Annotated in this window: 50 protein-coding genes and 1 pseudogene (2 of these 51 only partly in view); 17 read left to right on the plus strand and 34 right to left on the minus strand. The window is 68.9% G+C overall.

All coding sequences use genetic code 11. The annotated features are described in order from the left end of the window. The 4 genes in view from AB0C30_RS40875 to AB0C30_RS40890 are tightly spaced (at most 55 nt apart) and all read right to left on the minus strand, a layout consistent with a single transcriptional unit that may run on beyond the window. On the minus strand, nt 1-1,129 hold the start of the coding sequence (locus AB0C30_RS40875; RefSeq protein WP_357954197.1) for a serine/threonine-protein kinase. 2,462 nt of this gene lie to the left of the window's left edge; only the first 1,129 of its 3,591 coding nucleotides appear in the window; it begins with the start codon at nt 1,127-1,129; the stop codon falls past the left edge of the window. Between the two features lie 55 nt (nt 1,130-1,184). Beyond that, complete coding sequence (locus AB0C30_RS40880) at nt 1,185-1,880, minus strand: sigma factor-like helix-turn-helix DNA-binding protein (protein ID WP_357954200.1); 696 nt, start codon at nt 1,878-1,880, stop codon at nt 1,185-1,187. Further along, complete coding sequence (locus tag AB0C30_RS40885; RefSeq protein WP_357954202.1) at nt 1,850-2,968, minus strand: hypothetical protein; 1,119 nt, start codon at nt 2,966-2,968, stop codon at nt 1,850-1,852. The genes AB0C30_RS40880 and AB0C30_RS40885 overlap by 31 nt, the downstream gene beginning before the upstream one ends. Next, a complete protein-coding gene (locus AB0C30_RS40890; protein ID WP_357954203.1) occupies nt 2,965-4,119 on the minus strand; it encodes an ATP-binding protein in 1,155 nt (384 codons plus the stop codon). Before AB0C30_RS40890 ends, AB0C30_RS40885 begins: the two co-directional genes overlap by 4 nt. 304 nt (nt 4,120-4,423) lie before the next feature. On the opposite strand from AB0C30_RS40890, the gene AB0C30_RS40895 reads away from it, so the two are divergent. Beyond that, nucleotides 4,424-5,254 carry a SpoIIE family protein phosphatase gene (locus tag AB0C30_RS40895; protein WP_357954205.1) on the plus strand — a complete coding sequence of 277 codons (831 nt, stop codon included), beginning with the start codon at nt 4,424-4,426 and terminating at the stop codon, nt 5,252-5,254. Nucleotides 5,255-5,416: 162 nt separating this feature from the next. Then, nucleotides 5,417-6,427 carry an ADP-ribosylglycohydrolase family protein gene (locus AB0C30_RS40900; protein WP_357954207.1) on the plus strand — a complete coding sequence of 337 codons (1,011 nt, stop codon included), beginning with the start codon at nt 5,417-5,419 and terminating at the stop codon, nt 6,425-6,427. A gap of 170 nt (nt 6,428-6,597) precedes the next feature. Here the strand turns inward: AB0C30_RS40900 and AB0C30_RS40905 are convergent, their stop codons facing one another. Continuing rightward, a complete protein-coding gene (locus tag AB0C30_RS40905) occupies nt 6,598-7,593 on the minus strand; it encodes a maleylpyruvate isomerase family mycothiol-dependent enzyme (RefSeq protein ID WP_357954209.1) in 996 nt (331 codons plus the stop codon). Nucleotides 7,594-7,655: 62 nt separating this feature from the next. Further along, nucleotides 7,656-8,579, minus strand: a complete 924-nt coding sequence (locus tag AB0C30_RS40910; RefSeq protein WP_357954211.1) for a helix-turn-helix transcriptional regulator — start codon at nt 8,577-8,579, stop codon at nt 7,656-7,658. A 199-nt stretch (nt 8,580-8,778) separates the two neighbouring features. On the opposite strand from AB0C30_RS40910, the gene AB0C30_RS40915 reads away from it, so the two are divergent. The 3 genes from AB0C30_RS40915 to AB0C30_RS40925 all read left to right on the plus strand — a co-directional run bounded on the left by AB0C30_RS40915 (nt 8,779) and on the right by AB0C30_RS40925 (nt 12,560). Continuing rightward, nucleotides 8,779-9,255 (plus strand): hypothetical protein, encoded by a 477-nt coding sequence (locus AB0C30_RS40915; RefSeq protein WP_357954213.1) that lies wholly within the window; start codon nt 8,779-8,781, stop codon nt 9,253-9,255. A gap of 44 nt (nt 9,256-9,299) precedes the next feature. Further along, a complete protein-coding gene (locus AB0C30_RS40920; protein ID WP_357954215.1) occupies nt 9,300-9,797 on the plus strand; it encodes a hypothetical protein in 498 nt (165 codons plus the stop codon). 69 nt (nt 9,798-9,866) lie between these two features. After that, the gene (locus AB0C30_RS40925; protein ID WP_357954216.1) at nt 9,867-12,560 is read left to right on the plus strand and encodes a M48 family metalloprotease; all 2,694 of its coding nucleotides are present in this window, start codon (nt 9,867-9,869) and stop codon (nt 12,558-12,560) included. A gap of 61 nt (nt 12,561-12,621) precedes the next feature. Here the strand turns inward: AB0C30_RS40925 and AB0C30_RS40930 are convergent, their stop codons facing one another. Next, nucleotides 12,622-13,383 (minus strand): N-acetyltransferase, encoded by a 762-nt coding sequence (locus AB0C30_RS40930; protein ID WP_357954218.1) that lies wholly within the window; start codon nt 13,381-13,383, stop codon nt 12,622-12,624. On the opposite strand from AB0C30_RS40930, the gene AB0C30_RS40935 reads away from it, so the two are divergent. Next, complete coding sequence (locus AB0C30_RS40935; RefSeq protein WP_357954429.1) at nt 13,283-13,672, plus strand: hypothetical protein; 390 nt, start codon at nt 13,283-13,285, stop codon at nt 13,670-13,672. The genes AB0C30_RS40930 and AB0C30_RS40935 overlap by 101 nt on opposite strands. On the opposite strand, the gene uidA is transcribed toward AB0C30_RS40935, so the two are convergent. Genes uidA through AB0C30_RS40955 form a run of 4 tightly spaced genes read right to left on the minus strand, consistent with a single transcriptional unit; the run spans nt 13,669 to nt 18,599 of the window. Continuing rightward, complete coding sequence (gene uidA / locus AB0C30_RS40940) at nt 13,669-15,459, minus strand: beta-glucuronidase (RefSeq protein WP_357954220.1); 1,791 nt, start codon at nt 15,457-15,459, stop codon at nt 13,669-13,671. The two genes, AB0C30_RS40935 and uidA, sit on opposite strands and share 4 nt — an antisense overlap. A gap of 41 nt (nt 15,460-15,500) precedes the next feature. Beyond that, nucleotides 15,501-16,370: a carbohydrate ABC transporter permease gene (locus AB0C30_RS40945; RefSeq protein WP_357954222.1), complete on the minus strand. Its 870-nt coding sequence runs from the start codon at nt 16,368-16,370 to the stop codon at nt 15,501-15,503. A gap of 1 nt (nt 16,371) precedes the next feature. After that, the gene (locus tag AB0C30_RS40950; protein WP_357954224.1) at nt 16,372-17,310 is read right to left on the minus strand and encodes a sugar ABC transporter permease; all 939 of its coding nucleotides are present in this window, start codon (nt 17,308-17,310) and stop codon (nt 16,372-16,374) included. 2 nt (nt 17,311-17,312) lie between these two features. Next, nucleotides 17,313-18,599 carry a sugar ABC transporter substrate-binding protein gene (locus tag AB0C30_RS40955; protein ID WP_357954226.1) on the minus strand — a complete coding sequence of 429 codons (1,287 nt, stop codon included), beginning with the start codon at nt 18,597-18,599 and terminating at the stop codon, nt 17,313-17,315. A 159-nt stretch (nt 18,600-18,758) separates the two neighbouring features. Between AB0C30_RS40955 and AB0C30_RS40960 the strand changes: the two genes are divergently transcribed. Together AB0C30_RS40960 and AB0C30_RS40965 are read left to right on the plus strand one after the other, a co-directional pair. After that, a complete protein-coding gene (locus AB0C30_RS40960; RefSeq protein WP_357954229.1) occupies nt 18,759-19,379 on the plus strand; it encodes a TetR/AcrR family transcriptional regulator in 621 nt (206 codons plus the stop codon). A 185-nt stretch (nt 19,380-19,564) separates the two neighbouring features. After that, nucleotides 19,565-20,344, plus strand: a complete 780-nt coding sequence (locus AB0C30_RS40965; protein WP_357954231.1) for a pectate lyase — start codon at nt 19,565-19,567, stop codon at nt 20,342-20,344. 125 nt (nt 20,345-20,469) lie between these two features. On the opposite strand, the gene AB0C30_RS40970 is transcribed toward AB0C30_RS40965, so the two are convergent. Further along, the gene (locus tag AB0C30_RS40970; protein WP_357954233.1) at nt 20,470-21,297 is read right to left on the minus strand and encodes a hypothetical protein; all 828 of its coding nucleotides are present in this window, start codon (nt 21,295-21,297) and stop codon (nt 20,470-20,472) included. Nucleotides 21,298-21,550: 253 nt separating this feature from the next. On the opposite strand from AB0C30_RS40970, the gene AB0C30_RS40975 reads away from it, so the two are divergent. Continuing rightward, nucleotides 21,551-22,675, plus strand: a complete 1,125-nt coding sequence (locus AB0C30_RS40975) for a S8 family peptidase (RefSeq protein WP_357954234.1) — start codon at nt 21,551-21,553, stop codon at nt 22,673-22,675. Here the strand turns inward: AB0C30_RS40975 and AB0C30_RS40980 are convergent. Genes AB0C30_RS40980 through AB0C30_RS40995 form a run of 4 tightly spaced genes read right to left on the minus strand, consistent with a single transcriptional unit; the run spans nt 22,665 to nt 27,293 of the window. Beyond that, on the minus strand, nt 22,665-24,185 hold the full coding sequence (locus AB0C30_RS40980; protein WP_357954425.1) for a glycoside hydrolase family 43 protein: 1,521 nt from the start codon (nt 24,183-24,185) through the stop codon (nt 22,665-22,667). The genes AB0C30_RS40975 and AB0C30_RS40980 overlap by 11 nt on opposite strands. A gap of 33 nt (nt 24,186-24,218) precedes the next feature. Continuing rightward, nucleotides 24,219-25,064 carry a carbohydrate ABC transporter permease gene (locus AB0C30_RS40985; protein ID WP_357954236.1) on the minus strand — a complete coding sequence of 282 codons (846 nt, stop codon included), beginning with the start codon at nt 25,062-25,064 and terminating at the stop codon, nt 24,219-24,221. After that, nucleotides 25,061-26,011, minus strand: a complete 951-nt coding sequence (locus AB0C30_RS40990; RefSeq protein ID WP_357954238.1) for a sugar ABC transporter permease — start codon at nt 26,009-26,011, stop codon at nt 25,061-25,063. The genes AB0C30_RS40985 and AB0C30_RS40990 overlap by 4 nt, the downstream gene beginning before the upstream one ends. 7 nt (nt 26,012-26,018) lie before the next feature. After that, nucleotides 26,019-27,293, minus strand: coding sequence for an extracellular solute-binding protein (locus tag AB0C30_RS40995; protein WP_357954240.1), 1,275 nt, complete (start codon nt 27,291-27,293; stop codon nt 26,019-26,021). A gap of 221 nt (nt 27,294-27,514) precedes the next feature. Here AB0C30_RS40995 and AB0C30_RS41000 point away from each other — a divergent pair, with 221 nt between their 5' ends. Further along, a complete protein-coding gene (locus AB0C30_RS41000; RefSeq protein ID WP_357954242.1) occupies nt 27,515-28,582 on the plus strand; it encodes a LacI family DNA-binding transcriptional regulator in 1,068 nt (355 codons plus the stop codon). Here the strand turns inward: AB0C30_RS41000 and AB0C30_RS41005 are convergent. From AB0C30_RS41005 to AB0C30_RS41015, 3 genes are all read right to left on the minus strand, one after another. Beyond that, nucleotides 28,570-29,484 carry a CoA ester lyase gene (locus AB0C30_RS41005; protein WP_357954245.1) on the minus strand — a complete coding sequence of 305 codons (915 nt, stop codon included), beginning with the start codon at nt 29,482-29,484 and terminating at the stop codon, nt 28,570-28,572. The two genes, AB0C30_RS41000 and AB0C30_RS41005, sit on opposite strands and share 13 nt — an antisense overlap. Then, the gene (locus tag AB0C30_RS41010) at nt 29,474-30,733 is read right to left on the minus strand and encodes a CoA transferase (RefSeq protein ID WP_357954247.1); all 1,260 of its coding nucleotides are present in this window, start codon (nt 30,731-30,733) and stop codon (nt 29,474-29,476) included. Before AB0C30_RS41010 ends, AB0C30_RS41005 begins: the two co-directional genes overlap by 11 nt. 97 nt (nt 30,734-30,830) lie before the next feature. Next, complete coding sequence (locus AB0C30_RS41015; protein WP_357954249.1) at nt 30,831-31,748, minus strand: LysR substrate-binding domain-containing protein; 918 nt, start codon at nt 31,746-31,748, stop codon at nt 30,831-30,833. A gap of 103 nt (nt 31,749-31,851) precedes the next feature. Between AB0C30_RS41015 and AB0C30_RS41020 the strand changes: the two genes are divergently transcribed. Genes AB0C30_RS41020 through AB0C30_RS41030 form a run of 3 tightly spaced genes read left to right on the plus strand, consistent with a single transcriptional unit; the run spans nt 31,852 to nt 36,309 of the window. Then, nucleotides 31,852-33,198 (plus strand): citrate:proton symporter, encoded by a 1,347-nt coding sequence (locus tag AB0C30_RS41020; protein WP_357954250.1) that lies wholly within the window; start codon nt 31,852-31,854, stop codon nt 33,196-33,198. 22 nt (nt 33,199-33,220) lie between these two features. Then, nucleotides 33,221-34,750: a CocE/NonD family hydrolase gene (locus AB0C30_RS41025; RefSeq protein WP_357954252.1), complete on the plus strand. Its 1,530-nt coding sequence runs from the start codon at nt 33,221-33,223 to the stop codon at nt 34,748-34,750. 44 nt (nt 34,751-34,794) lie between these two features. Further along, complete coding sequence (locus tag AB0C30_RS41030) at nt 34,795-36,309, plus strand: tannase/feruloyl esterase family alpha/beta hydrolase (protein WP_357954254.1); 1,515 nt, start codon at nt 34,795-34,797, stop codon at nt 36,307-36,309. Between the two features lie 46 nt (nt 36,310-36,355). Here AB0C30_RS41030 and AB0C30_RS41035 read toward each other — a convergent pair whose 3' ends face one another. Together AB0C30_RS41035 and AB0C30_RS41040 are read right to left on the minus strand one after the other, a co-directional pair. Continuing rightward, nucleotides 36,356-37,627 carry a cytochrome P450 gene (locus AB0C30_RS41035; protein WP_357954256.1) on the minus strand — a complete coding sequence of 424 codons (1,272 nt, stop codon included), beginning with the start codon at nt 37,625-37,627 and terminating at the stop codon, nt 36,356-36,358. A 10-nt stretch (nt 37,628-37,637) separates the two neighbouring features. Beyond that, a complete protein-coding gene (locus AB0C30_RS41040) occupies nt 37,638-38,528 on the minus strand; it encodes a TetR family transcriptional regulator (protein ID WP_357954258.1) in 891 nt (296 codons plus the stop codon). A gap of 582 nt (nt 38,529-39,110) precedes the next feature. On the opposite strand from AB0C30_RS41040, the gene AB0C30_RS41045 reads away from it, so the two are divergent. Next, on the plus strand, nt 39,111-39,620 hold the full coding sequence (locus AB0C30_RS41045; RefSeq protein ID WP_357954260.1) for a hypothetical protein: 510 nt from the start codon (nt 39,111-39,113) through the stop codon (nt 39,618-39,620). A gap of 300 nt (nt 39,621-39,920) precedes the next feature. Here the strand turns inward: AB0C30_RS41045 and AB0C30_RS41050 are convergent, their stop codons facing one another. The 8 genes and pseudogenes from AB0C30_RS41050 to AB0C30_RS41085 all read right to left on the minus strand — a co-directional run bounded on the left by AB0C30_RS41050 (nt 39,921) and on the right by AB0C30_RS41085 (nt 44,982). Further along, nucleotides 39,921-40,307, minus strand: coding sequence for a profilin (locus AB0C30_RS41050; protein WP_357954262.1), 387 nt, complete (start codon nt 40,305-40,307; stop codon nt 39,921-39,923). 459 nt (nt 40,308-40,766) lie between these two features. Continuing rightward, nucleotides 40,767-40,961, minus strand: a complete 195-nt coding sequence (locus tag AB0C30_RS41055; RefSeq protein WP_357954265.1) for an antibiotic biosynthesis monooxygenase — start codon at nt 40,959-40,961, stop codon at nt 40,767-40,769. Next, a complete protein-coding gene (locus AB0C30_RS41060; protein WP_357954266.1) occupies nt 40,930-41,610 on the minus strand; it encodes a phytanoyl-CoA dioxygenase family protein in 681 nt (226 codons plus the stop codon). The genes AB0C30_RS41055 and AB0C30_RS41060 overlap by 32 nt, the downstream gene beginning before the upstream one ends. 61 nt (nt 41,611-41,671) lie before the next feature. Further along, a pseudogene (locus AB0C30_RS41065) lies at nt 41,672-41,814 on the minus strand (IS5/IS1182 family transposase); the annotation flags it as partial. Next, nucleotides 41,811-42,299, minus strand: a complete 489-nt coding sequence (locus tag AB0C30_RS41070; RefSeq protein WP_357954267.1) for an IS5 family transposase — start codon at nt 42,297-42,299, stop codon at nt 41,811-41,813. The pseudogene AB0C30_RS41065 and the gene AB0C30_RS41070, both read right to left, overlap by 4 nt. A 41-nt stretch (nt 42,300-42,340) precedes the next feature. After that, nucleotides 42,341-42,994, minus strand: coding sequence for a class I SAM-dependent methyltransferase (locus tag AB0C30_RS41075; protein ID WP_357954269.1), 654 nt, complete (start codon nt 42,992-42,994; stop codon nt 42,341-42,343). Between the two features lie 204 nt (nt 42,995-43,198). Further along, nucleotides 43,199-44,350: a hypothetical protein gene (locus AB0C30_RS41080; RefSeq protein ID WP_357954271.1), complete on the minus strand. Its 1,152-nt coding sequence runs from the start codon at nt 44,348-44,350 to the stop codon at nt 43,199-43,201. A gap of 287 nt (nt 44,351-44,637) precedes the next feature. Continuing rightward, nucleotides 44,638-44,982: a MerR family transcriptional regulator gene (locus tag AB0C30_RS41085; protein ID WP_357954272.1), complete on the minus strand. Its 345-nt coding sequence runs from the start codon at nt 44,980-44,982 to the stop codon at nt 44,638-44,640. A gap of 91 nt (nt 44,983-45,073) precedes the next feature. Between AB0C30_RS41085 and AB0C30_RS41090 the strand changes: the two genes are divergently transcribed. Further along, on the plus strand, nt 45,074-45,871 hold the full coding sequence (locus AB0C30_RS41090; protein WP_357954274.1) for an aminotransferase class IV family protein: 798 nt from the start codon (nt 45,074-45,076) through the stop codon (nt 45,869-45,871). A gap of 112 nt (nt 45,872-45,983) precedes the next feature. Here AB0C30_RS41090 and AB0C30_RS41095 read toward each other — a convergent pair whose 3' ends face one another. Next, entirely contained in the window at nt 45,984-46,724 is a 741-nt protein-coding gene (locus AB0C30_RS41095; RefSeq protein WP_357954276.1) for an SDR family oxidoreductase, read from the minus strand. Between the two features lie 85 nt (nt 46,725-46,809). On the opposite strand from AB0C30_RS41095, the gene AB0C30_RS41100 reads away from it, so the two are divergent. Further along, on the plus strand, nt 46,810-47,445 hold the full coding sequence (locus tag AB0C30_RS41100) for a TetR/AcrR family transcriptional regulator (protein ID WP_357954278.1): 636 nt from the start codon (nt 46,810-46,812) through the stop codon (nt 47,443-47,445). Between the two features lie 290 nt (nt 47,446-47,735). After that, complete coding sequence (locus tag AB0C30_RS41105; RefSeq protein ID WP_357954280.1) at nt 47,736-49,544, plus strand: NACHT domain-containing protein; 1,809 nt, start codon at nt 47,736-47,738, stop codon at nt 49,542-49,544. A 179-nt stretch (nt 49,545-49,723) separates the two neighbouring features. Here the strand turns inward: AB0C30_RS41105 and AB0C30_RS41110 are convergent, their stop codons facing one another. The 4 genes in view from AB0C30_RS41110 to AB0C30_RS41125 are tightly spaced (at most 4 nt apart) and all read right to left on the minus strand, a layout consistent with a single transcriptional unit that may run on beyond the window. Then, complete coding sequence (locus AB0C30_RS41110; protein ID WP_357954282.1) at nt 49,724-51,562, minus strand: hypothetical protein; 1,839 nt, start codon at nt 51,560-51,562, stop codon at nt 49,724-49,726. Further along, entirely contained in the window at nt 51,562-53,808 is a 2,247-nt protein-coding gene (locus AB0C30_RS41115; RefSeq protein WP_357954284.1) for a hypothetical protein, read from the minus strand. The genes AB0C30_RS41110 and AB0C30_RS41115 overlap by 1 nt, the downstream gene beginning before the upstream one ends. 3 nt (nt 53,809-53,811) lie before the next feature. Then, nucleotides 53,812-54,978 (minus strand): hypothetical protein, encoded by a 1,167-nt coding sequence (locus AB0C30_RS41120; protein ID WP_357954285.1) that lies wholly within the window; start codon nt 54,976-54,978, stop codon nt 53,812-53,814. 4 nt (nt 54,979-54,982) lie between these two features. Further along, on the minus strand, nt 54,983-56,559 hold the 3' portion of the coding sequence (locus tag AB0C30_RS41125) for a hypothetical protein (RefSeq protein WP_357954287.1). The gene runs 946 nt beyond the window's last position; the window shows 1,577 of its 2,523 coding nt (coding positions 947-2,523); the start codon falls outside the window, past its right edge; its stop codon occupies nt 54,983-54,985.

A 56,559-nucleotide genomic window follows, 5' to 3' on the forward strand; every position in this document is an offset into this window, starting at 1 on the left:
CCACCAGCTCGGCCCGGGTGAACCCGAGCAGCACCCGGTCCAGCATGGGTGGGTCGACGACCCCGTCGTCGAGCTCGCCGGACGGCACCTTGCGCAGCATGTCCTCGGCGCCCTCGCCGGGCGTGACCAGGCGCAGCATGATCTGCGGCACCACCGCCTGGTCGGTGCCGCGCAGCCGCCGATAGATCTGCTCGGCCACCAGCTCCAAGGGCGGCTGCGCGAGCAGGGCGGGCGGCCGGATCACGTCGGCCGCGCGGCTGCCCTCGGCCAGCAGCGCCCGCGTCCCGCCGTCGTCACGCGGGACGACACCCTGGCCACTTTCACGCGGGACGACGTCCCGGCCGCCGACCAGGGCCAGTAGCAGGCTCCGGGAGCTGGGGCGCTCGCCCGGGTCCTTGGCGAGGGCCGCCGTGACCAGGGCGCGCAGCGGCTCGGCCAGGCCGGACACGTCGGGGGCGGCGGCGAGGATCTGGTGCAGCAGCCCCGCCAGGTTCTCGCCGGTGAACGGGTCCCGGCCGGTCGCCGCGTACAGGACGACGGCGCCCCACGCCCAGATGTCCACGGCCGGGCTCGCGCGCTGGCCGATGACGCTCTCCGGGGCCATGAACGCCGGCGTCCCGGCGACCTGGCCGGTCGGGGTGAGCGACATCTCCGACGTTCTGGCGATCCCGAAGTCGATCACCCGCGGGCCGTCGGGGCCGATCAGGACGTTGTCGGGTTTCAGGTCGCGGTGGATCACCCCGGCTTCGTGGATCGCGGTCAGCGCGGTGGCGATGCCGGTGGCCAGCCGGTGCAGGTCGTCCGGCCGGTACGGCCCGGCGGTCGCGACCGCCCGGCGCAGGCTGGGGCCGCCGACGTACTCACTGACGATGTACGGGCGGGGGTCGTCGAGCTCGACCGACAGCACCCGAGCCGTACAGAACGCCGACACCTGCCGGGTCGCCGCGGCCTCCTTGGCGAACCGGTCCCGCAGCTCGGCCCCGGCACCCGGATGCAGCACCTTGATCGCCACCCGCTGCCCTGCGGGGTCGTACGCCTCATAGACCACTCCCTGGCCGCCCTCCCCCAGCCGGCCCGCGAGCCAGTATTCACCGAGCTGGCGCGGGTCGCCGGGAACAAGGGCGGGCATGTTCTCGATGGTGCAACGGCATCACCCCATCGAGAAGGGGTCCCGTACGGCTCTCCTAGGTCGCCTCTCCTGAGCGCGCGGCCAGGGAGGTGTAGACGGTCACCTCGTCAGGACTGACCAGGCCGTCCTGGATGGCGCAGATGAGCAGCTTCTCCTTGGTGGGCGCGGGCCGCCCCGCCGCCGCGTACTTGACGCGGGCCCGGTCGATGTACTGGCGTACGGTCCGCTCCTTGATCCCCATCCGCGCGGCCACCGACGCCTTGGACATCGACTGGAACCAGAACAGCAGCGCGGCCCGCTCCTTGTCCGACAGCTGCGGCCGGTGCGGGCCCTCGTCGGTCGCGATCGCCTGCGCCATCGGCGGCGTCATGCTCGGTTTGTCGGCGGCCACCTCCAGGATGGTCTCCAGGCAGGACTCCCGCGTGGCCCGTCCCTTGCCGATGAACGCCGAGGCCCCGGCGTCCAGCACGGCGCGCACGATCTCCGGCTCCTCGTGCTCGGAGAAGACGATGACCCGCTGCCCGCCGCCGCATAACTCGGCGACCCGGTCGACGACCAAGGTGCCGTTGAGGTTGAGATCGAGCATCAGCACGTCGGCGGCCACGCCGCGGACGGACTCGATCGTGGACCCCTGGGCGACCAGGCGCACCGGGCCCGGCGGGCTGAACCACGACCTGACGCCGTCCACCACGACCTGGTGATCCTCCACCAGGGCGACGGTCACGGGCCCTGCCAGATGCTGTTGACCCATAACTCCCCTCCCTGCCGCTGATAGGTGACGACGACGCCGCTCGGCTCGTGTACCGGGGTGGTGCTGATGGGCAGATCATCATTGTCGGCCACGACGGCCACGCTCATCATCGTGGACATCGCGGACACGGTGACCCTGGCCCGCGACCTGGCGCCGTCCAGTGCCCGGATCGGCGCTCTGAGCAGGTCCTCGCGTACACCCTCCGGCAGGTCGGGCAGGTTCTCGCCGAACGGCGGCGCCGTCACCAGGACCTGGCGCCGCTCGGCCGCCTCGATGCGCTCGCGCAACGCCGACACCAGCGCGTCGGGCACGTCCTCCCGCTCGGTGATGAGGCGGCGCAGCCGCATGGCGCCGGCCGTACAGTCCGCGCGGACGCGGGGATCGCCGGGATCGGCGCCGTCGGCCAGCTGCTTCAGCAGCGACTCGGCCACGTCGCGGATGGCGTCGTACCTGCGCAGCCGGTCGGCGTGGATGCTCCGGGCGGACACCCGCCAGGCGTCGTCGGCGGCGAGCCGGCGGGCCAGCAGCACCGCGTCCTCGGCGCGCACGCGCAGCGTGTGGCAGCCGGCCAGGTAACCGAGCTGGAGGGTGATGCTGCCCACCTCGACCATCAGGTACTTGGCGATGGAGACACGGTCGAGCGTCCCGGTCGCGGCCATCGCCGCCAGCATGATGCCGGCGTTGGCGGCGAGGAAGACGAACAGCTCGCCCCGCCCGCGCGGCCGGTTCCACAAGAGCATGACTCCGAGCCAGCCCACCGAGCCCCAGCCCCAGTTGATGGGGCCGATCAGGTCCTTCGGGTAGCAGGCCACGATCACCGCGATGTCCAGGGCCAGCACGGGCACGGCGAGCTCGCGTCCCCGGGCCGGGCCGCTGGAGGTGCGCAGCAGGGCCACGGCGGCCAGCACGGCGATCGCGGTGTAGAGGAGCCAGGCCGCCGCCGCGACCACCGGCCAGCGGAAGTCGTACCAGCCGGTGATCGTGACCGTGAGGTCGTAGCCGGTGTGCCAGAGCATGGCGATCATCACGGCGCCGATCGCGGTGTAGCGGGCGTAGCGCTGCGCGACCTGTTCGATCTCTTCGGTCACGGCCGCCACCACAGGCTCACCCTGGTGCCCTGGCCGCCGGAGGAGATCTCGGCGCCGCCGTTCGGCAGGGACCGCATCGTGTCGAGGATCGAGCCGCGCACGCCGAACCGGTCGGGCGGCAGCCGGTCCTGGTCGAACCCCCGGCCCTCGTCGGCGACCTCCACGCGGATCTCGCCGTCGCGCCTGCTGGAGAGCAGTTCCGCCTGGTGTACGCCGGAATGCCGGGCGACGTTCGCCAGTGCCTCGGTGACGGCGCGGGCGAAGCTCTCCGCGACCTCCCCCGGCACCGTCTCCGGCGTCAGGCTCCGATGGACCTCCAGGCCCGTCACCCGCTCGGCCACCTCGTCCAGCAGGGCGTCCAGGGCGATGGAACCGGCGGCGGCGCGCGGGGTGTCCCGCAGTTTCTCCAGCGCCGACAGATCGCTCGCCGCCTGGCCGCGCAGGGTGGGCGAGGGCTCGTCGTAGGTGCCCAGGCCGACCATCGTCAGCGTGTGCAGTGACGTCTCGTGGATGCTGCCGACCTGCCGCAGCTCGTCCTCGCGCCGCAGCCGCTCCACCATGAGCGTGATCTCCCTGCGCGCGCTCTCCCTCAGGAAGGCGTCCGCCGAGGCGGCCGAGCGGCGCAGCAGCAGCATCAGCACCACGATGGAGAGGATCTGTACGACGTGCGTCCCCAGAGTGATGCTCACGTCCTGGGGAGGGGAGGCGAGCCGGGCCCCGGCCAGGTACGCCCCCGACACGGCCAGGCCGGTGGGGACGGCCACCTTGGGCGGCCAGGCGACCCCGGCGACGACGATGGTCATCGTGACCAGCCCCGCGATCCAGCTCGCTCCGTCCTCGAGCGCCTCCCTGGCCACGAGGTGGCGCTGCGAGAGGCACAACGTGATGGTGATGGCCACGTCACCGGCCGCCAGCCACTTGGGCAGCAGCTCCCCGCGCCACACCAGGCGGGCGAACAGCGCCGTCCACACGAGGTCCACCGCCAGCATCGGCACCAGCCACGCGACGGAGACCGGCGGCACCGCGCCGAGCGCGGCGGCGACGACCGCCACCAGGCCGACGGCGACACGGGCCGCCGCTCCTGTACGAGCGATGGCCTGCTCCAACTGCCTGGCCGCCGAGTCGTACCTCGTGGAACCGGGGAGAGCCATGCGCCGTCCGCTCGCGATGGGAGCACAAAACGGGTCTCACGATAACGCACCGAATGTGAACGGATCGGCTTTCTCCGGTCGTGGCGGCGGATGGGGTCATGGGTCCGCATTGCTGTTTCCTCGGGCCGGCTCTACTGCGGGATGCACCGCGTCCTACGCACCCTGAACCCCCGGCCACCGCGCCGCATGACGGCCGATCGGCCGTCAGTCATATCACCGCGCGCGAGCGTGTACTGGGGCGCGTGTCGCGATGACCGCGGCTACGGGGGCACATGTCGCGATGACCGCGACGAGAGGGGACCTCATGACCTTCATCGTGATCGCGATCCTGATCACCTGCCTGTCCGTGATGGCGATCCGTGGTCAACGAGGAACCTGGCCGCCCGGGATGCCGGTGGCACGGCCGCGATTGTCGGCGGTCGGCGGTACGTACGAGGGCTCGCACGGCCGGCCGTCCGACGCGTACGTCATCCAGGAGCGGCTGATCGCGACGGCCAGCGGCGGGCAGCTCGGCGGCCACGATGGTGGGCAGGGCGGCGGGTGGGGTGGCGGGCAGCTCGGCGACGTCTCCGCCGCCGCTGTGGCCCTGGGCGCCGTGGTCGCCGCCCGGCCTCGGTACGGCGCGGCGCGGAAGGTGGACATGAACGGCTGGGCCCAGGCGGTACACCACTCCGTGCGCACCGCCGCCCAGCTCGACCCCGCCACGTCCGGCCTGGTCAACACGCTGGATCTGATCATCCTCGACGCGGCGGACAGCCCGTGCCTGCGTTTCGCTCATGTCGGGAACGGCGCGATCTGGCACTGCCCGAAGAGCGCACGGCCGCAGCCGCTCACCACGTCGCACTCCTTCGAGGACGGGTCGCCGCACTCCTTGGAGGACGGCTCGCCGCAGCGCGGGCTCGGCCTGGCGTCCGCCCTGTCTCCGCAGGTCGGCACCGTGTCCCTCCGTCCTGGTGACCGCGTCGTCATCATCACGAACGGGGCGATCCGGGCGCTCGGCGCCTCGCGAATGACGGAACTCTTCGCCGGTGGCCCGTCGCCCGCCGCCTGCCTGGACAGGGTGTTCGACGAGATGGCCGCCGTGGAGCCGAAGGACGACGCGACGGTGGTCATCGCGGACTTCGTCACCACCTGAGGGGTTTCGCGACGGCCGTGGGTGACCTCACCGGTCTGCCGGTCTGCCCGTCCGCCGGTCTGCCCATCTGCCCATCTGCCCGTCTGCCGTCCGCCGTCCGCCGTCCGCCGTCTGCCGGGAGGCCGGTCGGGAGGAAGCGGCAGGAAGTGGCAGGATCTTCCCATGGACTTCCGGGATCGAGTTCGAGGCTGCCTGCTCGGTGGGGCGATCGGTGACGCGCTGGGGGCGCCGATCGAGTTCCAGTCGCTCAGGGAGATCCGCAAGCATCACGGCAAAGACGGTATTTCCGGATATGTCACCGATTGGCGTGGCAAAAGCGGGCTGGTCACCGATGACACGCAGATGACGCTCTTCACCGTGGAGGGCCTCACCCGCGCCGAGTCCCCGGCCGACGCGGTGGAGTCGGTACGCCAGGCGTACCAGCGCTGGCTGGACACCCAGGACTATCCCGCGGCTCCGCCGCCGGACGGTCCGCATCGTACGGGCCGTTTGCGCGAGGAGGGCTGGTTGTACTCCCGGCGGGCACCCGGCAACGCCTGCCTGTCGGGCCTGCACCGGCACTTCCCCGGGCCGGCGCCCCTCGGCGAGCCAGGCCCGGTGAACCCCGATTCCAAGGGGTGCGGAACGGTCATGCGCTCGGCCCCATTCGGCCTGGCCGTCAGGGACCCTCGGGCCGCGTTCGAGCTGTCCGCCGCCTGCGCGCAGATCACCCACGGACATCCGACCGGCTACCTGTCCGCCGGGGCATTCGCGGCGATCGTCGCACTCCTGGCCGCTGGGCGACCGCTGGCGCACGCCGTACAGGATGCCCTGGATCTGACGTCGACTTACCCACGGCACGAGGAGACGACAGGCGCACTCCACGCCGCGGTCGAGCTGGCCCGCGGCGGCGAGCACACGCCGGAGGCGGTCGAATCGCTCGGCGGAGCGTGGGTGGCCGAGGAGGCGCTGGCCATCGGGGTCTACTGCGCGCTGGTGGAGCCGTCGGTTGAGCGGGCGATGCTGCTGTCGGTCAACCACTCGGGAGACAGCGACTCCACGGGCTCGGTCTGCGGCAACCTCCTGGGAGCCGTGCACGGGACCGCCGCGTTCCCCGTCGCGTGGTCACGACCGCTGGAGGGCCGGGAGACGATCGAGCGACTCGCGGACGAACTGTCGACCACGTTCGGCTGATCCGCCCACAGTGCGGCGCGGCAGCCCTCCTGCCAGGCTCCGTCGGCCATGTGGCGGCCCTCCCCGGCTCCGTCCGCTGTGCGGCGGTCCTCGTCCCAGGCTCCGTCGGCCGTGCGGTGGTATCGCTCCCAGGTATGGAAGTCAGTCGTGGAAGTCGCTGACGAGAGCCGTCAGAGGGCGTAGTTGCGCAGGACGGCGAGCGCCTTGGCGCCGTACGGGCCCGTCGCTTTCAGCGTCGAGTCGGCGGGGGCCAGGCGGTGGGCGCCGACACGGCAGAAGTCGGCGGCTGGGCCTGTGACGGTAGAGGCGGCGGCGGGGTCGCCGAAGCGCCAGAGCTCGCCGTCGGGTGAGGTCAGCTCACAGTAGACGGGCCCACCCTCGATGCCCGCGACGTCGAAGGCGTACGGCAGGGTGCGGTGGCCGAGCCAGGCGATGTGCCGCAGGCGCGCGGTGTCGGGGTATGGGATGCCGAGGGGCGCGGTGATGTCGTAGGCGTGGGCCCAGTGTTCGGCCAGCCGGGTGGTGGCCAGGGTCGCCGGGGACAGCGGGATGGCCACCCAGGACAGACGGGTACCCTTGGGCTGGGCGCGTAGGGCGTCGGGAATGGCGAAAGCGGCCCTGCGCCAGCGGGCCAGGAGATCGGCGGGGGCGATACCCCGCTGAGCGGCCACCCTGGCGTCCGCCGCCGCATCCACCCCTCTACCGGACTCGCCTCTACCGGACTCCCGACCGGAGGCGCCGTTGGTCACGGGCTCCCGACTCAATACACCGTCGCCGGACTCGCCGCCGGACGCGCCACCGTCCCGACCGGCAGGGCCACCGTCCCGACCGAGCACACCGCCCGACTCCCGACCGGGAGCGCCACCGTCCCGACCGGGAGCGCCGTCGGATTCCCGACCGGGAGCACCGTCGGATTCCCGACCGGGAGCACCGTGGGACTCCCGACCGGGCACGCCGTCGGCGGCGGGCCTGCGCCTGATCGTGACGTCCTCGCCAGCGAGCGAGGCGGCGGCGCGTTCCTCGCTCTGGGCGAGGTGGAGGACCACGTCGGAGACGGTCCAGCCCTCGGCGGCCGACGCGTGGGACCACTCGGCGGGGGTGAGACCGGCGAGGACGGCGTCCAACTGCTCGTACTCGGCCTTGAGGTCGTCGAATATGTCCGTCATAGGCAACAACAATACAGAACAATGTTCTGCCATGGGTGAAAGGCGCCGGGGCGGCCGACGGGTCAGATCAGGCCGAGGTGGCGGGCGCGGTTGACGGCCAGCAATCGGTCGTGGCAGCCGAGCTTGCGGTAGACGTTCTCCAGGTGCTTGCGGACGGTGCGGACGCTGATCCGGCGCAGGCAGGCGATCTGCTGCGCGCTGAGCCCGCTCGCGACGAGAGTGATCATGTCCAGTTCGCGGCTGGTCAGGCCGGCGCGCAGCCGCATCTCGTCGCGCTGGGCGCTGTCCCATTCCGGCGCGATTCCCGGCATTTCCAGTGCCCCCGCTACTCCCGGCGCTCCCGGCGTTCCCGGTGTTCCCGGTGTTCCCGGTGTTCCCGCTGCTCCAGGCATTCCCGCTGCTCCAGGCATTCCCGCCGCTCCAGGCGTTCCTGGCGCGCCGGGCATTCCCGGTGTTCCCAGCGTTCCTGGCGCTCCCGGTGTGTAGATCCGGTCGAGCAGTGTCAGAACCGGCTGGAGCGCCTGCGCCACCTCCACCTGAGTCTGGCTGAAATCGTGGCCGGTGCGGTTGACGGCCCATCCGCGGCCGCCCGACGGCAGCCACGTACCGACGACGATGGCGAGCTGGTGCCGGGCCTGCATCGGGACGAACAGCTCGCGGTAGACGCGGTGCGACCGCCAGGCGCGTTCGGCGAGACAGTCGCTGATCCGTCTCGGGGAGACGTCTCCGGGGTGGTCGAGGTAGTGGCGGACGAGAGGGTGCTCGTCCATGACGGCGGCGAGCAGATCGATCGAGATCTCGGCGTCCGGCGGGTCGAACCAGAGCTCCACCGAGTGGGCGGAGAGGTCGAGATTGTTCCAGCCGGCGACATCGCCGTCGAGGGCGGAGATGAGGCAGGCGGCCGCGGCGGCCAAATAGGCGTCGCGGCCGGGCAGGTCGCCGAGTTGATAGCTCAGCTCCATGGGGTTCATCAATGAGCGGCCCATGTCCGCCTCCTCCCCCTCGGACTACGTCAAAGAGCGTATTCCGCGACGCCGGATCCGGTCCGCAGAATATGGGGAAAGGGGAGGGTGAATCATGGCGCGGCAGACAATTCGGTCGCGGTTCAGCGGAAAAGCAGGGGCGACACCAGGAATACGCATAAATGCTGAAATAGACCACTCTGACGGGTTTCACGCGCGGAGCGTGGGGCGGTCCAGGCACGCCGACGGTGTACGGCTCGGAATGGCGCTCGCGTGCGCCGCAGTTCTGGCGACGAGCGCCTGCGGTGGTCCCGGCGACGGGGGCGGCGGCTCGTACATCCCCACGGTGCGGACGAACGTCCCCACTGTGCGGACGAACGTTCCCGTACAGCCTGAGCAGGCATTTCCCAGGTCGGCCGTACCCGCTGAGCTCCAGGGGACCTGGAGCGGCGGAACGTCCGGCGGCACCGCCTACGGCTCGGTCACCCTCGGCCCCGAGGGAGATCTGATCATCGCCAAAGGCGGGCTGCGATGGGCGGGCACGGTCGTCGTCGAGCGAACTCAGATGACCTTCTACATTCCCAACACCGCCCCTCGGCGGGAGTCGTGGTCATGGCAGGGCTGCCAGGATCCGGCCGGTTTTGGCTATCCCTATCGGACCCTTTTCCTGAGCGGTTATAGCTATGTTCAGGATTGCTAATCCCGAGTCGAAGATGAAACGTCTGTGCGAAATGTGGAACGGAGATGAACGGCATCGGTGATTTCGGTCTTGCGGACCGCGATCTGCTTCAGGAGATCGCCCGCGAAACGGTGAGACGCGCCGCTCCTGAGGAACTGCCGCTCTTCCCGATGGTGGCGACGGTCTACTTCGACCGGGGCGGCCGTCTCCCGGCCGGGCGGGCAGGACGCGACGAGATGCTGGGGTTCGGGCTGGAGTCAGCGGTCATCCTGCTGACGCCCGTGGTACTCCCTGTCGTCTCGGCGATCCTGGACCAGCTGGCGCAGGACGTCGCCCGTGTGGTGACCGATCGCGGCAAGGATGGGCTGCGCCGGGCGATGCGCGCTCTGCTGCGCCGCACCGCCGAGGCCGAGAACGACGCCCTGCCGCCGGTCCCGGAGCTGACCCCGGAGCAGCTCGCCCGGGTGCGCATGACGGCGCTCGAAAAGGCCCGCCAGATGGACCTGCCGGAGGACAAGGCCGAACTGCTCGCTGACGCCGTCATCGGAAGCCTGGGCGCATGAACAGGCTCCCGCTCGGCCCCACCGAAAGCCTCGGCGCATGAACAGGCTCCCGCTCGAAAGCCTGGGCGCATGAGCGAGCGCCCGCTCGATCCCTTCGCCGTGCCTTCTCAGACCGCGCTGCGATTTGTGCTGTTGATGGGCTCGATCGTCGGTGCGAGCGTGTTCGCCTTCAACATCCTCTACTTCAGCTTGTCGCCGCAGGGCGCGAGCGAGGAGCGGACCTACTCGCGCTGCTGGGAGGTCGCGCCTGGGACCGAGGGCTCGGACATCGGGGCGGTCGCCGGCCGGTTCCTCGCGTGCGTGGCGCCGTACGAGCAGGCCAAGGCCGTCTGGGTGGCGGGCGGGCTCGCGCTGCTCTTCCTGGTGGCCGGGCTGATCTACTGGTACCTGCCCGCCTGGCGGATCCGCCGGCTCGGGCTGCGGCCCCTGCGGGCTGAGGACGCTCCAGACCACGTATGCGAACTGAACGACCTCGTGACCGTCGCGGGCCTCGCGCGGCGCCCCACGTACCTGTGGCGGCTGACCGGCTCCGTCGGCGGGGTCGCCTTCGGCCGTTACGGCCGCCGCTACCTGGGCCTGGACGCCGGTCTGGTCATGAAACTGACCACCGACAGGACGGCCTTCCGCGCGATCGTCCTGCACGAACTCGCTCACCTGCGCAACGCCGACGTCGACAGGACGTACCTGACGGTGGCGTTCTGGCGGGCCTTCGTGATCGTCGCTCTGGTGCCGGTGACGGTGAGCCTGGCCGACGAGCCGGATGGGGCGTCCCTGGGGGTGGTCTGGCGGCTGTTGTTCCTGCTCGCCGTGGTCTACTTCACCCGGAACGCCGTCCTCCGATCGCGCGAGACGTACGCCGACGTGCGCGCCGCCAGGTGGGAGGGCGGGGCGGGTGGCCTTGAGGCCGTCCTGAGCGGTCGGCAGCACGACGATCCCCCAAGCGGCGGTTCGAGGCACGGGCTGCCGCCGTGGCGCGGGCAGCCTCCACAAAGCGGACTGTCTTCACGGCGCGGGCCGCTTCCGTGGCGCGGACCGTTTCCGTGGGGCGGGCTGGTTCGGCGGCACTTCGAGCCGCAGGTCCGGCTGCGGCTGCTGCGGGATCCGGAGGCTGTTTTCACGCCGGGCTTCTGGGAGTCCTTCGGCGCCGGGCTCGCGACGACCATCGTGTACGGCAACCTCGCCACCCTGCTCTGGCTGGCGGTACCCCGGCTCGACGCGCTGGTCAACCGGTGGCTGTCGGCGCTGCTGTTCGCGCCGCTCGCGATGGGCGTGGTGGCCGTCGCCGTCTGGCGCTGGTCGGCGTACCGGGCGGTCAGGGGGCGTGCACGGTCCCGGCTGGCGTACGTGGGGCTCGGGCTGGGGCTCGGCCTGGTGCTGGGGCAACCTCTGTCAGCGTCGAGCGCCATCACCGGATCTTGGAGTGGGACGGGCGACATCACCCCCCTGCTCTGGCTGGGCTCGGCGGCGGTCACCGTCGCGTGCGCCTGCCTCATCGTGCGGTGGATCGCCACCACGGCGGCCGCGTGGCTGCCCGTCATCGCGAGGGTGCCGATCGGTGTCGCCGTGGTGCCGATCATCGTGGCGGCCAGTTGCCTGTTCGCGTGCTGGTTCGGCGTCCAACTCCTGGCGCTCGAGGTGCCGGATCTCTCCCAGTTGCCGGCGGGCGACTATCTCCAGGCGAGCGGGCTGAACGGCACCGCCACGGTGAATCGGGCCGGGCCTTGGTGGCTGTGGCTGACGCTGAACCATCCGCTCAGCCACTACTTCTCGCGGCAGGGGGTGATCGCGGCCGTGCTGGTCGGGGTCTGGGCCGTTCCGCTGGGCGCGTGGCTGGTCAGGCCGCCGGCCCACGGGTGCCCGGACTGGCTGACCCGCCTCACAAGCCTGACCCGCCCGCCGCTCGTGCTCGCCCGGCCGGCCGCTGCCATCCGGCCGGCGGTGCTGACGGGCGTGGGCGCGGCGCTGGCGTACGCGGCGTCGCTGCTTGCCATCCGTTTCCTGGCTCACCAGGCGTACACACCGGCGCAGCGCGCCCTGCCCGGCTTCGCGTTGCTGTTCAACCATTGGCAGGTGTCGCTCGCCATACTGCTGCAGGCGGTGGCGGCCGCCGTCGTGGCCTGCGTGGTCACTCTCAGGCGGCAGCGCTTCGCCGTCGTCCTGGGCATGATGGCGGCGTTCCTCACCGGCGCCGTCGGCGCGCTCGTCATGCCGTCGACCGGCGTACTCGGTGGCTGCCTGGACGCCTTCAGTCTCAGACCCGGTCCCTGCGCGTGGGACGTATCACTGTCCGCGGTGCGCCTCCCGCTCGGACAGGTGACTGTCGTCGGCTCCCTCGCGGCCCTGGTCGCCGCCCTGGTCGTCCATTGGTTGGCCAGAGCCGCGTCCGTCGTGTCCAGGCGCCCCTCCCCCACCGCTCCCGCCGCCGACATCTCACCCATCGTGCCTCTGGCCATCGCCGTCGCCGCCCTGACCGTGCTGTGGATCCCAGAAACCGTACGAATACCTCCCGAACCACCGCCCGCCACCCTCCGACTGGATCCAGCGGCCCTGGAAGCCTGCGCCCTGCTCCGCCGCCTGCCAACCGGCACACCTGGTCAGGACGAGGCGCGGGCCACCCTTCTCGCGCTTCTGGACGCGGCCGACCGCTCGACCCATCCGGTGATGACGGACGAGGCACTGGCGATGCGTCAAGCGATCGCCGACGGCGACCCCCAGGCGTACGCCCTCCACCTGCGCCGCCTCACGGCCCTCTGCCCACCCTGACGGACTCCCGATCCAGCCGCGTCGGCGAGGTGAAGATCACGTCAACGCCTGGGGCTGTGACCTAGTTGTCAGGGTCACGGAGACCAACGGCATCGTGCTGCCAGAATGGCTGCGAGTAGACCAACGTCCCGATCATCCATGGCTCGTACGCGGGAAACTGGATCACCTGAAAGGCCGCGTCGGGAATGCGCAGGGATGGTCGACGAAAACCATGGACGCCCCCTGGCTGGAAGCCGAAGCGATGGTAATAGCCCGGGTCGCCTTCGAGGAAGACGAGGGGGACAGAGCGTTCGGCGAGCATCTCCAGACCGCGCTGGACCAGAGCCGATCCGACGCCTTGCCGTTGATATTCGGGCGCCACGGCCAAAGGGCTGAGAACCTGCACCTCGACCAGCCGCCGCGGCGCGTCGAGCAGGCTCGGGGTGAACATGATGTGGCCGATGACCCTTCCGGCGTCCTCGGCCACCAGCGAGATGCCCGTGTCAGGGGTGATCGTGCCGCGCAGGGTATCCACGAGGTCGGCCACGAGGGCTCCGTGGTCGCCGAACGCCTGCAGATGCACCGTCCGCACGGGTTCTCTGTCGCCCTGCCGCTCATCGCGAAGATTCATTTCCCGGACAGTAGAGCACTGGTCCGTGGCGAGCATCCGAATTTTCGCGACGACGGCGCAGGGGGGTCGTGAGGGCGGTCCATAGGCCTGGCCCCATGTGATCTTGACTATCTTGACCGCGGTGATCGTATTCCGAGGTCGGCGTCCGGGTACGCCGGAGCCTGCCACCAACGTGGCACTCCGCGACGTCGGCGCACTTCGGAGGCTCAGCATGCCCGGCGACTTCCTCCAAGGGGTACGTATCTACAAGTGCGGCACCACCTCGGACGGAGGTGCGATCATGTGCTCGGAAATAGGATGGGCCAAGGTTCCTTTCATGATCATGTCCGCGGATTCGGACAACGGGTCGAACCTGGGGTGGCAGGAGGTCGGCCACACCGATATTCACATTCCGCTGAAGAAACTCGTCTCGGTGATGAAGCAACACGGCATAGACGTGCGCTATGACGAAGAGGAATTGGCGCGCCGAATCGGCCCGGCACCCGAGGCTGTCGACTATTAGGGCTCGTCTTTGCGCCAGCGGGCGCGCAGGTGGAAGGCGGCCGTCTTGGGGCGGCGATCGCGCGTGAAAACGCCCTTCTTGTTGCCGTCGACGCGGAAGACGCCCGGCGTGGTGGCGAAGTCGGCGAAGTTCCACACCTGTTCGCCCACCACCGCGTCGACCCGGTCGAAGACCCGGTGATACACGTCGAGCAGCTCCGCCTGATACTCCTCGGTCCACGGGTTGGGCACGACGCTGCGCAGGCCGGGGTAGGTGTCGGCGCCGTACTCGGTGATGACGATGGGCTTGTCGTGCAGCGCCGCCCACTGCCGAAGTTCGGTCTCCAGCGCGGTCTCGGCCGCTTCCAGATCGCCGGGACCGAAATACCAGCCGTAGTAACGGTTGAGCAGGACCACGTCGAACAGGTCGGTGACCACGCACTGGTCCGGCGGCGCGAGCAGCGCGTTGACGTAGGCCACGGGCCGGGTCGGGTCGAGGCGGCGGGTTTCCGCTGCTAGTGGGGCGAAGTAGTCGCGCGCTTCGGGTTGGACGTGGTCGGGTTCGTTGGCCACGGACCACAACACGACGCTGGGACGGTTCTTGTCGCGCGCCACCAGCTCCTGGAGCGCCCGCAGGTGGACGCGCCGAGTCTCGTCGCTGACCGCGTCCGGGGAGAAGGTGAGCACCCGTTCGCCGGAGCTGAAGACGCCGCCGCCGATGTTGCGGTTGAGCCCGACGGCCGCCGTCTCGTTGATGACGACGACGCCGTGCCGGTCGGCGTAGTCGAGAACCTCCTCCGCGTACGGGTAATGCGAGGTGCGGAAGGAGTTCGCGCCGATCCACTCCATCAGCGCGAAGTCATGCACCATCAGCACGTCGTCGTGCCCCTTGCCGCGCACCGCCGCGTCCTCGTGCTTGCCGAATCCCTTGAAGTAGAAGGGGGTTCCGTTGATCAGGAACTGCTTCCCGCGCACCTCCACCGTGCGTACGCCCACCGGCTGGCGGTAACTGTCAGTGACCTCACCGGATGCGCTGAGCAGCGTGACCTCGAGTTCGTACAGGTAGCCGTCGCCGGGTGCCCAGGGATGTACGTCGGGCACCCGCAGCGTGCCGACCGCACCCGTGGCGGCGGCCACCTCGGCACCCGCGGCATCGCGCAGCGAGACGCGGACCGAGTCCGTCTCCCCGGTGTTGTCCGCCCGGTAGCCGATGACGCCGGTGGTGTCGTCGAAGGTCGTGGTGACGGTGATGTCGCTGATGTGCTCCGGGGGTGTGGTGTAGAGCCAGACCGGCCGGTGCAGGCCCGCGTAATTGAAGAAGTCGTGGAAGTATCGCTGCACCCGGCGGCCGTCGGGACGTTCCTCGATGGTGCCCGGCGGGATCGTCGCCCAGCTCAGTTCGTTGTTGACCACGACGGTGAGGCGGTTCTCGGCTCCCGGCCGCAGGTGTGCGGTCACGTCCGCTTCGAACGGGGTGTAGCCGCCTTCGTGGGTGACGACCTCGGTGTCATTGACCCAGGCGGTCGCGCGGTGGGTGGCGGCGTCGAACCGCAGGACTATACGCTGTCCTGTCCACTGGGCAGGTACCCACACGTTCGTCTGGTACCAGGCGTCGCCGACGTGGTCCCGGACTGTCACGTCGGGATAGATGTCGTTGTAGCTGGCCGGTACCGGGATGTCCACGGCTTCCGCGAGGGGCGAGCGCCACCAGCCTTCGGCGCGGCCTGCTCCCTCTGCGTCCAGCCGGAACCTCCACAAGCCGGCCAGGGAGCGGCGTTCGCGGGTGGGGCCGTCCTGCGGGCGAAGCATGGTCGGTGCTCCTTTTCTCCGCGCGGTGATGCACGCGGTGGTTATTTGATGCCGGTGTTGGCGATGCCCTGAACGAACTGTCGTTGGAGGAACAGAAAGAGCACCAGGATCGGAGTGACGACGGTGACCGCACCGGCGAGCAGCAGCCCATAGTTGGTGCCGTTGGCGCCCACCGAGAACAGGGCGAGCGCTACGGGCAGCGTGTAATGATCTTCGGTCTGCGCGATCACCAGCGGCCACAGGAAGTTGTTCCACTGGGCGAGGAAGGTCAGGATCGCCAGTGTCGCCAGCGCGGGCCTGCAGAGCGGGATGATCACCCGGAGAAAGATGCGTGTTTCCCCGGCACCGTCGAGCCGGGCCGCTTCGACCAGCGAATCTGGAATGTCCTGGATGAACTGGCGCATGAGAAACACGCCGAGCGGTGTCACGAGGAAGGGCAGAATCAATCCCAGATAGGAATTACTCAGTCCCATGTTGCTGACGAGGACGAAGAGCGGCACGAAAGTCGTGGTTCCGGGGATGATCAGCATCGTCAGGACGAGGCCGAACAGCAGCCGCTTTCCGGCGAACTCCATCTTCGCGAAGGCGTACCCCGCCATGGAGCAGAAGAGCAGATTGCCCATGACACATACCGCGGCGACCAGCGCGCTGTTGAAGAAGTACAGGCCGAAACTCTGCTTCGACAGCAGCAGTTGGAAGTTGTCCAGCGTCGGAGAACGGGGAAGCCAGGAGCTCGGATAGGCGACGATTTCCCCGGTCGGTTTGACCGATCCCAGGAACATCCACGCGAACGGTGCCAGCGTCGCGATCAGGCCGACGACGAGGGCTCCGTAGAGCATGATGCGGGCAGGTCGGATGCGTACGCCGATGCCGGACGTGGCCGCACCGGTGCTCGCGCTCGCAGTGGTCATATCACGCCTTCGCTCGGAAGATACGGAACTGCAGGAGGCTGAGCAGCGCGATCGCGGCCACCAGCACGTACGAGGCGGCGGCGGCCGTGCCATAGTTGCCGAAGCCGAATTGCTCGAAGGCGTAGTAACTGATCGACGTGGTGCTGTCCAGCGGGCCACCACTCGTCATCACGAACGGCTCCTCGAAGAACTGCAGGTAACCGATGCTCAGCAGCACGGCGACCACCAGCGTGACCGGTCTGAGCAATGGCAGGGTGACGCTGCGGAAAGTACGCCAGCGGGTGGCGCCGTCAATGTGGGCCGCCTCCCGCAGTTCCTCGGGAATGGACTGCAGTCCGGCCAGGAAGATCACCATGGGGATGCCGAAGTGGCGCCAGACCGCCATGAGAATGAGCGCGGGCATGGCCCAGTTCGGGTCGTTCAACCAGTCCGGGCCGTGGATTCCCACGACGGCGAGGGCGGAGTTGATCATTCCGTCCTCCTCGTAGAGATATCTCCACACCACCGCTACCGCCACGATGCTGGTCACCACGGGCGCGAAATACGCGACCCTGAAGAGTCCCTTCGCCCGCTGGATCCCGTAATTGAGCGCGACGGCGAGACCCAAGGCGATGACCATCGTCAGCGGGATTCCGGCGACGACGAAGTAGACCGTGTTGAGGGCTGCCCGGAGAAAGGTCGGATCCCCGAAGAGGCTGGTGTAGTTCTCAACGCCCACGAAGTTGACACTGAAGGGCGCCCGTACGTCCCGGTTCGTAATGTCCGTGACGCTCATCGACAACGAGGAGAGCACCGGCCACACGCCGAAGGTGGCGAAGAGTGCGATGAAGGGCGCGCAGAAGGCCCACGCGACCAGGGTGCGCCGGGAATGTCCAGACATAGCCTGCGGCGGCCTGGAGGCCCGGCCCGACGAGGAGCGCATGGTGGCAAGAGAAGCCATCTCTACGCCCCGGTTCCGATCGCCGACGCCTTTTTCTGGATCTCCTGCAAGGCCACCTGCGGCGAGGAGACGCCCTTGGCCACCTTTTCGAACTCGGCGTCCAGTACCGCGGTGACCTGTCGCCATGTCGTGGTGTTCGGTCCGGGCTGTGCGGTCTTCAGCTGCGTACGGAACACGGCCAACGTCGCATCGGTCGCGAGCTTGCCCTCGTTCCAGGCCGACTCGACGGCGGGCAGGTCTCCGGACAGGTCGTACCAGGTCTTCTGGGCGTCAGGACTGGCCATCCACCGGATGAACTTCCAGGCGCCGTCCCGGTTCTTGGCGTCCTTGAACACCGCCCACTGTCCGCCGCCGATGTAGCTGGCGTTGGACTTCGGCCCGGAGGGGAGCGGGGTGATGCCGACCTTGTCGTCGACGAAGGACGCGCCTCCGGCGGATTTCAGCAGGCTCCCCTCCCAGGGGCCGGCGATGAGCGCGGCGGTGGACCCGGCGACGAACTGTGGCTCGATCTCGCCCAGGCTCACCGGGCCGTTCGGGCTGGTGATCTTCGAGCTGATGAACGACCGGTAGAACTCGAGCCCCTTGAGCGCCTCCGGCGTATCGAAGGCGAACTTGGTGCCGTCCTCGCTCATGAGCTGGGCTCCGGCCTGCCACATGAACGGTACGACGCCCTGCCAGGTCGCCGCGGCACCGGTGGGCAGCGACAGCCCCCACTTGGCGCCTTCCTTCTGAAGGGCCTGGAGGAACGGGCCGTACTCCTCCCAGGTCTTGGGCGCGGAGACCCCGGCGGCCTTGGCCATGTCCTTGCGGTAGAACAGGGAGCGCGTTTCCACGTACCAGGGGACGCCGTACTCGGCGCCCTCGAAGAGGGTGCTCTGGACGGCGCCGCGGTAGAAGGAGTCGTAGTCGACGAGCTTGGACGGGACCTTTTCCAGCCCGCCCGTGGACGCGAACGCCGCGAGGTCCACCGCCCCCACCATGGTGGCGTCCGGAGTGTCTCCTGAGGCGATGGCGGTCTGTACCTTCTTGGCGTAGTCCTGCCAGGGAACCGCTGTCACCTGCACTTTCGCGCCGGGGTTCGCCTTGCCGAACTCGGCGGCGAGCTTGGGCAGGAGTTCGCCCTCCGTTCCCATCGCCCATACGGTGATGGCGCCGTCGGCAGGTTTGGCGTCAATCGGGGCGGCCGCCGCGGACTGCGCCGGGCCGGCGTCGGACCGGCCACAGCCGGTCAGGAGCAGTGCGACGGCCAGGCCGCCGACGAGTGACTTCGCAATGCTTGAGCTGCACATTTGTGGTCCTGGTCCTCTCCACCCGAGGGAAGCTCCACCGCTTCCTCCGCAAGTCGTGGTGTGGGTGAGCGAGACGTTATCCCAAAAACCGAACAGTTGCCATAATTTGGTTGTGAGAATTCCCCCTGCAACGGGCGCAGGGCCCATAGGGTTGATCGCATGACCGAAGAGACGGCGAGCCGACCCGGCACGCGGCGGGGCCCCTATGCCAAGAGCGCGCGCCGCCAGGCCGAGATCGTCGCCTCCGCGACGTCCGTCTTCTCGGCCCGCGGCTACCGAGGCGGGTCGTTGCGGGAGATCGCGAAGCAGCTGGACCTCAGCCTGACCAGCGTCGTCCATCACTTCCCCAGCAAGAGCGCGCTTCTCGTGGCCGTACTCGAGAACGCCGATTCCGCGCACGCCGGCTCCTTCACCACGGACTGCCGGGAGCAGGGTGTGGCGTACGCCGTGCTTCAGTACGTTCGCCGGAACCTCGAACGCCCCGAGATGCTGAGGCTGCTCGCTCTCATGGCCGCGGAGTCGTCGGCTGCGGACCATCCGGCGCATGAGTGGTTTCGCGACAGGTACGACAGATTGATCGAGACGCTGGCGGTCGCCATCCGCCGGGACCAGGACGCGGGCCGCGTTTCCAACAGCCGGGCCCCCGAGGGTATCGCCGAGTCCCTGGTGGCCCTGTGGGACGGGCTTCAACTCCAGTGGCTCATCAACCCGCGGCGGGACCTGGTCGCGGCGATGAGGTCCTCGCTGGCGGACCTACTGGAACCACCGCGGCAGAACTGAAAGTTTCACTCCCAGCAAACAGCCTTGTCATGCTCTGGCCAGCCACGACGCCTTCTCACCGGGCGCCGGAGATCGCGTCTTCGTTGACGACCGGAAAGCGCTTTCCTACATTGACGGTCATTCACTCACCTGTCTTTCGTTCACATACGCGTACGACAGGCGAAGGCATCCGCAGGGAGGCAATCGTGAGAAAGACGATCCCGGCTCGGATAGTGGCGGTAGCGGCCGCCGCGCTGGCCTTGGCCGGCGGCATCGCCAGCGGGCCGTCGGCATCCGCCGCGGCCTGGCCGACACCGAGCGGCCAGCAGGGCGTCGGTGCGACGATCAACGTATCCGGCACGGTCGACGGCAAGATGATCCGCTACTACGGCATCGGAGACCTGGGCAGCGGCGGCCAGGAAGAGGGCCAGAGCCCGATCTTCAAGCTCGCCAACGGCGCGGTGCTGAAGAACGTCATCATCGGCTCCCCCGCGGCCGACGGCATCCACTGCACGGGCACCTGCACCCTCCAGAACGTCTGGTGGGAGGACGTCGGCGAGGACGCCGCCACCTTCAAGGGCACCTCGTCGTCCCAGACGATGACGATCGACGGCGGCGGCGCCAAGGCGGCCAGCGACAAGGTCTTCCAGCACAACGGCCCCGGCACCATGTACATCAGGAACTTCCAGGTGACGAACTTCGGCAAGCTCTACCGCTCCTGCGGAAACTGCTCCAAGCAGTACGCGCGCCACGTCGTCATCTCCAACGTCACCGCCACGTACTCGGGCAAGACGCTGGCCGGCATCAACACCAACTACGGCGACACCGCCAGGTTCTCCGGCATCACGATCGTCGGCGACTCCGGCAAGAAGATCGTGATCTGCGAGAAGTACAAGGGCGTGACCAGCGGCGAACCCACCAAGATCGGCAGCGGCGCCGACGGCGTCAACTGTATCTACTCCAGCTCGGACATCACCTACCGGTAGACGAAGATCGAACATGACCGGCGCCGGTCGGATCTCCATCTGACGACCGAACCCTGAGCGCGGTCCCCCGCCGCGACGGGAGACCGCGCTCAGCACCCCGATCCGCGCAGCGTGGCGCGGTGCGGCTACCAGGCCCTGGCCCAGGAAGGGGACGGTGTCGGGTCCGGGGTGAGGTCGCGCAGGTCGTGGGACCAGGTCTGCGTCCACCCGCCGGACCGCCGCTCAATGATCTTGACGGCGCCGTCCCGGGTGGCCATGAGCAGCCGCCCCTCACCATCCCAGTCCGCCCAGGCCGCCTCGGGTAACGGCGTGAGGCGGCCGTCGTCCTCCTCCCGCAGGTAACTGACCTGTACGCCCTCGATCCCATGCCGTTGGAAGTCGGTCCCGGTGTGCGCCAGCACCAGGGCGCGGTCGCCGCCCGGCTGGACGCGCCCGATGAGTACGGCCGCGCGCAACCCATGCGCCGCTCCCTCAAAGGGGCGCCAGCCGCGTTTGTACTCGTTCTGCAGATCCCGATAGGCCCAGTCGAGGCTGAGGGCCTCCACCACCACACCGTACGGATAACTGCCGTGAAAAGGCCGCTTCGCCATCGAAGCGGAGATCGTCAGCCGGTTGTCCGCGGCGAACGCGCAGCCGCCGGTCCAGGTGCCGCCGGTGTGCCAGGCCGCGAGGGCGGTGAGCCACGGCGCCTTGGACACGGCGAAATAGGTGTCCCACGGAGACTCCCCGTGCCCGAGTGCGAAGTACCCGAGAAGCCGCCCGTCAGGCGATAAGTCGCATCGACGCGGGTACAGCATCCCGCGAAACCAGGCGCCGGATCTCACTTCACGCAGCCGCAGGTCCCACTCCAGCAGGTGCCACCAACCGGCCGGGCCACGACGCATGATCAGCGCGACGGGCGCGGCGGTGGCGACGAGCACGTAAAGACGGCAGGGCGGGGCTGAGCTGGTCATCGGGCGGCTCCCCGTAGACGTGACATTCCGACGGTAGCCCGCGAACGACCCGGACATCGAGCCTATTTCCCGCACGGGCCTTCCTCGGCAATCCCCCGTAAAACACCCCACTGATAAAGCACTTTTCACTCCGCGTACCCAAGCGAGCGAATCGCTATATGCGCGAATGGAGAAATGGCACTAAGGAGATCATCGCCCATGCACTCGAAAGGGCACCTTGGTGAGAAAGTATCTAGCATCGGGCATATCAGGCATGCTGCTGGCCCTCGCGCCGGCGGTCGCCTTCCATCCGGCGCGGGCCACCGACGGCGACGCCATCGGAGCCACTCACCCGTCGTCCGCCAATTACATCGTGACGTTGAAAGAAGGCGCCGAAATACCGGCGTACATCTCGCCGAACCATATCTATCACCACGCCGTCAACGGCTTCTCCGCCACGTTGACCCCGGAAGAGGTCGCCCTGCTTCGCGGCAACCCGGACGTCATAGCGATCGAGACGGACAAGCCCGTCAAACTGGACCCCGCGCCGAGCACCGAAGCCGAACTCCCTTGGTACCAGCAGTTCAGCCCACCGTGGAACCTCGACCGCATCGACCAGCGATTTGGCTTGAATAATCGGTACATATTCCGATACACCGGCGCGTCGGTTCGCGCCTATGTGATCGACACCGGTATCCAGACCGACCAGGGCGAGTTCGGCGACCGCGCCATCAACGTGTTCGACGCTTTCGGCGGCGACGGAGTCGACTGCCAGGGCCACGGCACGCACGTGTCCGGCACGGTGGGCAGCGAGTCCTGGGGGGTGGCGAAGCTGGTGCGGCTGCGCGGGGTCAAGGTGTTCCCCGAGTGCAGCGGTGACACGTCGACCTCGGCGATCATCGCCGGCATCGACTGGGTGACCGCCCACGCCATCCGCCCGGCCGTGGCCAACCTCTCGCTGGGCGGCCCCCAGTCCGTGGCGCTCAATACGGCGGTGGCCACCCTCGCCAACTCCGGCGTCTTCGTCTCGGTCGCCGCCGGCAACGAGAACGCCGACGCGTGCACCAGATCACCGGCGAGCGCCCCGAACACGCTGACCGTGGCCGCCTCGGACATCAACGACACCAAGGCCTGGTTCAGCAACTTCGGCCCCTGCGTCGACCTCTACGCACCAGGGGTGGGCATCCCGTCCGTCCCGCTGGCCGGGATCTACCCGAGCGTTCTGAGCGGCACGTCGATGGCGGCCCCCACGGTGGCCGGGGTGGCCGCCCTCGTCAAGGACCGGTACGGCGAGATGTCGTCCAGCGTTCTCAACGCCTTGATCATCAATTGGGCCACCCAGTTCGCGGTCGACGGAAACCCGCTCTCCACGCCGAACCGCCTGCTGTTCAAGCCTTGACCCGTCTCTCGTGATCGCCGGCCTGGTAGTCGAACCAGTCGAAGCTCGCGCTGCCGTCCGTGACGTACATGCCGATGACCCGCCCCGTGAAGCCGGTCGCCACCTCCGTGGACAGGTAGCGGCCGTCCAGCTCGGCCAGCAGAACGCCGTCGGCGGAGAAGGCGATGGTGTCCGGGCCACGGGCGCCGACGCCGACCGGCTCGCCTGCCGAAGCGGGCGTGGTCACGGACGGCGGCAGGAGGTCGCGCGTACGGAAGTCGATGGCGAGGGTGACCGGCCCCGGAGGTACGGGCTGGTCCGCCACGCACTGGCGCACCGGGCCGATCCGCGCGATCAGGCGCGCCCGCCCCGCGTGTACCTCCAGGTCGTAGTGGTGGGCCTCGTCCAGGCGCACGGACAGCCCGGCCGTGGCCGATCCCGGCTCCAGGAGGGCGGTGACGCGGCAGTCGTGGTGCTGCTGCCGGCGGCCGACGAAGGTGCATCCCGGGCGGTCCGTCGTGGTGCCGGTGGCGTGCAGGGTGAGCCGGCCGGGGCGCTCGGTCAGCGACCAGGAGCCGTCCGGGCGGCTGCGCGGTGAGATCCAGTACGGCGCCAGCGCGCCGGCGTCGAAGTCGTCGCGCGGCGGCGTTTCAGGCAGGGGATGCCAGGCGGCGGGCGCCGGATGGCGTTCGAGGACCGGGCCGACGACGGGCCAGCCGTCCACCCATTCCACCGGCGTGAGGAACGTCTCCCGCCCGAGGACCTGGAACTCCGGCGTGTAGCCGCGCGGGCGGGTGCCGAGCAGGACCATCCACCAGCTGCCGTCGGCCGCCTCCACCAGGTCGGCGTGGCCGGTGCTCTGGATCGGCCGGTCGGTGCCGCGGTGCGACAGGATCGGGTTGGCCGGGCCCGCCTCGAACGGGCCGCGCGGCGAGCGGGCGCGGGCGATCGAGACGCTGTGGGCGCGCTCGGTGCCGCCCTCGGACATCAGCAGGTACCACCAGTCGCCCACCTGGTAGAGGTGCGGGCCTTCCGGATATTTCATGCCGACGCCTGACCAGGCGGGATACGGGCCCTCCAGGACCTTGCCCGCCACCGGGTCGATGCGCGCGACCTGCGTACCGGAGAAGGCGCACCAGCAGGAGCCGTCCTCGTCCCACGCCAGGTCGGGGTCGATGCCCGGCAGGTCGATCCAGACGGGGTCCGACCACGGGCCTTCGGGGCGCTCGGCGGTGACGACGAAGTTGCCCCGGCCGCTCACGTTCGTCGTGATCAGGTAGAACCGGCCGTCGTGGTGGCGGATCGTCGGCGCGTAGATCCCGCCCGAGGCGGGCACCTCAGGGGGCAGCTCCAGCTGTGACGGCCGGTCGAGCACATTGCCCAGTTGCCGCCAGTGCACCAGGTCGCGGCTGTGGAAGATCGGGACGCCGGGGACATACTCGAAGCTGGAACAGACGAGGTAGTAGTCCTCGCCGACCCGGCACACGCTGGGATCCGGGTGGAACCCGCCGATCACCGGGTTGTCGTACATCCGCACGTTGAGCGGTTCCTTTCCAAGAGAAGATCAGCCCTTGAAGGCGCCGTCCATGATCCCGGCCACCATGCGCCGGCCCACGAAGACGAACAGCACCAGCAGCGGGAGGGTGGCCAGGAACGAGCCCGACATGGCGAGGCCCAGGTCGATGGAGTAACTGTTCTGCAGTGCCTTGATGGCGATCTGCGCGGTGTACATCTCCGGCGATTTCAGCACGATGAACGGCCACAGGAAGTCGTTCCAGGCGGTGACGAAGCCGAGCAGGCCGAGCACGAACGCGGCCGGCCGCACCAGCGGGAACGCGATGCGCCAGAAGATCTGCCAGGTGGTGGCGCCGTCGATGCGCGCGGCCTGGAGGATCTCGTCACTGATCGTGGTGGACAGATGCTGGCGCATCCAGAAGATCCCGAACGCGCTGGCCAGGCCGGGCACGATGAGCGCCTGGAGCGTGTCCACCCAGTTCAGCGAAGAGATGATCATGTACTGCGGGATGACGGCGAGCTGTGTCGGTACCGTCATGGTGAGCACGACGATCAGGAACAGCACGTTGCGGCCGGGGAAGCGCAGCTTGGCGAAGGCGAACCCGGCCAGCGAGCACAGCACGGCATGCCCGACCGCGATCGTACCGGCCACGATGAGGCTGTTGACGATCGAGCGGACGAACGGCACCGTCGTGAACACCAGCCCGGCCAGATGGAAGAAGTTGCCCCCGGGCGCGATCTCGGGCGGCAGCCGCGTGGCGGTCGCCGTGTCGGTCGTGGCCACCACGAACATCCAGTACAGCGGGAACAGGCAGGCGAACACGGCCAGTCCCAGCAGGACGTAGGTCCACCAGCGGACGCGCTCACCCGAGCGCCGGATCGTCTTGGTCATCATCGCTCCGGACGGATGCGGGTGGACAGAACGTAGTTGACCGTCGCGAGCCCGACCACCAGCACGAACAGCGCCACGCCGATGGCCGCGCCGTAGCCGAACTGGAACTGGCCGAAGCCCTGCTCGTACAGGAACAGCGTCAGCGTCTGGCATTGCCGGATCGGCCCGCAGGTGAGCGGCGAGAGGCGGGAGACGAGCAGCGGCTCGGTGAAGATCTGCAGGCCGCCGATCGTCGAGGTCACGATCGTGAACACGATGACCGGCCGCAGCGACGGGATCGAGATGTGGCGGAACTGCTTCCACCCGCCCGCGCCGTCCACGGCCGCCGCCTCGTAGATCGCCCGCGGGATCGCCTGCAGGGATGCCAGGTAGAGCAGCGTGGTGTAGCCGAACCAGCGCCAGGTCACCATGACCGCGATCAGCACGTGGCTGCCCCACACCGACTGCTTGAAGTCGATCGGCTCCACACCGGCGAACCCGAGCAGCCAGTTGAGCAGGCCGTAGTCGCGGTCGAACATCTGGGAGAAGACGATCGTGGTGGCCGCCACCGAGGTGATGTACGGCACCAGCATCGACATCCGGAAGAACACCGCCAGCCGGAGCCGGGCGTGGTTGAGCAGGTGCGCCAGGCCCAGCGCCAGCAGCAACTGCGGCACAGTGGACAGCAGCCAGATGCTGATCGTGTTCCAGGCCGCGTCCCAGAACCGCGTGTCGGCGAACAGACGGGTGAAGTTGTCCAAGCCGATGAAGACGTGCTCGCCGATGGGGTTCCAGTCGAACAGCGCCACGTAGAAGGTGAAGAGCAGCGGCACCAGCCCGAACACCGCGAAGATCAGGAAGAACGGCGCGATGTAGGCGTACGGCGCGATGCGTTCGGTAATGCTCTGCCGCACCGAGGTCGTCCCGGCGGGCGGCGCTTGCGCCCGCCGGGTGCTGAGGGTCGTCGTCACGCTCGTCCTACTTGCCGATGGCGGTCTTGATGTTGGCCAGCGCCGCGTCCCACGCCTTGGCCGGATCGCCCTTGCCCTGCTCGACGTTGGTGATCGCGTTCAGGAGCTCCTGGCCGATGGCGGAGCTGTCCGGCCCGATGTAGAACGGCTTGAGCCCGAGCAGCGAGTTGGTGTAGATCGTCCCGGTCGGGGCGTCGGAGAAGAACGGGTCCTTCAGGGCGGTGAGCTTGGGGTCCTTGTAGACCGACGGGGTAGTGGGCAGCGCGCCGGTGACGACGAAGTGCGCCAGCTGGCCCTGCGGGGACTGGGTCTTGGAGATGTAGTCCCAGGCGGCCTTGGGGTTCTTGGCGCCCTTGGGGATGGCCAGGTAGCTGCCGCCCCAGTTGCCCGCGCCTCCCGGGATAGTGGCGATGTCCCACTTGCCCTTCGTACCGGGCGCGTTGTTCCGGATCTGTTCCAGCAACCAGGACGGCGCGGAGATCACCGCGAACTGGTCCTTGCCAATGCCGGCGCTCCATCCATCGGAGAAGGAGCTCTGCTTGGCGGTGATGCCCGCCTGCACCGCCTTGAGAGCGAGGTCGAAAGCCGTCTTGACCTGCGGGCTGGTGCTGTAGACGACGTTGCCCGACGGGTCGTAGTACTTCTGCGGCCCCTGGTTGACCGCCTGGTGGAACACGCTGGTCCCGGCGTTGTCGACGAACGCCTTCTTGGTCGCCGCGGTGTACTTCTTGCCGGTCTCGATGAAGGCGTCCCAGGTGGGCCAGAGCTTGCCCACCTCCTCACGGTCGGTCGGCAGCCCTGCGGCCTTGAACAGGTCCGTCCGGTAGGCGACGGCCATACCGCCCACGTCCGTCGGGATGCCGATGATCTCGCCACCCTTGGCGGTGCTCTGGCTCATCACCCAGTCCAGATAGTCGCCCTTGATCTTGTCGGCGCCCAGTTGCCGCAGGTCATAGAAGTTCTGCGGCTGCTGCACGAACTTGGGCAGATCGTCGCCCTGGATCAGCACCAGGTCGGGCACCTTGCCGCCGGCCAGCGCCGTGGTCAGCGCCTGCGCCGTCTCCACCGAGCCGCCCACTTCGGTCAGCTTCACCTGGATGCCCGGGTTCTGTTTCTGGTAGACATCGACGTCGGCTTTCTGGTTGATCCCGGAGAACGACCAGAACTCGAACGACTTGCCGTCACCCGTCGGTTGCGACGGAGAACCGCCGCCACCACAGGCGGCCGCGGTCAGGGCGAGGGCCGTGGCGAGCACGGCCGATGTTGCGATACGGAGCTTCACGGCGATCTCTTCCCCTGGGGGTCGGTGCTGAAGAGCTGGTAGGGACTGACGGCGGCGCGCCCATGGAGTGGAGTTCGTCGCAGCGCCTGAAATTTTCGTAACTAGGGCCGATCGTTAATCGGGGACTTTAGGCACTTCACGCGAAACCCGTCAATAATCTGGTCGCAAGATTGCCGAAACAGTCGGACAGGAGCCTGAAAGCGTGGCGTTAGACTGCGCCCATGACCGCGACCCAGGAGCCGCCCGCATCCGGCCCCGCAGCCGGCACCGCAGCCGGCACCGCGCCCAACCAGCCGCTGACCATCGCGCAGCTCGCCGAGCTGGCCGGAGTGTCCACGGCCACGGTCTCCAAAGTGGTGAACGGCCGTTCCGAGGTCGCGCCGGAGACCCGGGCCTTGGTCGAGGGGCTCATCCGCGAGCACGGCTACCGGCGGCAGAGGCGGCGCGACAGCCCCGCCGCCCTGGTGGAGCTGGTCTTCCACGCGCTGGAGGGCGACTACCCGATAGAGATCATCAAGGGCGTCGAGCGGGTGGCGCAGGAGCACGACCTGGCGCTGGTGCTCTCCCAGCTGCAGCACCACCACGTACCGGGCCGGAGCTGGATCGAGGGTGTGATGAGACGCCGGCCCAGTGGTGTCATCGCGGTGTTCAGCAGCCTGACCGACGCGCAGTGCCACCAGCTGGCCAGCCGTGACATCCCGCTGGTCCTGCTGGACCCGAGCGGCGAGCCCGGCCACCAGGTGCCCTCGGTGGGCGCCGGCAACTGGAACGGCGGCCTCTCGGCGACCCGCCACCTGCTCCAGCTCGGCCACCGGCGGATCGGCATCATCACCGGCCCCGACTACGCGCTGTCCAGCCGGGCCCGCCTCGACGGCTACCGCGCGGCGCTGGACATGGCCGGCGTGCCCGTCGACCCGGACCTGATCTGCGCGGGAGACTTCCTGGTCGAGGGCGGCCTGGCCATGGCCCATCGGCTGCTGCGGCTGCCCGACCCGCCCACCGCGATCTTCGCCTGCAACGACGGGCAGGCCACGGGCGTCTACGGGGCGGCCTACGAGCGGGGACTACGCATCCCCGATGACCTGAGCGTGATCGGCTTCGACGACCTCCCGCCGATGCGGTGGGCCATCCCGCCGCTGACCACGATCCGCCAGCCGCTCACCGAGATGGCCGCCGCGGCCACCAGGATGCTGGTGGCGCTCACGCACGGCGAGCCGGTGCCGCAGAACCGGATCGAGCTCGCCACCGAACTCGTGGTGCGAGGGAGCACCGCCCTCTACGGCCGCTGAGAGGTTCCGAAAGTTTCTGGATCCTTTCCGTATGTATCAAGAGCGAACCGCGCCCGGGTGGCCATGGCCTCGTCCACCATCTCCCCCTCGAAGGTGATGGCCCCGGCGCCGTGCCCCTGTGCCTCCTCCACGGCGGCGATCATCCGCGCGTAGCGGGCGAGCTCATCCGGGGTGGGCGAGAAGACCTCGTTGATCACGGGGACGTGGGCGGGATGGATCGCCATCATGCCCTCGTACCCCAGGGAGCGGTTCTGCTCGGCGAACGCCCGCAGTCCGTCGAGGTCGGCGATGTTCGTCCAGAGGCCCGCGATCGGGCAGGGCGCGCCCGCCGCCCGCACGTCCAGCAGGACACGGGAGCGCAGCGCCAGGGTCTCGGTGCCCTCAGGGCTCCAGCGGTAGCCGACCGCCCGCTCGACGTCGCCCCCCTTGCCGGTGACCGCGCCCAGGTAGGCGATGCGCGGCGCGGCCCGGCCGATGTCGTACGCCGCACGCAGCGCGCCGGCGCTCTCCAGCAGCGGCACGAGGGCGATGTGCCCCTCGGGCAGGCCGTGTTCGCGCTCGCACCAGCTCAGCAGCCGGTCGGCCAGGCGTACGTCCCCTTCGTCCGCGACCTTGGGCAGGACCACCCCGGCCAGACGGGCGTGCGTGATGGCGCGCAGGTCCTCGGCGGACGCCCAGCCGTCGAGGGGGTTGATCCGGACGAAGAGCGCCATGTCGCCCGTCGCGCCGGCGACGGCCTCGGCCACGCGCGCGCGGGCCGCGGCCTTGCCGGCCTGCGGGACGGCGTCCTCCAGGTCGAGGATGGCCGCGTCGGCTCCGGCGGCCGCCGCCTTGGCCAGCCATTCGGTACGGGTGCCGGGGACGAAGAGCAGGGAGCGCAGCGGCGGCCGATCAGATGACACCGCGCTTCTCCAGATCCGCGAGCTGGTCAGCGCCGAGCCCGAGCCACTGCCGGTAGACGAGGGCGTTGTCCTGCCCGAGCGCGGGTCCGGTGCGCCAGACGTGTCCGGGTTGCTGGTGGAAGTGCGGGAGGGCGGCCTGCATGCGGACCGGCCCGAGGTCGGGGTCGTCGACGGTGATGATGTCGCCGCGTTCGGCGTACACGGGATCACCGGCGATGTCCTCGGCGGTGAAGACGCGAGAGGCCACCACCTCGGCCTCCGCGAACGCCTCCAGGCACTCGGCGGCCCCGCGCGCGGCCACCCATTCGCGCAGTCCCTGGTCCAGCCGTTCCCGGCCGGCGAGTTGCCGCTGCGTCGTGGCGTACTCCTCCTCGGGCAGGCCCAGGAGCCGGACCACGTTCAGGACCGAGCGGAGGGTCGCGGAGGTCACGGTGATCCAGTCGCCGTCTCCGGACAGGTAGGTGTTGATGACCGCGGCCGGTGCGACGGCCAGCTGGTTGCCGGACCTGCCGGGTACGACACCGAGCTGGTCATGCGTGATGACCTGCCACTCGACCAGCCGGAACAGCGGCTCGAACAGGGCCAGGTCGATCCACTCGCCGTCGAAGGCGGGGTCGTTGGCCCTGCGGTGCAGGGCGGCGAGCACGGCGTACGCGCCCATCAGCCCGGTCACGGCGTCGCCGTGGGAGAACCCGGTGTGCACGGGCGGCCCGTCGGGAAAGCCGGTCAGGTGCACCACACCGCTCCTGGCCTCGCCGACCTTGCCGAAGCCCGGCGCGTCGGCCCGCGAGGACGTCGCGCCGAACCCGGAGATCTGCAGCAGGACCGCCTTGGGGTTGATCCGGTGCACGGCCTCCCAGTCCAGCTCCCAGGCCCGCAGCCGGCCGGGGCGCAGCGTGACGATCACGACGTCGGCCCAGGCCACGAGCCGGTGCGCCACCTGCCGGCCGTCGGGGTCGTGCAGGTCCAGGGTGACGGAGCGCTTGTTCCGGCCCGCGACCTTGAACCACAGCGGTACGCCGTCGCGCGTGGGGCCCATGGCGCGGGCGGCGTCACCGACGCCGGGGGGTTCGACGTGGATCACGTCGGCGCCCTGGTCGGCGAGCATGGAGCCGGCCAGCGGCCCGGCGACCACATGGGCGAACTCCACCACTTTCAGACCACGCAACTGCCCCTGGCCGTGCTGCTGTTCGGTCGCCTGGTCGCTCGCCTGTTCGGTCGCCTGTTCCGTCGCCTGTTCGGTCGCCACGCATGAGCTCCTTCGCACTGTCCGGTGCTGTCATCCTGCCCAAGGCGAGAAATGCGGGTCCAGCACAAGAAGTCGATAAATTCATGCTATTTACGCATTAACCCATCCAGGAGACGCCCGGCGGCAGCTCCGTACGGAACTCTTCGAGCACGTCCAGGAACGCGGCCGCCGCGAGCGGCAGGGTTCGCCGCGCCCGGACCACGACGTCCAGGCGCCGCTCCACCACGGGCCCGGTCAACCGGCGGTGCACGACGTGCCCCGGACCCAGGAGGGGCAGCACCAGAGCGGGCATCGCCGACACGCCGAGACCGGCGGCGACCAGGCCGCCCACCGTCGCCACGTTGCTCGCCTCCGCCGCGGGCGTCACCGCGGCGCCCGCCTGGGCGAACGCCGCGTCGGTGAGCCTGCGGACACTGGACTGCGGCCCGACGGCCAGGAACGGCTCGGCGGCCAGCTCCTCCCAGGTGACCTCGTCGCCCTCGGCGAGCGGGTGCCCCTCGGGCAGTACGGCGTGGAACTGGTCGCGGATCAGCGGACGATGGTCGAGGCGATCCGGCGACGCGCCCACCGTGGTGATCGCGAAGTCGGCGTCACCCGACAGCACCCTGCCGAGCACGGCCCGTTCGAGCCCGTCCATGATGCGGACCGCCACCTGCGGCCGCTGCCGCCGGAAGGCGGAGATCATGCGCGGCAGCAGCACCGCCGCGACCGAGGGCAGCGTGGCCACGGCCACCACGCCCGACTCGCCGAGCAGGTAGCGCCGCAGCTCCTTCATTCCCGACTCGTGGGCGCCGACGATCTGCTCGGCCACCCGCAGGGTCTCCAGGCCCGCCGCGGTGAGCTGGACGTTGCGGGTGTCGCGCTCCAGCAGCCGGGCGTCGAGCACCCGCTCCAGGTCGGCGACGGCGCGGCTCAACGTCGACTGCGAGACGTGCAGGTGCGCCGCCGCGGCGGTGAAGCTTGCCGCCCTGGCCACGGCGACATAGGCGGCGAGTTGCCGGAGAGTAGCGTCCATGGAGCCAACCTATGCACATACCGCATGGATAAATCCACTTTTGATGGTGGACGTGAAAGGTCAGCGCTCGGAAACTTCTCCGTAACCCTCCGAAAGGACCTCGATGATCGCGCTCCTCGGCTTTCTCACCATCGGCCTGTTCCTGGTGCTCACCATGACCAGGCGCGTGTCGGTCCTCACCGCGTTGGTGCTGGTCCCGGTGTTGACGGCGCTTGCCGGCGGTTTCGGCGCCGAGATGGGCCCGATGATCCTCGCCGGGCTGGGCAAGGTGGCGCCCACCGGCATCATGATCGCTTTCGCGGTCCTGTACTTCAGCCTGATGATCGACACAGGGCTGTTCGACCCGCTGATCCGCGGCATCCTGCGCCTGGCCAAGGACGACCCGCTGCGGATCGCCGTCGGCACGGCCGTCATCACGATGTGCGTGGCCCTGGACGGCGACGGCGCCTCGACCTTCCTCATCACCGTCTCGGCCCTGCTGCCCGTCTACAAACGGCTGCGGATGAGCCCGCTGGTGCTCACCGGCGTCGTCTGCCTGGGCGCCGGCGTGATGAACATGATCCCCTGGGGTGGCCCCACCGCGCGGGCGATGGCGGTGCTGAAGCTGGACAGCTCGCAGGTGTTCACCCCGGTTCTGCCCGCGATGGTCATCGGCATCGTCTGGGTGCTGGTGGCGTCGTACCTGATCGGCCTGCGCGAACGCCGTCGCCTCGGCACGGTCTCCCTGCCCGAGCCCTCGCCGGACCCCTCGCGGGGGTCCTCGTCGGAGCGCGCGGCCGAGTTCGTCGCCGGAGACGGGCCGGGGACGCCCCTGGCCCCGCCGCGCCGGCACCCGGCCCTGACCGTCTTCAACCTGGCGCTGACCGTCGCGCTGCTCGTCGGGCTCATCCTGCAGGTCATGCCGCTTCCGGTGCTGTTCGTGGTCGGGTTCGCCATCGCCGCGCTGGTCAACCACCCCTCCTGGGAGAAGCAGCAGGAACTGCTCGACAGGCACGCCAAGAGCGTCGTCCTGGTCACCACGATGATCTTCGCCGCCGGGGTCTTCACCGGAATCCTCACCGGGACCAAGATGATCAACGAGATGGCGACCGCGTTCGTCAACGTCATCCCCGACTCCTTCGGCGGCCATCTGCCGGTGCTGGTCGCGATCACGGGCATGCCGCTCAGCCTGGTCTTCACCCCCGACGCCTACTACTTCGGCGTACTGCCCGTGCTCGCCCAGACCGCCGGCGGCTTCGGCATCGAGTCCGCCGAGGTCGCCAGGGCCGCCATCCTCGGCCAGATGACCACCGGCTTCCCGCTCAGCCCGCTCACCGCCGCGACGTTCATCCTGGTCGGCATGAGCGGCGTACAACTCGGCCAGCACCAGCGCTTCATCTTCGGCTGGGCGTTCGCCACCACCCTGGTCATGACCGTGGCCGCGCTCCTGACCGGTGCCATCTCCCTCTGACCGCGCGAGGAGCACCCCCCTCATGAAGTACGGCAGAATCGCCGCCGCCTTGTCCACCCTCTCCGCCCTCTTGGCAACGCCCACCCCCGCACACGCCGACACCGTGCTGCCCCCGGATCGCTTCTTCTCCTACGACCGGGCCGCCGCGTACGGCGTGCACACAGAGCGGGTCTCGGTGCCCCTGCGCGACGGCAGCCACCTGGCCTGCGACCTGCACCGGCCCGCCGGCCCCGACGGCAGGCCCGCCGACGGCCGCTTCCCCGGCATCGTGTACGACTACAACGCCTATGATCAGTTGCAGCCACAGGGCCAGGCGGCGGCCTTCTTCGTCACCCGCGGCTACACCGCCGCAGTGTGCAACGCCCGCGGCACGGGCGCCTCACCCGGGCGCCTCGACCCGTTCAGCGCGCAGGAACAACGCGACAACTACGACCTCATCGAGTGGCTGGCGGCCCAGCCCTGGTCCACCGGCAAGATCGGGCAGACCGGCGTCAGCTACGGCGGCCACTCCTCCCTCCTGGTCGCGGTGAACAAGCCGCCCCACCTGGCCGCGATCATCCCCGTCGACGGAATCAGCGACTGGTACGAGAACACCATCTACCGAGGCGGCATCTACTCGGCCAGGATCCGGGACTGGCAGCGCGCCGTCGCGCCCGACACCCTGGTGACCTACGCCGAGCACCCGCTCTATGACGACTACTGGCGAGAGCGCAGTGTCAAGGCCCGGTGGAAGAACCTGGACGTCCCGGTCCTGGAGATCGCGGGCTGGTACGACAGATACCGGGCCGCCATGGTGGCGAACTTCCAGGCCCGCCCGAAGAACGTCTGGCTGGTCGCCGGCCCCTGGCAGCACGGCTGGCCGTCGGGCCAGCCCGCCGACATCGGCAACGGCGCCTATCTCGCCTGGTGGGACCACTGGCTCGGCGGCCGCGCCGACGCGCCACTGCCCGCCGCCAAGGTGACCTCCTATCAGGTGCCGGGCACCGGCTGGCAGCAGTTCGCCACCTGGCCCCCTCCCGGCACCCGGCAGACCCGCCTCGGCCTGAACGCCGACGGCACGCTGACGACCGGATCGACCAAGCCGGCCACCCTCGCCTTCACCGTCAACACCGAGACGACCCCCGCGACCCCGGACGAGCGGCTCACCTTCCAGACACGGCCCTATCAGCAGGACACCGTCCTGGCCGGCGACGTGGCCGCGAAGGTGCGCGCCGCCTTCAGCGCCACTGACGGCAACATCGCGGTCGTGGTCGAGGACGTCGCCCCCGACGGTTCGGCCGTCCGCGTCACCCAGGGCTGGCTGAAGGCGAGCCACCGGTTCGGACACGAACGCGCCGTCCCCGTCCGGCCGGGCAAGACGTATGACCTGGAGATCCGCACCTGGCCGACCCACTACCGGCTGAGCGCCGGCCACAGCCTCCGCGTGACGGTGTCCAGCGACGATTATCCCGAGATCGACTCCGACGCCCCGGCGGGCCGGGTCCACCTGCGGGTGGGATCCGGCGGCACCGAGATCCGGCTCGGCACGCTCACGGGGAAGGACGGCCAATGATCCACCTTTGGAGACCTTTGGCCGTATTCGCCACCGTACTGTCGATGGCGATCCCCCTGAAGGCGCAGCCATCCGCCGCTGCGGTGGCCGAGAGCGGCACGTGCGAGAGCCTGACCGCCATGACGCTCCCCCACGCGACCGTCACCCTCGCCGAATCGGTCCCGGCGGGCAGGCACACCGCTCCCGACGGCCGGGTCCTGCCGTCCGTACCCGCCTTCTGCCGCGTCCACGGCGTCGCCAAGCCGGTGCCGAACTCCAACATCGGCTTCGAGGTGTGGATCCCTGAGCAGGGGTGGAACCAGCGGCTGCTGATGTTCGGCAACGGCGGATACAGCTCGGCCATCGACTTCCCGTCCATGGGCGGCCCCGCGCTGGCGGCCGGGTACGCCACCGTCGGCACCGACACCGGGCACACCGGTGACGACCCGGACGTGTTCGTCCAGGGCGCCGCCAATCCGGAGATCATCGTCGACTGGGGCCACCGCGCGGTCCACGAGACGATCGTCAACGCCAAACCGATCGTCGAGGCGTACACCGGTGCCAAGCCGCGCTACTCCTACTTCATCGGCTGCTCCACCGGCGGCCACCAGGCGCTGATGGAGGCCCAGCGCTACCCGGACGACTTCGACGGCATCGTGGCCGGCGCCCCGGGCAACAACCGCGTCGCGCTCAACGCCGGCTTCCTCTGGCAGTTCCTCCGCAATCACACCCCCGGAGGCGTCCCTGACCCGATCGTCCCGGCGGCCAAGCTGCCCCTGCTGACGAACGCGGCCGTCAAGCGGTGCCGGGGCAAAGACGGCGGCCTGGCGACCGACGACTTCCTCACCGATCCGCGACGCTGCTCCTTCGATCCCGCCTCGCTCCGCTGCCCCGCAGGCGACGCTCCCACCTGTCTGACGAAACGCCAGGTGCAGGCGTTGCGGGAGATGTACGCGGGCGCCCGCGACCCGCGTACCGGCGAGCAGATCTACCCCGGTTGGCCGGTGGGCAGCGAAGCCCCCGTGGTGGACGCGTCGGGCACCGTGCGGGTGGGCTGGAGCTCGTACTGGGGCGCCGCCGAGCCGGCGCGGGCGAACTTCTGGCGCTACTGGGTCTTCAACGATCCGAACTGGAACTGGTGGACCTTCGACTTCCACCGCGACCTGCGCCTGGCCGAGAAGAAGCTCGGCCCGATCATCAACGCCACCGACCCGGACCTCAGGCCGTTCCGGCGGAGCGGCGGCAAGCTCCTCATGTACACGGGCTGGGCCGATCCGGTCGTCTCCGCCCACGACACCATCGACTACTACGGTCAGGTGGTTCGCGCCACCTCCGGTGAGCGTCAGCCGGGCAGCACGGCGGTCGCGCGGACGCGGGAGTTCGCCCGGCTGTTCATGGTCCCCGGCATGGCCCACTGCGGCGGCGGCCCCGGCCCGAACGTCTTCGACACGCTGACCCCGATCGTGAGCTGGGTCGAGCGCGGAGCGGCGCCCGCCGAGATCGTCGCGACGAAGTACGTGCACGACAACCCGGCGGACGGCGTCGCGATGACCCGTCCTCTCAGGCCTTTCACGTGTTAGCGGTCAGGTAGGGCGTACAGGACGGAGGTCAGCCGACGCGGACCGGTCAGCCGACGCGGATCGGGAGGGTACGCGGCCCGCGGACCTGACCGGCGGCCCAGGTCACCGCGTCCGGGTCGGCCAGGCTGAAGTCCGGGAACCGCTCCAGCCACACCTCGAGCGCGACCCGCAGCTCCATGCGCGCCAGATGCGAGCCCACACAGCGATGAATGCCCAGGCCGAACGCGACGTGCCGGTTGACCTCCCGGTCGATGACGACCTCGTCCGCCCGGTCGAACTGCGCCGGATCGCGGTTGGCCGCCGGGAACGACAGCAGGATCCAGTCATCGGCCTTCATGTCGCCGCCGCGCCAGTGCATGTCCTGCTTGACCAGCCGGGCCATCGTGACCGGCGCGTACGCCCGCAGGAACTCCTCCATCGCGGTCGGCAGCAGCTCCGGCTCGGCGACCAGCCGCTCGCGGTCGGCGGGCGTCTTCGCCAGGTGCCACAATGACGCGCCGATCGCGCTCCAGGTCGTGTCGATGCCGGCGATGAGCAGCAGCGCCATCGTGCCCGCCACGTGCGACGGCTCGAGCTTGTTGCCGTCGAGCTCGGCGTCGATCAGGTAGCTGGTGAGGTCGTCACGCGGGTGCTCGACATGCTCACGGATCTGCACGAGCAGGTAGTCGAACAGCTGCTGCGAACGGGCGAAACGTTCCTCCGGCGGCAGGTTGATGCCTTCGAGCGCGTTCTCGACGAACACCCGGAACTGCGCCCCGTCCTCGGGCGGGAAGCCGAGCATCTCGGCGATGACCCGCATCGGGATGTGCTGGGCGTAGTCGGCGGCGGCGTCGACGACGTCCTGCCCCTCCATCGCGTCGATGAGCGCGTGGCAGTACGCCCTGGTCCCCGCCTCCCGCTTGGCCACCGCGGACTTGGTGAACGCCGGCAGCAGCAACTTGCGCGCGTGGTGGTGGAAGGGCGGGTCGGAGGAGATCGGCGGCGCGGTGCCCACGGGGGCCAGCTCGACGGGCGGCCGGAAGTTGCTCATGATGATCGCCCGCGACGAGAAATGCTCGGTGTCGTAGGCGATGGCCGCGACGTCCTCGTAGCGGGTCGGCAGCCACCCGCCGCCGAACCGCTCGGTATGCGCGATCGGGCAGCGCTGCCGCAGCTCGTCCTGGATGGGGTACGGGTCAGCCGCCCACTCCGGCTCAGCATGGGAGAAATCGGTCGCCCAGTCCGAGACGGGCCCGGTGATGACCTCGTTACGCGAACCCAGGGGCGGCTCTTCCAGCGTCTCCCGGTAGTCCTGGTTGAAGCGGTCGTCCACGGTCATGTCTACCCTCCTAGAGGATCTCGATCGCTCGTTCGGGACAGTTGGACACCGCCAGGCGCGCCGCGCGCTCGTTGTCCGGCGGCACGATCCCCTCGCCGATCACCTGCCCGTAGCCCTCGTCGTCCTCGCCGAACAGGTCGGGGGCGAGGTCGTAGCAGCGACCATGCCCCTGACAGCGCTCGGAGTCGATCCGCACTTTCACTGTGGTGCTCCCCTCTGGAGCTGTGGTCTCAATGGTCTGTGCCGTGGTGTCGACGGCTTGCGCTCTGGTGCTGATGGCTTGCGCTCTGGCGCCGATGGCTTGTGCGGTGGTGCTGATGGGGGCCAGGGCGGCGACGACGCGGGTGAGCAACGCGGTCCACTCCTCGTCGTCCACCGCGTGCAGGTCCGGGGTGATGAGCGCGCTACCCATCGCGAGCAGGAGGCAGAAGTGGGCGAGCGCGTTCCCCGACAGCGCGGGGTCGAGCTCGCCATCACCCTCGGCGATGCCGGCGAGCCCGGCCAGCCAGTCGGCGCGTTCGCCGATGTAGTCGCGCATCGGCTGCGCGACCTCCTCATCACGACGGGCCGCGACCAGGGCCTCGACGATGAGATAGCCACCGGCATCACGCTTGCGCGGCAGCCGCCGACCGACCACGACGAGCAGCTCCGCGATAGACCGGTCCGGATCGGCGGCCAGCAGATCGGCCAGCAACCGCGGCCCGTGCGCGCGCAACGCGGCCACGAGCAGCTGGGCCTTCGACCCGAAGTGGGCGTACAACGCGCCGTTGCTCACCCCGGCGGCCGCGGCGATGTCCGCCACGCGCGTACCTTCGTACCCGCGCTCGGCGAACACCTCGGCGGCCGCGCGCAGCAACCGTTCACGCGTCTCGGCGGCGGTGACGCCCGCGATACGCCCCATGATCAAATTAAAAGACCGTTCATTTGATTCGTCAAGGGCGGCTTCGCTCTGAGTGGGCGGCTGTCTGACGGCCTTGCAGATGGAAGTGCGTCACGCCAGATGGAAGCGGACATGGCAGTGGGCCATCGGGGTTGGCGGTAGAGGCGTGTACGGCAGGAGGTTCGGCCGGAATGACGGTGGTCTGGCCCCGACGACTGGCGCTGGTGGTGACACCGGCATACGGCGAGTCGTTCGCGTTGTGGGTCGATCGGATGGCCTGCGGAACGGGTGCCCACCGTGAGGGGCGATGCAGTCGCTTCGGCTGCGGCAGATCACCCTGTCAGTGGATACGGACGGCCAGGTCGGCGGAAACGTCGTCTTGAATGACCGCTTCCTGGAGAGGGAAATCCGCTTGGCTCGGCAGGCCGCCGGGATCCTCGACGGCGGGGGGTCATCGGGCGGATCCGGCGGCGGTCCCGCTCCGGAGACGAACAACCGGACCCCGGCCGCGCCGCAGGGCCTCATCGTCGAGCCGGCTGCCTACCTGGATGAGCACGGCTACGCACGCGGCCAGGCCACCGTGACCTGGTCGCCGTTGGCTCAATGGATGTCCGCTTCTATCCGGACGGCAACACCAACTACAGCCGATTGTGGACCAGCGACGACGACTTCGCCGGTGAGGCGACCTTCCGCATCACGTCCGACACCAACACGGGCATGACGACGCGGACGTTCTTCACCGTGGCAGCTGGCTGGACGAAACTCGAAGTGCTGAGCCCGAGCACCTCCAACCCCAACGGCGGCTTCCTGGAGTCGGCCGAGGACTACAGCCGGATCGGCTACGACAACGACAACAGCGATAACCAGTTCATGTGGTTCGACGCCTCCGGGATGACGACCCACTACGGCAAATGGTGGGACTCCGCGTTCGCATCGAGCACGTGGGGCGTCCACGCAGGTCACGGATCGCCAGCTCCGGTTGGACTGGGATGGAGATCAATTACGGGCCCACGATGCAGGGCAACATGGGGCCGGTCGCGGTGCGTCCAATCCGGCAAGGCCATCTATTGGTGGGCCCATCGACACAACGGGAGCGCATCACCATGCCTTTGACCTGGACAACCTGGGACGCCGAACTGTCGTACGGTCCCGTGTACTTCTCCGAGAAGGACTCTGCCCGCGCCAACCCGCTGGGGGCAGAGCCGCTGTGGGGCATCGCGGTCGTCAAGACCGGCAGCACGCTAGGCGGCCAGACTTTCACACTCCGTGGTCGTGGCGCTGCCAAGCGGGCAGATGGGCGAGCGCATGGGAAGCCGCCAGGGTCGGCGCCACTCGGTTGAGATCGGCTGCGGGAATGGGCGGCCGCACAAGTGTCGGCGCCTCGCCCAACAGACGTGAGGGGACATCAGGCCCTCAGTAGCCGAGGCTGATGAGGTAGTCGGCGAGAGCCTCGACCACCTTTTCGGCTGCCTGTGGATGGCTACCCGGCGGGGTTCTCCCAACGATGAGGGCCTGCTTGGTCTTCACCCAGATGATCACGGCATAGTCGTGCCTCCTGCCCATCACTGAGCGGTCGTCATGATGGACGTACATGTACTTGTCGCCGTCAACGTGAAAACCGTTGGTCTGCACACTGGACGAGTCTCTGAACGCGCCGACGATCGTCTTGACCTCCTCGAGGGTGACGCGGAAATCAGGGCTAGCGGCCCAGACCGCATCGCCGGCAACGCTGAAGATCGCCCCTGCGTCGATCTGGCCACTGCTTAGAAGACTGGTATCCACATACGCCTGCCATGACATGTTCCCGCTCCGTCCTGCGCACGTCCCTCCCGGATGAGGGACCCGCCGTATCCGTGGTCTCGTGCTCGCTGCCCCTGAGGGGCGTCCTTGTCATCGTCGAGCAACACGAACACGTGATCAAGTGGTGGCCCCTTTCTGGTCGTGTCCCGGCCGCACCCCCAGAGGCGGCCCAGGCGCCCTGGAGAGCCCAGTCGCGGACGGCATCACGCCCGTCGTTTCGTGAAGTGTACGCCGTACGGTTCACGCGTACGGGAAGAGATATTCCCGCACGTTAACGATCAGTAGAGCAGCGCTCCGCGTGTGGTGGGGAGCTGTGGCGGATGGCCGTAGCTGTAGGGGTTCGGGCCGTCACGACGGCCACGGCTCACTGCCCGACACGACGAACCTTCTTCCCTCGGGCCCCGCGCTCAGCAGCGTGGGGAACGCCTCCATCACCGCATCGAGCTGCGGCAGCTTGCCCTAGCGATCCACCGCCTCTTCATCGGCGTAGACCTCGATCGACACGAACCGGTGCGGCTCGTCGGGGTCCTGCAAGATGTCGAAGTTGATGACCCCTGGGACTCGACGGCTGGCGTCGGCCAATTCGTAGAACATGCGGCGAGCGCGCTCCAGATGGCCAGGGTCAGCAGTGACGGCCACGCGGTAAAGAATCATCTGTCCTCCTGCGGTGCGGCCAGTAGCGGGCGCTGATCGGATTGAGCCCGCCATGGCCGAGCAGTTCCAGCAGCGGCTCGTCCTCGCTCGATCGAGCCTGTTCGAGCAGCCGCTGATAGTCGGCTGAGGGGAGACTGGGCTCGAAGTTGAACTCCGGCATGAAGATCGACGACAGTTGCAGAGTGAGCAGGCGGCGCGCCCGCTCGCTGTGGTTCGTTCCGCCGCGGTGCCACAGGGCGGCGTCCATCAGGACGACCTCGCCAGGCTGAACCTGAATCGTGACCTGGTCGTCGAAGGGGTCGTCGGCGGCCGGCGGCCGGTCGGGACGGTGGTGGCTGCCCGGCACCATCAGGAGTGGCCCGGTCTGCTCGTCCGCCGCGTCGAGGTAGATCAGGCAGGCGATCACGGTCGGCGCGGATACCAGCCGCGACGGTGGCGAGGTGTGCCACACGGTTCCGTCCCCGGTACGTGGGCGGGTGACGCGCACGTTCGAGTTGCGCAGCACGATCCGGGGGCCGAGCAGGCAGCGGACGGTGTCGGCCAGGCCGAAGGACAGCAGCGGGATCATGGCGATCTGCGGGTCCTGCTTGTGCGGGGTCCGGACGTACTGGCCGGAGAACTCCTTGTCGTAGGTTTTGCCATCGGTCAAGGGTCGCCCGTTCGACGACGTTCCTGTGCTTGTAGTGGTCGGCGTCGAAGCCCGGCCGAGGGATGCGGATGGCGCCCAGCACCTTAGGCAACTGCGGGCTGTCGCCGTACTGGCCCGGCGTCAGGACCAGCGACAAGGCCCGGCAGCGGCCGTCCGCGCGGACAAGTGGATCTTGGTGGTGAAGCCGCCTCGGGAGCAGCCTAGGCACTCCCCAGTCTGACCACCTCCGCCAGCCGGGCGGCCAGTGTGGCCAACACCGGATCGCCCCGGTTTGTCCTTACGGCGTCCCCCTTTTGCCGCCCCGGCGCGGCAGGCGGCGAGGGCGGTGTGCGGGGCGCGCCCGCGGCGTGCTGGTGCGCCCGCACCATGGTGGAGTCCACTGCGATGTCCCCATCCAGGCGCCCCTCGGCGTCCTGCCCGGCCTGGATCGCGGTCAGCAGCATCTGCCAGGTGCCATCGGCCGACCAGCGGCGATGCCGCTTGTAGACCGTGATCCAGGGACCGAACCGTTGGGGAAAGTCACGCCAGGGCAGCCCGGTCCGGGCCCGGTACAACACGCCATTGATCGTCTGACGGCGGTCGTTCCATCGCCCGCCCCGCTGGCCGCCTTCGGGCAGCAGCGGCCGGAGCCACTCCCACTCGGCGTCAAGCCACCAAGTCCCATGCGCTACGTGACAACATCGCCACAACTAGTCAGTAGATCTAAGAAAGAGGCCTTAACGTGCGCGCATCAGCACATGGCGGCGGCTTGTCTGCGCATCAGCAAGTGGCCACGGCGGAATCGTTCATCCTCCAAAGGCTCGCGCAACATCCGCCCCACCTCGACGAACTCCTCCTTGCGGGCCAGGTCGGCCAAGTCGTCGATCGGCCACCGGTAGGCCGGCGTGACCTTGTGGTCGAACTCCAACACCGGACCGCCCTCGGATTCGAAGAAACCGAGCAGGAGGTGACCACCCGGAGCCAGCACCCGGCGGAACTCGGCGAAGTATGGCGGCAGTTCCGGTGGTGGGATGTGGATGAGGGAGTACCAAGAGAGCAGACCGCCCAGCTCGCCGTCGGCCACGTCGAAGGCGCCCATCGAACCGACCTCGAAACGCAGGTCGGGGTGGTCTTTGCGGGCGATGTCGATCAGTGCGGGAGACAGGTCGACGCCGAAGGCGTCCAGTCCGAGGTTGCGCAGGTGTGCCGTCATGTACCCGGGACCGCAGCCGGCCTCGGCGACGGGCCGGGGCCCGGCGGCCCGTACGAGTTCGGCGAACGCGGCGACTATCGCGCGATCCAGGGGCAGGCGGTCGAGCGAGTCTCGGGCGAGATCGGCGTAGAGGTCGGCGACGGCGTCGTAGGCGTCCGCCGTCGCGGTCAGATAGGAGGAGGATTCGGCCATGGCGGACGACTGTAGTTCATCGGCCGGCAAAGGTCGTCGATCACCGACCGGCCGGCGCGTCCGTTCCGTAAGGGCCCTCCAGAAAGCGTCTGTTCCGTAAGGGCCCTCCAGAAAGCGGTGGCCGGGCGCGGCCTCGCTGCTCTTCGGGCGGTGTGGATCACGAAGAGCAGCGAGTGGTCCCGCGGGCGTCACATGGGAAGAGTCTCAGCCCGTGTAGTCGGTGGTATGGGTCTGGCCGGTCGGCCACAGATACTTGCCGTGGTCGGCCGTCGTATAGGTGCGGTTGTCGTCTCCCGTACGGGCCTGGATGAGGTTGCGGCGCCAGGTGGAGCCGCGCGCCGACCCGCCCCAGATGTTGCCGTACAGGAAGCCGTACAGCTGCTCGAGCTCCGCCGAGAAGACGTTGTCGGTGACGGTGATGTTCGTGGCGTTGTTGGTCACGCCGATGGAGAGCGCGTAACCCCAGCCGGAGACGTAGTTGTTCGTGACCGAGATGTGGTCGTACACGCCGCTGCCCTGCAGGGCCAGGCCGTTGGTGTTCCCCACGGAGGCCAGGGTGTTGTGGTCGACGATCATCGGACCGCCGTTGCCCTCGCTCTGCGGGCCGATGCCGTCGTGGTGGTAGACGTCATGTGAGGTGTCGGCCATGTCGTGGATGTAGTTGTTCGTCCAGGTCGACGGGCGGCCCGGGAATCCCGTCACCATGATCATGCCCGCGTTGCCCCAGATGTCGTTGTGGTCCATGACGGCCACGGCTTCTTTCATCGTCGTGGCCAGCTGCCAGGACTTGTCGAAGGGCGTGCCGGGCTTGGAGTGGGACGACGAGACGGTGCCGTCGTTGCCGGGAGGCATCGCGTAGGAGTTCGGCTTGAACGTCGAGTAGAGAAACTTGATGTTGTTGTCGGAGTAGATCTGGACGAGGTTGTCGTTGGGGTTGGTGCCCTCGAACAGACAGCCGACGAACGTCAGGTTGTCGCCGTAGATCAGCACCTTCAAGCCCAGGAAGCGCTTGTAGGAGATGACGCTGTTGTCCGGAAACTCGAGCCTCAGCGGCTTGTCGGCGCTCATGCCCGACGCGTAGTCGGTGAGCTTGCCCGGGTACGCGCCCAGGCCCAGCCCTCCGGCGTTGGCCGGGGTGTTGGCATAGCCGGTGTTCGAGAAGTCCGGCCAGTAGCCGGAGCCGTCGTTGGGCCGGGCGTCGATGGCGCTGACGGTCTCTTCCGCCCCGCTCGTTCGCAAGTCGCCGGGGACGACGCTCGTGGAAAGGGCGGCTGCGAGGAAGGCGAGGGCGAGGGCGGCGGAGAGGCAGCTCCGGGCGAGCGAGCGGGCTAACGGGATGCGGCGCCGGTCGTCCATGCCAGGGCGATGTGATGTGTTGATCTGGTGCTCCGATACGGTCGGTTACCGACTCGTGCCGTCCAGCGGCAGAGGCGGTGCTTCTGCATCAGGTGGTGGTCCGGGGTTACCGGTGATTTGTCATGATCACACTGTGCAGGACATTTCTCCCGTCGCGCCGGGATTTTGAAAGTTCGGGGCGAGCGGAAGGTTCGCCCCACTTCCTGCTGCCAGAGAACGCACCCGAACGAAGGAGCCGGGCGGTGACCGGAGTTCCGTCGTTCAGCGAGCGCCGCCGTCCTGATCGGTCAGGGCCGGATGAGGAAGCCCGCCAGGGCGCCGCGGCTGCGCTGGAGATCGTCAATGCGCTTATCCATGGCCTCGAGCTCGCCGGTCAGAATGTCCCAGAGCTCGGCACACCACTCGAAGTCCGGACGCTCGCCGCGCACGCACGGCAACACCACGCGGATCACCTCGGTCGACAGACCCACCTTCAGCAGCGCGCGCACCTGACGCACGGTGACCACGGAGTTCTCGTCGTAGAAGCGATAGCCGTTCGCGCCGCGACCGGCCTCCAGCACTCCCTGTGCCTCGTAGTACCGCAGCAGCCGTGTGCTGACCCCGGTGCGCCGCGACAACTCACCGATCAGCATGCGCCGGCTCCACTCCCAGGTTGACCTTGCCATCGATGTCAAGCCTTAACGTCGCTCGGGAAACGCACATTCCATACTGCTGGAGCGAGGTATGTCTTCTTTCGTTGTGCAACGTGACGGTCGGGTGGCCGACGCCGTGGACCTTGCGCCGCTCGCATTCGCCGGGTACGCCCACTTCACCGCCATGCAGGTGCGCGGCGGCCGGGTCCGGGGGCTGGACCTGCACCTGGAAAGGCTGCGGACGGCCTCCGCCACGCTCTTCGGGCGCGCGGTGCCCGACGACCGGGTGCGAGCCCTGTTGCGGGCGGCCGTCCAGGCCGGACCGGCTGACCTCTCTCTGACGGCCACGGTGTTCTCGCCCGCAGGAGAGTACACGCCGGCGGACGCCGAGCCCGAGTTGCTCGTCCGTACCGGACCAGCGGCGTCCGGCCCCCGGGGGCCGCTGGCGCTGGCGGTGGTGGAGCACGAACGAGTGCTTCCGGCGGTGAAGCACGTCGGGGAGATGGCCAAGACGTACTATCTCCGCCAAGCCGTCGTGGAGGGCTTCGACGACGCCGCCTTCATCGACCGCCGGGGTCGGCTCAGCGAAGCGTCGATCTGGAACCTGGCCTTCTGGGACGGGACGGCGGTGGTGTGGCCAGAAGCTGAGATGCTGACCGGGACCACGATGGGCATCGTCCGCCGGCAGCTCGACCGGCTCGGGGTTCCCCAGCGCGTTCAGCGGATCCGGCCCGCCGACCTGCCGGGAATGGCCGGGGCCGTGGTGATGAACTCGTGGACGCCGGCCGTACCAGTGCGTCGAATCGGCTCCGTGCCTCTGCCCGACGCGCCGGCCTTCGAGGCGACCCTGCGCCGGGCGTACCAGGCCGAACCGCTCACTACCCCGTAACGGCTGGGCGGGCGGCGCAGGGGCCCGGGCCGGTGGGCCCAGTGGGGACGCGCGCCGGCTGTCACTTCGGCGGGCCATCTATCGCTCACCGGCTCAGCAGGCCAGAGCGTTCCTAGCCTTGGACGGTCGGGCGGATGGTGACCTCGCCGATCTCGACATCCCGGGGCTGTTCGATGGCGAAGGCGACAACGCGGGCGACGGCCTCCGGATCGATGCCGAACCCGTCCATGTTGCGGCGAACCTCCTCACGGGCCTGAGCGTCGTCGATCGAGCCGGTGAGTTCGGTACGGACGAAGCCCGGCGAGATCGCCGTCGTCCGCAGCACACCGTCGGTCGACTCCTGCCGAAGGCCTTCCAACAGGGTGCGTACGGCGTTCTTCGTCGCCGCGTAGACCGCCTGCGTAGGCACGATCTTCAGGCCCGACGTCGACACCGTGGTCACCAGATGGCCGTGGCCCTGCCGGCGGAACACCGGCATGGCGGCGGCGATGCCGTACAGCACTCCCCGCAGGTTGACGTCGATCATCGCGTCCCAGCCATCGACGTCGAGGTCGCTCACGGGGCCGATCCGGGCGATGCCGGCGTTGCCCACCAGCACGTCAAGCCGCCCGAACTCCGCCACGGCCTGGCCGACAAGTCGTTCGAGGTCCCCGCGCCGGGTGACGTCCGTGGCGCAGGCGATGGCGCGTCCGCCACGATCGCGGATGTCCCGTGCGAGGTGGTCAAGGCGTTCTGTCCGGCGCGCGCCGAGGACGACCGCCGCCCCACGCTCGGCGAGCAGGCGTGCCGTGGCCTCACCGATGCCACTGCTCGCTCCGGTGATGGCGACGACCTGGCCCTCGATGGCAGTCATAGGAATCCCATTCAGATAAGGTGGACACGTGTCCGCTTAACCCAAAGCTACCGGACACGTGTCCGCTTAGCAAAGCAGGGAATCGATGAACCCCACCGGGCGCCGAGCCGACGCCGCCGACAACCGCGACCGGATCATTCAGGCCGCACGGGCGGTCATCGCGAACGCGGACGAGATCAAGCTCAACGCGATCGCCAAGCAAGCAGGGGTCGGGCAGGGCACCCTCTATCGCCACTTTCCGACCCGGGAGGCGCTGCTCATCGAGGTCTACCGGGAGGAGGTCGACGAGTTGGTGGCGGTAGCGCCGGCACTGCTCGGCGAGCACGAGCCGCTCACGGCGCTGGCTCGCTGGTTCGACCGGGTCGTCGACTACGCGCAGGTCAAACGCGGGGTGTTCGCCGCCGTGGAAGCGTCGGTGTGGCAGGGCCTCGCGGCGCACAGCTTGGGACCGATCGGTGACGCGCTGACCACTTTCCTCGACGCCGGCAAGGCCGACGGAACCATCCGTTCCGACGTCGACGCCCGTGACGTCATACTCCTCACGGGCTATCTGACCCGCCTGGAAGAGACCGAGTGGGACAGCCGAGCCCGGCACCTGTTCCGCATCGTGCTCGACGGGGTACGCCGACGAGTGGAACCCGAGGACAGCCGCCCTCATCCGCAGGTCACTGATCGCGAAGACGAGACTCTTCGAGGAGAAACACCTGGTGACGACGGCTGACGACCCCCGCAAGAGCGCCAAGGGGACGCTCGAATCAGCCTCGGATCGCGCTATCGCGTTGAATGACCTTCCGGCACTTCAGCCCGCATGCCCTATACCCTCATGCCGGATTTATTGATATATGACGCATATACACTCATCCAACATTATGGCCACAAAGACGATCGCACCTCTTACCCGATCAAGCTCGACAACTAGCCTGCCGCCACAACATGCGATATACATTTATCTTCTGTTGTCCCCTCAAGGCATGACCCTGCTGCCTTCTGATGCCATATCAGGAGATTGGGATGCATGTTTCGCACGCGCCGACGTGGCGGTCACGCCTCGTCGGCGCCGTTGCGGCAGCACTCCCCCCAGGCATAGTCACGGTCTTCGGTCACACCTGGCTACTCGAGCATCCCGCGACCACGGTTCTCCTGCTCTCGATATACGGCACCTTCCTGATGGCGTCCCTGTTCGTGCGGGGGATATACCAGGAGGTCACCAAAGGGCTAGAGAAGTCACTGGCCGCAGGGATGGAAGGACGGATACGGCGGAGCTTCACCCAGTTTCCGAGACGTCTACGCGGGCTGATGCGGGAGCGAGCGCGATGGCACGACGGTGATGGCGGGAGAGCGGGCGGCCTGATCATTCCGATCGACACTCTATTCATCCACAACCGCCTAGAGGAGCGCAACCCGGACACAGTTGGAGAAAATATTATATTTCCACCCATTGTCGTGCAGGGCCAGCGCTACGCCCTAGAGAGTCCAGACGGATTGTGGGATCTTTATCGGCGCCATTCGCCCTCTCCTTTCATGGTGGTGGGAGCCGCTGGCAGCGGAAAAACCGCTCTATGGAAGTGGCTGGTTCACCTGCTCTGCGAGAATCCCGCACGCAAACTGTTGCGTGTGGCGCTGCGCGCTCGAGCCCAGGGCGGAGACTGGCCTACGGCGTGGGCGTTGCGGGCGCCCATGAGGGCGGTGGTTCTGGCACTCGACTCCCGGCAGCTCGCCCAGTGCTTCAAGCGCGGACTCGAGGCGCTGGCGGCCCAGAACCTGACATCCCTGATCAGATCCTGCATCCCCGCCGACCTCGCCGCCACCGAGCCGCCGAAGTGGCTCGAGTCGAAGCTGCTGCAAGGGAGCTGCGTAATAATCATGGACGGCCTTGACGACATCGGCGACCGCGAATTCAGAAAGAGCGTTCTCACCATGGTCGACAACGCCAGGGAGAGCTATCCCGGCAACTTCTTCCTGCTCCTCGGCCGGCCCTACGCATTCGAGGACCATCAGCTTGCTGGACGAATATTTCTAGAGATAGCGACATTCAAGGATGATCAGATCAAGGAGTACATCCGCCGCTGGTTCCAGACCACTGCCGATATCCGGTCAAGTGGGCCAGGCGTTCAGGTCCGGGGCAACCGCGGGAGTGCCGACGATCTCATCAACTGGGTGACGACGGACCCAGTCCTGCGAGACTTCGGGAGCAATCCCTTGCTGCTGTCCGCGACATGCCAGTTCTACGAGTCGAGCCCCGACCCAGTCGAATTCCTGCGTTCCGGAGAGCTGTGCGGGAAAGTGTGCGACTTTCTCCTTGCAAACGGCATCCGAGACGAGCAGGCCATGGAAGGGGCCCGGCAAGGGCTCGACCGCGGCCAGCTTGACGCCTTGGCCTACTTCATGTGCAAGGAGTATGGAGACTCAATACCCCGGCAAATGGCAGAACGATGGCTGACGGACCAACTACAAGAGGGCGACGACAAGAAGGCTGCCAGTCTCCTGAAGGCCACCAGCCGACGGAACGGCATTCTCGTCAGAAAGACCTCGGGCGCCTATTCGTTCGCGCACCCCTTCATCCATTGGCACTGTCTCCGGTCAAGCAATCCTGAAGAGTGGATGGGACAATTCCTCTGCACGAAGGTGGATGACTCCCGGTGGCGCGCTCTGACGCTTCACTATGCCCGCCGATACGATTCGAGTGAGCTCCTGGCCGCCTGCCGAAAGAGCCCATCTGACAACGCCTCACATCTGCGCGAAGCGATCGACGGCGGCGATTCGCTCTCTGCGACGCCATCGAGCGCCAAGGAGCTGACGACGAAACCCGGTGACCTCTGACGTGGGCCAACCCTCCTCCCTTGGCGAGACCGCAGAGACCCGTCAGGCCTTCTTGACCAACGTCGCTAAGGAACGGGAGATCTCTCCTTGGGAGATGTCCTCGAGGCGCCGGAACCACCAGCGACCGAGCTTGCCGGACACCGCCCGCTTCAGCCGCGCGCCTTTCGTGAGGACGATCCTTACGTGGTGATCGCTGAGCCCGATCTCGCGGACGGTCCCTGCCAACGCCCGGCGAGCGCCTTTCCGACGGGCGCCGCCATCAGCGGCGCGGTAGTCGCGGCGCCCAGTGTCGGCGCGGTGTCGTGCGGTAGCCACATGGTCAGCAGCAGCAGGCTCAACAGGAGGAGCATCAGGACGGAGGTCGTCACCGTAGCGGCGGCGAGCGTCCGCCGGAAGATCAGGTAGCTCAAGGGCAGGCGGCCCGGTGGACGCGGCCTGGTGTCCCACGGCCTCCTCGCGTCACCCGCCGTCAACTCCGCCGCTGCCAAGGTCCCGTCGGCCGGCTGACCGTTCAGCCGCAGCCCGCCCAGCCAGCCGAGCAGTTCGACGATCTGCGCCCCCTGAGGCGGCAGGCCCGAGGTGAGGTAGCGGACCTCCGCCCCCTGGTGGTTCAGCTCGCGTACCAGATTGCCGAGCCCCATGATCGTGAGCCAGCGGGGCAAGTCGTCGATGCCGCGTCCGGAGGTGGTCCGCTTGAGCAGGTCGGCCTTGGTGAGGACGACCGCGACCCGGCGCTGCTTCCCGCCGTCGGCCCTGCTGGCCAGCTCGTTGCGCAGACGGGTGAAGGTGTCGGCCGGGTCCTCTCGGGACAGCACCACGCCCTTGGCGGCCAGTGCCTGCCGCTCGGACTCCAGCAGGTGATCCTGTACGTCGGGCAGTGCGAAGGGGTCGATGACCAGGATCAACGCCTCTCCGTGCGCCAGGTAGCGCATCTCCTCGACCCTGCTGGCGCCGGTGTAGTGCTCGCCAGACGGATCGAACAGGTAGAGGATCCGGTTGCCGCCCCTCTTCCCGGGCAGCGCCACGTCCAGCATCACGGCCTTGGGCAGGTCGGCGAGCGTTTTGCTGATCTTCCCCGACGACAGCTCCACGCGCAGCTTCCGGAACGCCTGCTCGTCGCTCTTGTCGGCGAACAGGGCGCGGCCGCCCACCGCATTCACCGCGCCGTGGACGGCGTCGACGCCGAGCGCCATGAACGTCGTCTTGCCCGCGTCCGGGCCGCCGACGAAGGGCAGCGGCTCGATCCGCACTCTGCCGACGCGGGTCGGCAGCAGGCGGTCACAGTGCGGGCAGTACGCCTGGAGCCGGTAGCGGCCGAGCGGGACGATCGTCGGCAGGCGCGTGCCGCACTGGCAGACATGCCGGGCGGCGCCGTTCAGGTCGGGTCTCAGCTTCGCGTGCTTGCGGCCGCAGGTCGAGCACGCGTAGACGGGCAGCGTAAACCGGGCGTAGCAGCCAGGATAGGGACAGGTCTGCAGGATCCGGTACACCAGCATGAACGCCTGCTCCACGACCCGCAGCCCCGCTACGCAGATCAGCCAGACCAGCAACCCGAGCGCAACCGTCATCGTATAGAGCACCATGATCAGCGCGCCGAGCACCAATACGGGCACCGCGGCCGTGATGATGCCGCCACAGATGCCGAGCCAGATGGGGAACAGGAACCAGGCCTGTTGGCCGCTGAGGAGCGTGCTGGTGATGTTGCGCAGCGCCTTGTCCGCCTGTGTGGCGATGCGCGGGGACGTAGTACGCAGGATCGCCTGCCAGTCCTTCCACACCTGGGAGGACAGGTAGTGAGGGTAGGCGGGGTCACGCCCTCTCCCGGCCTCCGGCGGCGGGACCGGTGACAGACCCGCCGTGAAGTCGGGCACCAGGACCGCGTAGGCCTGCCGAAGGTAGAGGCCGACCGCGACGAGCGTGCTGCCCAGCAGGACGATCGGATAGAGCACCATCGCGACGAACGTGCCGACCATCATCGCGACGAACCACGCGATGACCAGGAAAAGCAGAAAATACATCAGTTGTCCCCCCAGCGCAGGATTCCTCGGCGCTTCGACCTCATGAGCTCCCGCAGGCCCTCATGCAGTTCGGGATCCTTCTTGAACCTGCTGTCCATGAACGCGAACGGCGAGCGGCTGTTGGCCACGCCGTGCGCCCACTCGTCCAGGCTGGAAATGAGCACGCCATGGCCGCGCAGCCGGATCGCGATCTCCAGCAGCGCCGTCTGCTCCTCCCGGCTCGGCCGAGCGGCCAGCCAGAGATCGACCAGCCAGTCCTGGGAGCGCCTCGGCAGCTCCCGCACCAGGACCATCCGGAACGCCGGATCCTGCCCGGCGAGAGTCTTCGCGGCCAAGGCGCGTACCAGGGCGGCGAGCTCGGCATCGAGCCGGCCGGCCAGGGCGGTGAGGCGTTCCACCTCTCTTACGGCATGGACGGGAGTGCGCACGCCGCCCAGCTCGGTCACCAGCAGCACCGCCTCGGCGTCATCGGCCACGAAACCGGCCAGCCCGGCGTCGCGTACCCTGCCGGCGACGTCCACGGCCTCGCGGCTCTTCACCCCCACGCGCACGAACAGGCGCGCGGGCAGGCCGCTCAGCGTGGGGTATTCCTGTACCTGCTCACCACCCGTCTCGATGAGGCGGCGCACTTCATCGGCCTTCGGAGCGGCCTGCCAGATGGCCTTCAGCGTCTGCTCCCGCTCCTCCCACGTGCCCGGCGCGTTCCGGAGTGACAGGAGCCGGACCGTCGCCTCCACGCGGTCGAGGCCGCCGGACTCGACCTGCCAGACGATCACGGCGCTCGCGGTCGCGGGCGCCGCCCGCAGGTCCCGGTCGGCCAGCAATCGACACAGCTCAGGAGATCGGCGCAGGTCAGCTAGGAGCGCATCGGGCGCCGCGCGCTCCAGTCCGTGGACCAGCCCGTCCAGCAGCGGCTCGCGCCAGGCGAACGGGGTGCGGCCGAGCTGCTTCGACACATCCGCGAGGTCGGCGCGGGCCAGAGCGGCCGCCGCCCGCTCCATGTGCGCCGCCGGCAGCTCCAGGCCGGCCGCCTCGGCCGTCCGGAGGATGCCGACCAGGCGGTCGAGCCGGTTCACGGCGTCCAGCTCGGTCAGTGCCACCGCCGTCACCCTTGGGCGGTACGCGTGCGGCAACGGTGCGCGCGGCCGCCCCAGCTCCGGGTCGTGCAGCGCCAGCTCGACGCACCGCGCCATGCACGCACCGGCCGCCTCGGCGGGACCGTGCTCGGCGACCGCCGCCGCGAGGGGGTGACCGAGCAGGTCGGCCCGCTGCCCCAGCAGGGGCCACACCCACTCGGGCAGGCCGTTGCGGACCAGCTCGGCCACCGCCGCCTGCTCCTGCGCGGAGAGCGAAGCGCCAGTCAGGCAGAGCGCCACCAGCGCCGCCGCCGTGTCGGGGTCGGCCGCCTTGAACCCGGCGAGCTCGTCGATCCCGGCGAAGTCCATGGACCGCCACAGCTCCCGCACGGTGGTGGAGAAGCGGCCGGTCTCGATCGGCTGCGGCTCCTCGGCCAGGACGACGACGGTCGCATCCACGTCGGAGGGGATCCAGACATCGGGTGTGGTCCCCACGACGAGCTGTGCGGTCGAGGCCGGGTCCCCGCTGTAGGTGACGAAGGACAGCCGGGTGACCGCGTCCCACGGCAGCGAGTAGGACAGTACCGCGATCCAGCGGACGATCTCATCGCAGTCGGCGCTGACCAGGATGATCCGGCCGTCCGCTTGGACGAGGCTGCGCCGGACGAGTTCGAGCAGGATGCTCAGCCGTTCGTAGGCGGCCGCCCCGCCGGAGTCGAGCCATCGCCCGAGAGACTCGGGGTCCAGCGCGGCTCCCGGCATGAGATCGACCAGCTCGGGCAGCTCCGAGCCGGGCGAGGCGGAGGTGTCCGCCCACAGCGGCGCCTGCCAGAACTCGATCGGCCGCAGCCCGACCAGATCGTCGTCGGCCAGCACCAGGGCGTGGCCTAGGAAGTTGCCGTATCTGCCCGAGTAGTCCTGGCCCAGGTAGACGCAGCGGACCAGGGCGTACCGGTCGCCGACCGGACCGTACGACAGAGCGACCGGCATCGCGCGGATCCGCTCCGGTGACGGCGCGGTCGGCGTGTTCGGTGGCGGCCGGTACGTGAGGTACGGCGTGACCTGCTGACCCGACCCGGCGGGCAACCCCGGGCTCTCGGCCACGATCTGAAAACCGGCGCGCCCGGACGGCCCTGTAGCCGCCGAGGTGTAGTGGAGCTGCCAAGCCACGGGCTACCTCCGTATGCCGTCGAGCATCTTGAACCGGTACAGCAGCCACAGCAGCGGATCCTCGACGCGGTACGGGCGGATCCCGCTGCGCGCGACCGTCTCGCCCTCCGGCACCGCGCCGAGAGCCGACAGCCCGAACAGGGCGTAGTCGTCGTACTGCTGGCTCAGGTAGCGGTCCACCATGCCCGCCTGCCACTGGTGCAGCAGGGCTCGGACCTGCTCGTCCACGGCCTCCCGGTCATCGAGGTCGAGCGCCCCGATCGGCTCGCGGGTGCGGTGCAGCGCCGACTGACGCTCCATGAACTCCCGCAGCTCGTCGATCTTGCTCAGGGCGACGGCCGTGGGAATGGTCACGCGCCCCTTGTCGCGCTTGCGCAACAGCTCGGTGACCCTCACGACGACATCCATCTGGTCACTCATCAGGTCGTCAGCGAGTGTTCCGCCGCGTTCCCTGGCCGAGCCGTGCAGCGCCGCCTGAGCGCCGGGCAGTTCGAGCGGATCCAGCAGGAAGATGACGGCGTCGGCCGCCTGCAGGTAGCGCAGGTGCAGCTCACTCATCTCGCGCTGGCGCAGGTCCTCCCCTGCCGTGTCGAACAGGACCAGGGTCAGCGAGGCCGTACGCCTGCGGAGCCGGCTGCCGAGCGTACGCGTGAAGAGGTAGACCAACGGGTCGCGGGGCACATTCGCCGACGACTGCGTGAAGGTCAAGAGCTTGTGATCGGCGTAGAGCGGGCGGGCGAAGTCCGTTTTGTAGCGTTCGATGGTCCGGTCGTCGCACGGTACGAGCGAGGCGTTGAGCTCCTCTCCGACCCGGTTCATGAGCTCGTGGACCAGGACCGCGATGTAGGTGCTCTTGCCCGCGTGCTTCGCCCCGACGAGCGCGACAATCTTGCCGGGGTTGGCGCAGTACTCCGCCGGAAGCCTGTTGTGGCACGACGGGCAGACCCGCCACGCGGACTCCCGCGAGCAGGTGGGACAGACGGCGCGCCGTCCCGGGCGCCGCACGGAGAAGACCGGTGGCAATACGGGCGGGTTCGGGCCGCCGCGGAAAGCGCCGAGCATGCCGTCCGGTTGCGGCGCGCAGCCCACGGTCCGGCCGCTGGGGCCCAGGCAGCGGAAGGCGACGCGGTTGGGCGCTACCTTGACGAAGCAGAAGGGACACGTGATCACAGCCTCACCCCACCTTGAGCACGCGTACCGGCGGATCGATGAGCTCGATCGGGCCGTCGGCGAAACACCGCAACCAGTACGGTTTCGGCTGTCTGGGCAGCGGAACGACCAGCCGGGCAGGCGCGCTGATGTCGGACCACTCGGCCAGCACGCGGCCGTCTTCGGCCGAGCCCGGCTGGACCCCGCCCGCCTTGATCACGAGGACCAGGCGGGCGACCCGCGCGGGTCGCCCGGACGTCAGGTGGACGACCAGTTCGCGGTGCCAGGGAGCCCCCTCTTTGCGCAGGTCGTAGCGGATGGGTACGACGGCGGATAGCGGCGCGAGCACGGCCGGCCCCCGGACCCGCGTGCCGTTCACCACGCTCGTCGGGGCCAGGTGGATCTCCGGCGCCTCTCCCTCGGGGATGTCGAGGCGGATGCCCCCCTGAGACCGGTAGGCGGCCGACGAGACCACCAGGCGCCGCGTACCCCACGTGACCTCGATCTCCGGCACGTCGCTCGGCCACTCCAGCCCGATGTGAACCGTTCCGCCGCGACGCACCGCGCTCACCCGCCGGGGCGACGTCAGATTGACGTGCTCGCGGTACGCGCCGATGGTCGCGCTGTCTCCCGCGACCGTGACGGCCAGGAGCACGCCGGACGCCTGGGCCGAGCCCAGCAGGTAGCCGTCCCGTGTGGGCGTGGCGGACAGGACCTGGCCCGCCGCCCGCACCTCCTGGAGGGAGACGACCGTCCCGTACGGCCAGCGGGGCTCCGCCGCGAGCATCATGAACTGCGGCACGCCCGACGGCGGCTCGGCACAGCGGATCAGCAGTTCGCCATGACCGCCCAGGGCGGATTCCACCGTGAAGTCGGCGACCGGCACCGGCCTCGCCTGGGGCGTGACGGCGCGCCGCAACCCCGGCGTGGTGACCTCGCCCCGGCCATCGGGATAGACGGCCGCGATGAGGTAGTCGTAGGTGGTGCCGTTACGCACGTCGCGATCGCGGAAACCAGAGCCTTCCACGGGTATCGGCCTGCCGTCACGCTTGACGACGACCCTCGACACCTCAGCCGGGGTGCGCCACTGACCGGTGACGACGCCATCCACGGCGGTCAGCCGCAGGTCTTCGGGCTCGGGCCGGAGCGTCAAGGGAGCGCAGTCGACCGGGGCCGACGAGGCCTCCCCGCGGCGGGCCGCCACCGAGTAGATCACGGGCGTGTTCACCGGCGGCCGTGCGTCGGAGGCGTTCGGACGCGTCGCCTGGGCGAAGGGAACACCGTTTCGGTACACCTCATAGTCGATGTCGCCGGCTCTGGACGGTGACGGCTCCCAGGTGATGGCCACCACGTCGCCCCGCAGGCGCGCCCGCACCTGGCCCGGCGGCCGGGGCGGGAGCCCGGCCAGCAGATCCTGCGCTCCGGAGAGGTCGGGGGCGCGGCGCAGGGCGTCCTCGATCATGATCCACGCCTGGTCGGGATCGGCCTCCGTACGTGCCTCGTCGCGCAGCCGGATGGCTTTGGCCAGCCGGGCGCGCACCTCCGACGCCAGTTCGGCCGTCTCGCCGCTCAGCGCCTCGGCCGGGAGCGCCTCGACGAAGT

Origin of the sequence: Nonomuraea sp. NPDC048901, assembly GCF_040649695.1 — a bacterium.
Taxonomy (GTDB): domain Bacteria; phylum Actinomycetota; class Actinomycetes; order Streptosporangiales; family Streptosporangiaceae; genus Nonomuraea.

Excerpts from the sequence above, each read along its gene's own strand:
- AB0C30_RS40880 (WP_357954200.1), bottom strand. The coding sequence starts at position 1,880 with ATGGGTCAACAGCATCTGGCAGGGCCCGTGACCGTCGCCCTGGTGGAG.
- AB0C30_RS40890 (WP_357954203.1), bottom strand. The coding sequence starts at position 4,119 with ATGGCTCTCCCCGGTTCCACGAGGTACGACTCGGCGGCCAGGCAGTTG.
- AB0C30_RS40895 (WP_357954205.1), top strand. The coding sequence starts at position 4,424 with ATGACCTTCATCGTGATCGCGATCCTGATCACCTGCCTGTCCGTGATG.
- AB0C30_RS40900 (WP_357954207.1), top strand. The coding sequence starts at position 5,417 with ATGGACTTCCGGGATCGAGTTCGAGGCTGCCTGCTCGGTGGGGCGATC.
- AB0C30_RS40905 (WP_357954209.1), bottom strand. The coding sequence starts at position 7,593 with ATGACGGACATATTCGACGACCTCAAGGCCGAGTACGAGCAGTTGGAC.
- AB0C30_RS40910 (WP_357954211.1), bottom strand. The coding sequence starts at position 8,579 with ATGGGCCGCTCATTGATGAACCCCATGGAGCTGAGCTATCAACTCGGC.
- AB0C30_RS40920 (WP_357954215.1), top strand. The coding sequence starts at position 9,300 with ATGAACGGCATCGGTGATTTCGGTCTTGCGGACCGCGATCTGCTTCAG.
- AB0C30_RS40925 (WP_357954216.1), top strand. The coding sequence starts at position 9,867 with ATGAGCGAGCGCCCGCTCGATCCCTTCGCCGTGCCTTCTCAGACCGCG.
- AB0C30_RS40930 (WP_357954218.1), bottom strand. The coding sequence starts at position 13,383 with ATGCTGAGCCTCCGAAGTGCGCCGACGTCGCGGAGTGCCACGTTGGTG.
- uidA (WP_357954220.1), bottom strand. The coding sequence starts at position 15,459 with ATGCTTCGCCCGCAGGACGGCCCCACCCGCGAACGCCGCTCCCTGGCC.
- AB0C30_RS40945 (WP_357954222.1), bottom strand. The coding sequence starts at position 16,370 with ATGACCACTGCGAGCGCGAGCACCGGTGCGGCCACGTCCGGCATCGGC.
- AB0C30_RS40950 (WP_357954224.1), bottom strand. The coding sequence starts at position 17,310 with ATGGCTTCTCTTGCCACCATGCGCTCCTCGTCGGGCCGGGCCTCCAGG.
- AB0C30_RS40955 (WP_357954226.1), bottom strand. The coding sequence starts at position 18,599 with ATGTGCAGCTCAAGCATTGCGAAGTCACTCGTCGGCGGCCTGGCCGTC.
- AB0C30_RS40960 (WP_357954229.1), top strand. The coding sequence starts at position 18,759 with ATGACCGAAGAGACGGCGAGCCGACCCGGCACGCGGCGGGGCCCCTAT.
- AB0C30_RS40970 (WP_357954233.1), bottom strand. The coding sequence starts at position 21,297 with ATGACCAGCTCAGCCCCGCCCTGCCGTCTTTACGTGCTCGTCGCCACC.
- AB0C30_RS40975 (WP_357954234.1), top strand. The coding sequence starts at position 21,551 with ATGCTGCTGGCCCTCGCGCCGGCGGTCGCCTTCCATCCGGCGCGGGCC.
- AB0C30_RS40980 (WP_357954425.1), bottom strand. The coding sequence starts at position 24,185 with ATGTACGACAACCCGGTGATCGGCGGGTTCCACCCGGATCCCAGCGTG.
- AB0C30_RS40985 (WP_357954236.1), bottom strand. The coding sequence starts at position 25,064 with ATGATGACCAAGACGATCCGGCGCTCGGGTGAGCGCGTCCGCTGGTGG.
- AB0C30_RS41000 (WP_357954242.1), top strand. The coding sequence starts at position 27,515 with ATGACCGCGACCCAGGAGCCGCCCGCATCCGGCCCCGCAGCCGGCACC.
- AB0C30_RS41015 (WP_357954249.1), bottom strand. The coding sequence starts at position 31,748 with ATGGACGCTACTCTCCGGCAACTCGCCGCCTATGTCGCCGTGGCCAGG.
- AB0C30_RS41020 (WP_357954250.1), top strand. The coding sequence starts at position 31,852 with ATGATCGCGCTCCTCGGCTTTCTCACCATCGGCCTGTTCCTGGTGCTC.
- AB0C30_RS41025 (WP_357954252.1), top strand. The coding sequence starts at position 33,221 with ATGAAGTACGGCAGAATCGCCGCCGCCTTGTCCACCCTCTCCGCCCTC.
- AB0C30_RS41030 (WP_357954254.1), top strand. The coding sequence starts at position 34,795 with ATGGCGATCCCCCTGAAGGCGCAGCCATCCGCCGCTGCGGTGGCCGAG.
- AB0C30_RS41035 (WP_357954256.1), bottom strand. The coding sequence starts at position 37,627 with ATGACCGTGGACGACCGCTTCAACCAGGACTACCGGGAGACGCTGGAA.
- AB0C30_RS41040 (WP_357954258.1), bottom strand. The coding sequence starts at position 38,528 with ATGGGGCGTATCGCGGGCGTCACCGCCGCCGAGACGCGTGAACGGTTG.
- AB0C30_RS41045 (WP_357954260.1), top strand. The coding sequence starts at position 39,111 with ATGGATGTCCGCTTCTATCCGGACGGCAACACCAACTACAGCCGATTG.
- AB0C30_RS41050 (WP_357954262.1), bottom strand. The coding sequence starts at position 40,307 with ATGTCATGGCAGGCGTATGTGGATACCAGTCTTCTAAGCAGTGGCCAG.
- AB0C30_RS41055 (WP_357954265.1), bottom strand. The coding sequence starts at position 40,961 with ATGATTCTTTACCGCGTGGCCGTCACTGCTGACCCTGGCCATCTGGAG.
- AB0C30_RS41075 (WP_357954269.1), bottom strand. The coding sequence starts at position 42,994 with ATGGCCGAATCCTCCTCCTATCTGACCGCGACGGCGGACGCCTACGAC.
- AB0C30_RS41080 (WP_357954271.1), bottom strand. The coding sequence starts at position 44,350 with ATGGACGACCGGCGCCGCATCCCGTTAGCCCGCTCGCTCGCCCGGAGC.
- AB0C30_RS41085 (WP_357954272.1), bottom strand. The coding sequence starts at position 44,982 with ATGCTGATCGGTGAGTTGTCGCGGCGCACCGGGGTCAGCACACGGCTG.
- AB0C30_RS41090 (WP_357954274.1), top strand. The coding sequence starts at position 45,074 with ATGTCTTCTTTCGTTGTGCAACGTGACGGTCGGGTGGCCGACGCCGTG.
- AB0C30_RS41095 (WP_357954276.1), bottom strand. The coding sequence starts at position 46,724 with ATGACTGCCATCGAGGGCCAGGTCGTCGCCATCACCGGAGCGAGCAGT.
- AB0C30_RS41100 (WP_357954278.1), top strand. The coding sequence starts at position 46,810 with ATGAACCCCACCGGGCGCCGAGCCGACGCCGCCGACAACCGCGACCGG.
- AB0C30_RS41105 (WP_357954280.1), top strand. The coding sequence starts at position 47,736 with ATGCATGTTTCGCACGCGCCGACGTGGCGGTCACGCCTCGTCGGCGCC.
- AB0C30_RS41110 (WP_357954282.1), bottom strand. The coding sequence starts at position 51,562 with ATGTATTTTCTGCTTTTCCTGGTCATCGCGTGGTTCGTCGCGATGATG.